We start from the raw sequence: 57,479 nt of genomic DNA, 5'->3' as shown, positions 1-57,479 counted from the left end.
CTGTGTATGGATAAGGCAAAACATGGCGAGGCATCCTACCCGCAATTGATAAGCGACGCAAAATATAACCGTGCCGAAAGTGATGCTCGTCGAAGGAAATCGTGTGGTCAGAGCAGACTGCGATCACAACGCGCTGAATCGTGACGTTTTTTTAGGCAAAAAGGTCGGCGAATGCTGATTTAATCATCAGGTTTACTTAATAGTTACCTATAGGTAGAACTTATGGATGCCGCAGAGCTGCGATAAGTAATGAAAACGCGGAAGTGTGCTGGCGGCGGCTCGGATAATAGAGATGATAACCGGCAAAAGCCGGACACCAAGCTTCAAGCACACGCACTAACCGGCCCTCAGCAAGGGCGTCCTGAACCGCATCTTCCGGGACGTACGCCAGCCCCAGACCGTTTTCGGCGGCATCAATGCGTTGCGGCAGGCTGTTGAGGATCAATTGGCCGTCAACCCGCACGCGCAGCTCACGTCCGTCCCGTTCAAATTCCCAGGCATATAATCCGCCGCGTGTGGGCAGGCGCATATTAATGCAGCGGTGCTGATCAAGCTGCTCCGGCGTTTCCGGTACCCCGAAACGATGCAAATAGTCTGCCGACCCGACGACCGCCATGCGCATGTCCGGGGCAATACGTATCGCAATCATATCTTTCGCCACCTGCTCACCCAGACGCACCCCCGCGTCAAAGCGGCCATCGACAATATCTGTCAGCCCATCGTCCACCGTGACTTCAACGTTGATGTCAGGATACTGCGCCATAAAGGGTTTAAGCACAGGCCACAGCACGGCAGACATGGCGTGCTCCCCGGCGGTTAGGCGAATATTCCCGGCAGGTCTGTCGCGGGTATCACGCAGCGCGGTAAGTTCCTGCTCGATCTCCAGCAGATGGGGACTTAAGCGCATGAAGAGTTGCTCGCCGGCCTCGGTAGGGGCCACGCTGCGGGTGGTGCGGGTTAACAGACGGACTTCCAGCCTCGCTTCCAGATTGCGCATCGCGTGACTGAGCGCCGACTGAGATACCCCAAGCTGCGCCGCGGCGCGGGTAAAGCTGCGCTCCCGGGCGACAACCATAAAGGAGAGCAGATCGTTGAAGTTGTCTTTTAACATGGCGGCTTATCCTATTTATGAATTGAACTCATAGTTCCTTTCTGATTATGCACTCTAATGCTCCCCATGGCTTTACGCTACTGTTAACGCAATAGCAAACGAGGAGTAGATCATGAAAATTATCCGTAGCGGTTCGCTACCTTCCGTTCAGGGGCCAGAGGCCTGGTTTACCGGCAGCGTGCGCATTGACGCACCTTTCCAGGCGACTGAACCGGCAAAAGTCGGCGGCGCGACCGTCACCTTTGAACCCGGCGCACGTACCGCCTGGCATACGCATCCTCTTGGACAAACGCTGATCGTGACGCAGGGGCGCGGCTGGTTACAGGAGTGGGGAAAAGAGGCGGAACCGCTAAATCAGGGTGATATCGCCTGGATCCCACCCGGCGTGAAGCACTGGCACGGTGCAAGCGCGCAGACGGCGATGACCCATATCGCCATCGCAGAAGCTGTCGACGGGAGCCCGGTGGCATGGCTGGAGAAGGTCACCGACGAGCAGTATCCGAACGAGTAGCGGTAAGCTATAGCTGATTTCCGGCAATCCAAATGTAAATTAATTGTTTCTCAGAGGTGAAATCCGCCTTTAATAATGACGACATGTTAAGTCAAACGAGAACGCAACATGTCATGGCGAATCAGCATTCTGGATAAAAGCCCCGTCGCAGAACACGAAACAGCCGCCGATGCGCTGGCGCGAACCTTAGCACTGGCGCAACAGGCAGAAACGCTGGGTTATCACCGCTTCTGGATTGCCGAACACCACAATACCCCGCAGCTTGCCAGCCCCTCGCCGGAGCTGCTGATTGCCTGGATCCTCGGGCAAACAAAACGTATTCGCGTGGGCTCAGGCGGCGTCATGCTGCAACATTACAGCCCCTATAAAGTCGCCGAAAATTTTAACGTACTGGCCGCCATTGCGCCGGGCCGGGTTGATCTGGGCGTTGGCAAAGCGCCCGGCGGTCTGCCGCTCTCTACCCGCGCCTTGCAGTACGGCCTAAATCCGCAGGAAAAAGGCAGCTTTACTGAACAACTGACGCAGCTTGATCGCTGGATCCGCCCTGAAAATCAGTCAGCGGAGGAGGACGTTCGCGCCACGCCGCTGCCGCCGGTGCCTGCCCGGGGATTTCTGCTGGGCGCCAGTACCGAAAGCGCGCTACTGGCGGCCTCCCTCGACTGGCATTTTGTCTTTGCCGCCCATCTGAACGGTGATCCTGAGCTGCTGCGCGAGGTCGTCACAGCGTGGCGTCAACACAGCGTCCGGGAGGTGATTGTGGCCGTGCAGGTCATTGTTGCCCCAACCCAGGCTGAGGCCGATGCGCTGGCGCAGAAGGTTGAAGTGTGGGGCGTGGAGCTGGTAAACGGACAGCGCGTTACCGTGGCCAGCGAAGAACAGGCCTACGCCTTTGCGCGGCAGGCGGGGAGTGAACCGGTGCGCATCGCGCGTCGGGCGCAGTCTCTGCTGGCCGGAACGGCGGCGTCGGTGCTTGAACAGCTCAACGCGCTGCATCAGCAGTGGGGGATTGACGAATTTATCATCGACACGCCGGTCGCTGATGGCGCAACGCGCGTGCAGTCACTGCGACTGCTGGCCGAGGCGCGATTTAACAGGGAGGTGACCGTATGAGCTTTAGCGAACAACTGATTGCCTGGCGCCGTGAGCTGCACCAAAACCCTGAACTCTCCGGTCAGGAGGTCGAAACAACGGCGCGCCTGCGCGAGTGGCTGACGGCGGCCGGTATTGCACCGCTGCCTTACGATCTCCAGACCGGGCTGGTTGCGGAGATCGGCACGGGCAACGCACTGGTTGCGCTGCGCGCCGATATCGACGCGTTACCCATCGACGAGCGCAGTGGGGTGCCGTTTAGCTCCCGGCGTGCGGGGGTGATGCATGCCTGTGGCCATGACATCCACACCAGCGTGATCCTCGGCGCTGCGTTAAAGCTAAAGGAGCGGGAAGCCTCGCTCAACGGTCGCGTGCGGATCCTGTTCCAGCCTGCGGAAGAGAATTTCGGCGGAGCAAAAAGTATGGTGCGGGCCGGGGCGTTACGTGACGTACGCGCGATTTTCGGAATGCATAACGAGCCTTCACTGCCGGTCGGCGAGTTTGCCACGCGCGGCGGCCCGTTCTATGCCAACGTCGATCGCTTCGTTATTCATGTTACCGGCAAAGGCGCGCATGCCGCACGTCCCCATGAAGGCAACGACGCCATCGTGCTGGCAAGCCAGCTGGTGACCGCGCTGCAAAGCGTTGCCAGCCGTAACGTCAATACGCTGGATTCGGTTGTTCTGAGCGTGACACGCATCGCCGGGGGGAATACCTGGAACGTGCTGCCGGAAAGCGTTGAGCTGGAGGGCACGCTGCGCACGCACCGTACGGAAGTGCAGCAGAACGTGAAAGCGCGCGTCGGTGAAATCGCCGCCGGATTTGCCAGCGCCTTTAGCGCGCAGATCAACATCACCTGGTACGCCGGGCCCACCGCGCTGGTGAACGATGAACACTGGGCCGGGTTTGCCACCTCGGTCGCGCGCGAAGCGGGATATGAAACCCGGCATGCGGAACTGCACATGGGCGGGGAGGATTTCGCGGTCTATCTGCAAAACATACCCGGCGCGTTTGTCAGCATTGGCAGCAACAGTCCGTTTGGGTTACATCACCCGGCATTTAACCCGGACGAAGCATTAATCGAACCCGCTGCCCGCTATTTTGCTCAGCTCGCGGAAAAAGCCCTGCAACACGTTTAATTAATTTGAGGTGAATATGTCTGCACATCGTCAATTGCGGCTGGGGACCATTTTGCATGGTGCATCCGGAAATATGTCTGCCTGGCGCCATCCCGCGGCGGTCGCGGATGCCAGCATTAATTTTGAATTCGTCAAAGAAACGGCTTTAAAAGCAGAAGAGGGCAAGCTCGACTTTATATTTGTGGCCGACGGTCTTTATATTAACGAGAAATCCATTCCGCATTTTTTAAACCGCTTTGAGCCGCTGACGGTGTTGTCCGCGCTGGCGAGTATCACCTCGCGCCTGGGGCTGGTCGGCACGTTATCCACCTCGTACAGCGAGCCTTTCACCGCTGCACGCCAGTTCGCCAGCCTCGATCACCTGAGCAACGGACGCGCAGGCTGGAACGTGGTGACGTCGCCGCTGGAAGGGTCAGCGAAGAACTTCTCCCGCGAAAAACACCCGGAGCATGCGCTGCGCTACCGCATTGCCGATGAGTATCTCGACGTGGTGAAAGGGCTGTGGGACTCCTGGGAAGGGGATGCCTTTATCCGCAATAAAGAGAGCGGACAGTTCTTTGATGCGTCGAAACTGCATACTCTGGATCACCACGGTGATTTCTTCCGGGTTTCTGGCCCGCTGAATATTGGCCGCACCCCGCAGGGACGTCCGATTGTCTTTCAGGCTGGTGCGTCCGACGACGGTAAAAAGCTGGCGGCAAAACATGCTGACGCGATTTTTACCCACCATGACACGCTGGAAGAAGCCCAGGCTTTTTACCGCGATGTTAAACAGCAGCTGGAAAGTCACGGCCGCCGCGCAGGGGATTTACATATATTCCAGGGCGTCAGCGTGATTGTTGGAAACGACGCCGATGACGTAGAAAACCAGTATCAAACCACGGCGGCACTGGTCTCCATTAATGATGCGCTGAATTACCTTGGACGTTATTTCGAGCATCACGACTTCAGCCAGTATTCTCTCGACGCGCCGTTCCCGGATATTGGCGATTTGGGCAAAAACAGCTTCCGCAGCACCACCGATGAAATCAAGCGTAACGCCCGTGAGCGCAACTTAACTCTGCGTCAGGTCGCGCTGGAAGCCGCATCGCCGCGCCCGCGTTTTTCCGGCACACCGGAGCAGGTGGCCGATGGTTTACAGGCCTGGTTCGAGGAGAAGGCGGCGGATGGCTTCATCATTCAGGGCGGTACGCCGGACAGCTTCCCGCGCTTTGTCGACCAGGTGGTGCCCGTTTTACAGGCGCGCGGCCTGTTCCGCACCGACTATCCCGGCACCACGCTGCGCGAAAGTCTGGGCTTAGACGAGCCCAAAAATCAGTTCACACAACAATAAAAGAGAAAAACGCTATGCAGAAATCATCGCTTATTCTGGCGCTTGCGCTGGCTTTTACCCCTGCCGTCTGGGCAGAGAACGTCAATATTAACGGCACCGGCGTGAGCATTGAGGCCAATAAAACGCCGATCAATACCGCCAAAAACAGCGATGCGATCGCGCAACTGCCGAAAGACTATCGCTTTGCCGTGCCGGGGAAATTTACCGTGGCGGTGGCGGGACTGAATCAACCACCGCTGACGGTCTTTTCCGACGACAACAAGACCCTGCTGGGAAGTGAGGTCGACATTGCGCGTCTGGTGGCGGACAGCCTTGGGCTGGAGCTGAACGTGGTTCCCACCTCCTGGGAGGACTGGCCGCTGGGGGTGGCCTCCGGGAAATACGATGCGGCTATCAGCAACATCACCGTCACCAAAGCGCGCAAAGAGAAGTTCGACTTCGCTACCTATCGCAAGGATTCACTTGGCTTCTACGTGAAATCCACCAGTCCCATCAACTCGCTTGTGAAGGCAGAGGATATCGCCGGGCTGCGCATCATCGTGGGTTCCGGCACCAACCAGGAGGCCATTCTGCTGGCATGGAACGAAGAGAACCTCAAAAAAGGGCTTAAACCCTTTACGCCGATCTACACCAAAGACGACGCGGCCCAAACGCTGGCGCTTCAGTCCGGACGCGCGGACGCCTACTTTGGCCCGAACGTGATCGGCGCCTGGAAAGCGGCGCTCAACGGTAAAACCAAACTTGTCGGCAGCGTCGACGGCGGCTGGCCGAAGGCGGCGCATATCGCGGTGACGCTGAAAAAAGGCAGCGGCCTGGTCGAACCGGTACAAACCGCGCTGAACGGCGCGATCAAGAACGGAGATTACGACAAAGTGCTAAACCGCTGGGGGGAAGGCGTGGAGCGTATCTCCAGTTCCGAAGTTAACCCGGCGGGTCTGGGCGATTAAGGAGGCGCTATGCGCGAACAATTTCGTGACGTTTCGCCGGAAGATGCCGATCTTCAGCCCATTATCGCGGGGCTTTTCGGTGAGTACGCCGCTCGTTACGGCGACTACTTTTCAAAGGATGCGGAAGTCGAGCTGACAGAGTGGTACCTGGCGCCGCAGGGGCTGTTTATCGTCCTGGAGCGCGATGGCGAGATCATCGCCACCGGGGCGTACAAGCCCTTCGACGAACATACCGCAGAGATCAAACGTATCTGGACGAATAAAACGCTGCGCCAGCAGGGACTGGCCGCGCGCGTGGTACAGGAGCTGGAGCGCCGGGCGGTGCTGGCGGGTTACAGCCACATCTACCTGACTACGGGGTTTCGTCAGCCGGAGGCGGTGCGGCTCTATCTCAGTCAGGGGTATCAGCCGCAGTTCGATCTCAACCGCGACCCGGAAGAGTATAGCCAGCCGCCGTTCGACGGTCGGCTGCGTTTCACCAAGACGCTGATCCGCGAAGCGCTCAGCAAAACCGCATAAGGAGCGACGATGAGCAACGTTGAAACCATAAAAGTGGTCCCGGCACGTTATCCGCTGCGCGCTGCTGGCGCCGTGGTGGCGCTGTTTGTGCTGGCTGTCGTGATCCAGTCCGTGGCCTTTAATCCGCGCTGGGAGTGGGCGGTATTTGCCCGCTGGTTCTTTGACCCGGTGATCCTCGAAGGCGTCGGACAGACGCTGCTGCTGACGTTGATAAGTACCGTACTGAGCGTGGTGATTGGCGGCATGCTGGCGCTGGCTCGGCTCTCGTCATCATGGCTGTTGAACAGCCTGGCGTGGGGTTACATCTGGCTGTTCCGATCGCTGCCGCTGATCGTGGTACTGATTATCCTCTATAACTTCTCCTATCTCTACGACACGCTCTCTCTCGGCGTGCCTTTTACCGGCATTACCTGGGGCAGCTTTGAAACCATCAACGTTCTCGGGCAGTTTTCTACCGCCATCGTGGGGCTGACGCTGGTGCAGAGCGCCTATACGGCGGAGATCATTCGCGGGGGCTTCCTTGGGGTCGACCACGGTCAGTATGAGGCGGCCGCTGCGCTGGGTCTGCCGGCGTGGCGTCGCACCGTGCGCATAATTCTCCCCCAGGCGCTGCGCACCATCCTGCCGTCCGGGTTTAACGAAATCATCAGCCTCGCCAAAGGGACGGCGATGGTTTACGTGCTGGCGATGCCGGAACTGTTCTACACGATCCAGATGATCTACAACCGCACCCAGGAGGTGATCCCGCTGTTGATGGTGGGGGCCGTCTGGTATCTGGTGATCACCACCGTACTGTCTGCCATCCAGCATGTTATTGAGCGTGGACTCGCCCGCAGCGAGCGCCGCTCCGCCGTAAACCAGAGCCGGGCGACCAGCCGCGCGCGTTCCGTCACCACTTCGTCAGCACAGGAGCCCGTTCATGCAAGCCTCTCCTGAAGGACACATTTCCATAACCGGCGTCAGTAAGTTTTTTGGCCGACATAAAGCGCTCGATAACGTCACGCTTGAGATCCCACCGGGCTCCGTGACGGTGATCCTCGGACCCTCTGGATCGGGAAAATCGACGCTGCTGCGCACTATTAACCATCTGGAGCGCGTAGACGAAGGCTTTATCCAGATTGACGGGGATTACATCGGCTATCGCCGTCAGGGTGACAAACTCTACGAGCTCAAAGAGAAAGAGATCCTCAAACAGCGCGTCAACGTTGGGTACGTGTTTCAGAACTTCAATCTTTTTCCGCATCTCACGGTGCTGGAAAACCTGATTGAAGCACCCATCGCGCATAAAAAGTTCAGTAAAAAAGAGGCTATTGAAAACGCCTACAGCCTTCTGGATGTGGTAGGTCTGCGCGATAAAGCCGATGCCTGGTCGCGTCACCTCTCCGGCGGCCAACAGCAGCGCATCGCCATTGCCCGCGCGCTGGCGCTGCGCCCGCGCGTGATGCTGTTTGATGAACCAACCTCGGCGCTGGATCCGGAACTGGTTGGCGAAGTGCTGGACGTGATTAAAAAGCTCGCCCGCTCCGGCACTACGCTGGTGGTGGTCACCCATGAGATCGGCTTTGCCCGGGAAGTGGCGGACCAGGTGGTATTTATGGTCGACGGTAAAATTGTGGAGCAGGGCAGCAGCGACGACGTGTTAAACCGACCGTCGCATCCGCGAACGCGCCAGTTCCTCTCAAAAGTGCTGTAAGGAGCGCAGATGAAATATGGACTCCTGGCGGGGCTGGTCTTCACGACGGCGAGTCACGCCAGCATTGATTTAAAGGCCAACGAACAGCCGCTGCCGATGACGGTTGATCAACAGGCAGTGGCGAAAATCCCTGCGAACTATAAATTTGTTGAGCCGGGTACCCTCACGGTGGCGATTTCAGCCCTGAATTCTCCGCCGCTGGCGCTGCTGGCCAGTGATAACCGCACCCGTATTGGCAGCGACCCGGATATCGCCCGGTTACTGGCGGGCAGTCTGGGGCTGAAGCTGAAGCTGGTGCCAACGGCGTGGGAAGACTGGCCGCTGGGGATCACTTCCGGGCGCTATGACGTGGCGTTGGTGAATATCGCCGTCACCGAGCAACGTAAGGAGAAGTTCGATTTTGCAACCTATCGCGTCGATTCCCTGGCCTTCTCGGTGAAATCCACCAGCAACGTACAGTCGATCACCAGTGCGAAAGATCTGGCCGGTAAAAAGGTGATTGTCGGGTCAGGCACCAATCAGGAACGTATTCTGCTGGGCTGGAACGAAGAGAATAAAAAGGCCGGGCGCGAGCCTGCGTTGCCGGTTTATCTGACCGACGACGCCTCAGGCAATCTCTATATTCAGTCCGGCAGGGCGGATGTCTTCTTTGGACCGCAGTCCGTTTCGGCCTACAAAGCCGCGTTAACCGGCAAAACCCGCGTCGTGGGATTAGGCCCGAAGAAAGCCTATGTCGCCACCACAACCAAAAAAGGCAATGGGCTGGTGTATGCGTTGCAGGCTGCGCTGGACGGTGCGATTAAGCGCGGGGATTATCAAAAGGTGCTGGCGCGCTGGGGGGAAGCGGGCGAAGCGGTGACGTCTTCAGACGTTAATCCACCCGGGATAACCTACTAATGGTGCTCTATACCCTAAATAATTCGAGTTGCAGGAAGGCGGCAAGGGAACGAATCCCCGGGAGCGTACATAAGTACGTGACTGGGGTGAGTGAATGCAGCCAACGCACCTGCAACTTGAAGTATGACGGGTATACACTTAGGGTTTTCATCCCTGAGGAGGCAACATGATCAAACTCTATGGCGTACCCGGCTGGGGATCGGCAATCAGTGAGGTGATGCTGACTCTGGCAGACATCCCGTATCAGTTCGTCAACGTGGATGGGTTTGACCAGCCCGGCCCGCAGCGCGAATTGCTGTTGAAACTGAACCCGCTGTGCCAGGTGCCGACGCTGGAGCTGGAAAATGGGGCGATCGTGACGGAAACCGCGGCGATCGCCCTGATGGTGCTCGACAGACGACCCGACCTCGCGCCGCCCGTTGGGCAGGCCGAGCGCCAGCAGTTTCAGCGCCTGCTCATCTGGTTTGTGGCGAACGTCTATCCCACCTTTACGTATGCAGATTACCCGGAACGCTGGGTGCCTGATGCCCCGGAACAGCTGAAGAAAAACTGTATTGAGTACCGGAAATCCCTCTATCTGTGGTTTGACAGCCAGCTCAGCGCCTCGCCTTATGCCTTTGGCCAACAGCTTACGCTGCTTGACGTCTATATTGCCGTCGTGCGTACCTGGGGGCCAGGTCATGAGTGGTTTACCACCAACGCACCTAATATCACCGCCATCGCGGATGCCGTCTGCGCGTTGCCAGAACTGCACAAGGTGCTAAAAGCTAACGACATAATCTGATAACGTGGAACGCTAACCTATAAAAGGAGCCCTGCCCATGCCTCACGTTGATATCAAATGTTTTCCACGCGATCTGACTGACGAACAAAAAACGGCCCTGGCGGCGGATATCGCCGAAACAATAGTCCGTCATCTGAACAGCAAAGATCGCTCAATCTCCGTGGCGCTTCACGAAGTACAGGAAGCTGACTGGAAGGCGCAGGTCTGGGATACCGAGATTGGACCTAAACTGGATGAACTGATTAAGAAGCCCGGCTATTCGATGTAACTCGCCTGCCGGGTGGTGCAGTATCACCCGGCGATCCCCGCCTTTCATTCCTTTCGCAAAAATCGATAATAAACAGCACAACGTTTCCGCTACAATTCACTCCTCCAAACAATATTCGTTAAATCAGCAGGTAAGCACTACAACTGCACCAGATTAAGTACAGATAGTAAAAGGATAATTTTTTCATGACAAAATTACCTCGGTTTTCACTCGCCTTTATGCATCCTCGTTACTGGCTCAGTTGGGCAGGCATTGCTGCGCTCTGGGGTACGGTTCAGCTCCCATATCCGCTTCTGTTAAAAGCAGGGCACGGACTCGGGCGTCTGGCCATGCGTCTGCTTCCACGCCGCGTGGAAATCGCCAGACGTAACCTTGAGCTTTGCTTTCCGGAGATGAAAGAGGGTGAGCGCGAGCGTTTGCTTGAGCGTAATTTTGAATCGGTTGGAATGGGCGTCATCGAAACGGGCATCGCGTGGTTCTGGCCTGACTGGCGCGTGCGCAAACACTTCAGCGTGACCGGCTACGAACATATGGAACAGGCAAGGGCGCAAGGAAGGGGCGTGGTGCTCATTGGCATGCATTTTCTCACGCTGGAATTAGGCGCACGCATCTTTGGCATGCTCAACGCGGGTATTGGCGTCTATCGTCCCAACAACAATGCGTTGCTCGACTGGCTACAGACGCGCGGTCGTCTGCGTTCCAATAAAACCATGCTCGACCGTTACGATTTGAAGGGCATGATCCGCGCGCTTAAGCAAAACGAGATCCTGTGGTATGCCCCGGATCACGACTATGGAAAAACGAATAGCGTGTTTGTGCCGTTTTTTGCCGTCCCGGACGCCGCGACAACTGCCGGGAGCTATATGCTGGTGAAAAGTGCCAGACCGGCCGTGATCCCGTTTGTACCACGCAGAAAAGCAGACGGCACAGGGTATGAGCTGATTATCCTGGACGATATTAGCGATACCTTGCAGGGAGGCGATAAAGTGGCCGTGGCTACGCAGATGAACAGGGCGATTGAGCGTGCGGTGATGATGGCACCCGAGCAATATATGTGGCTGCATCGTCGCTTCAAAACGCGTCCTGAAGGGCAACCGGACCGGTATGCGCGAAAAAAACAGGCCCAGTCCTCAGTCAGAACTTTCGCTGCCAGCGATATGTCGGATCGGTCGAGTATCCAGCAGTAACACAGGGGGCGGATGCCGTTGCGCTCCGCCCTTTATAAAATCTGCGCCGCTGGATAGAATTACCGCATCCACCTTGTCGGGATGCAAAATATGACCGGAAGAGTCGACTATCACCTTGAAAAATATCTCCTCACCGAAGTCGCCGAGCCAGAACGTCTGACCCGCCAGTGGGCAGAAGTGATGCGCGAGTGTCGCGAGCAAAAATCCGGTGCGGAAGAGCGTTTGCGTCTCGCGCTGCTGAATGTGGATTATGTGACCAGCTTTGAGCTTCCCTTCCGGTTACTCCTCACCCGCGCCCCGCAGTTGATTGATGGGATCAGAAATGAGTTCCAGCTCAGTCAAAAAAATGTCCTGTTCAACGGCAAGCGGTTTGGCTGCGTTTACAGCCTTAAACAGGACCTGGAAGGCGTTCCTGACGAATTTACCTATCACCTGAAAACGCGGATCCAGCGAAGCGACAGCACTGGCGGAAGTGAAGTACCTTACCGGCAAATTGCACAGCAGGTGAAAGCGCCCAGGGAACGACTCAAACTGGCACTCGAAAATGGACTATCTGTAACGGCGCTCGACGGGCTTTTCTGGTTTGGCATTCAGCGCATCGCGGCCGATGTGCAGAGGCTAAGAAAAACGGGCACGAGGATTGTGACGTCAGAGACTGAGGTATTTGATACGCTAACGATGACAACCCGGCGGATCCCCGTCTACAGCCTGACGCAGCCGGAATGAGCCTCGGTCGCTGAATCGTCGAGCGTCTCAGAGAAAACAAAAAAAGACGGTAAGCTCTTTCTCAGATATACCGTGCTTCAGCAACGCTTTCATTGACATTATGCCCCCTTAGAAAGAGGGGCATTTCACGCGATGGCATTGCTACTCAGCAAATGCCCGCAATGCCTCGCCATCAAGACGATAGCGTACCCATTCGGACTGCGGTACCGCGCCGATGCTCAGATAAAAATCAATTGCAGACTGGTTCCAGTCAAGCACGCTCCATTCCAGCCGGCCGCAGTGACGTTCCACTGCGCATTGCGCGATATTTTTAAGTAGTGCTTTTCCCGCACCCTTGCTGCGGTATTCCGGGGAGACATACAAATCTTCCATATAGATGCCGTTGCGGCCAAGCCAGGTGGAATAGCTGGTGAAAAAAACGGCATACCCCACAGCATGGCCTGCATATTGGGCAACCAGCGCTTCGGTTTTACTGTCTGCACCAAACAGCGTTTTACGGATTTCGTCCGGCGTGGTGACCACTTCTTCTGGCGCTTTTTCATAGACTGCGAGTTCGTAAATCATATCGTATATTGCCGCTGCATCTTCAGGTCGCGCCTGACGAATCGTAATGCTCATTCCTTTCCCTTTATCTTTGTTTGTAGTTGATGGGGATAAGCATAAAGGCTAATGTCAGAAGAATTAAGTGCAATGAAATCAATAAATGATGAATATTATGCATCCAGCCTTAAGGCGCCTTGATTTAAACCTTCTGCCGGTTTTTGACGCGATTTATCGCCACAGTTCCGTTCGACTTGCGGCAGATGAGCTGGCGATGAGCACCTCGGCGCTCAGCCATGCCCTGTCACGGCTGCGTGTTTCGCTCAACGACCCGCTGTTCTACCGGGAAGGACATCGAATGTGTCCCAGCGTCTATGCCACCCAGCTTGCGCCAGTTATTGCATCGGCCCTGAAATATCTCGACCAGGAGCTGTCGCCGCAGCCGGAATTTGATCCTGCTATTAGTACAGCGTGTTTGCAGATCGCGATAACGGACTTTACCGCGTTCTGCATATTCCCTGCGCTCATGAATACGCTTCAACATGCGGCGCCTGGCTTGCGTCTGGAATTACGATATTTGCCGCACAGCCCGGCATTGACGGAATTACTGGCAGGAGAGGTGGATCTGGCCCTGGGATTCAGCACCATTGAGGATCGCCGGTACCCGGAGCTGGAAGAGATCAGCTGGTTCGAAGATGAATATGTGGTGATTAGCAATGCGAGCCGGAGCGCGCTCACGCTGGAGGATTATCTCGCCGCCCGGCATCTTGTGGTTACGCCGTGGAATGAGAAGCAGGGGGTGCTGGATTTGCAGCTGGAACGCATGGGTTATACCCGACACATTGCGATCAAAACCCCGTCTATGCTCAGCGCCCCGTTTGTTATTGCAGAAAGCGATCTGCTGATGGCGTTACCTCGATTCGCCGCTGAAAAGCTGCTGCCAGCTACCCGTATTAAAATTTTTGATTTACCGTTCCACATCAGTCCGTTTGAAGTAAAAATTTATTCGCACAAGCGCAGCGGGAAACGAGGCGTCACGAACTGGCTCAAAGCTACGCTGCGCGCGCTGGCCGAAGGGCAACAGTCAGAGCGCTTATGATTTCGACTGTAACAGGATTGCCATCAGCCCCGGAAAGCGGGCGTCCAGATCTTCTCTTCTCAGTGAAATCATATTCTCGCGCCCCTGCGGGCGCTGCCAGATCACGCCGCTGTCGCGCAGTACACGCCAGTGGTGAGTCATGGTTGATTTCACCACCTCGTCCGGGCGCAGCGCGTTGCAGCTCAGCTCACTGCCGTCGGCCAGCCGTCGAATAATCGCCAGCCGCAGCGGATTGCCGAGGGCGAACAGCACATTTTCCAGCAGTATTTGTTCAGGTTCCGGGTGGTTTGGGATCATCGTTTTCCTGCGTCTCGCGTGAGATTAAGCTATATCAACAATAGGTCAACCGTTAAAAAATAGTTCGATAATACTCGTACAATAGGACTATTATAACAAACGAACAAACACGCGACTATCCTGGTCGTCACAAACCCGTCATGAAGACGTAAGGAAATATCATGCCCCGACCCATTCCACTCGAACGTTATCGCAACATCGGTATCTCCGCGCATATCGATGCGGGCAAAACAACCACCACTGAGCGCATCCTGTTTTACACCGGGATGAGCCACAAGCTGGGTGAAGTACACGATGGCGCGGCAACCACCGACTGGATGGCGCAGGAGCAGGAGCGCGGGATCACCATTACGTCGGCGGCGGTGAGCTGTTTTTGGCCCGGCATGGACAGAGGCTTTGAACCGCACCGCATCAATATTATCGACACCCCCGGGCATGTGGATTTCACCATTGAGGTGGAACGTTCCATGCGTGTGCTCGACGGCGCGGTGATGGTTTATGACTCTGTCGGCGGCGTGCAGCCGCAGTCGGAAACCGTCTGGCGTCAGGCGAATAAATATCACGTCCCGCGTCTGGCATTCGTCAACAAAATGGACCGCCCGGGTGCGGATTTCTTCCGCGTGGTGCGGATGATGCAGGAGCGGCTGAAAGCTAATCCGGTCCCGATTGTGATCCCCGTGGGCGCAGAGGAACACTTCACCGGCGTGGTTGATCTCATCAAGATGCGCACCATTCTTTGGGATGATGCGACCCAGGGCATGGCGTTCACCTACGCGCCGGTGCCCGACGATCTGCTGAGCACCGCGCAGACGTGGCGAGAAAAAATGGTCTCGTCTGCGGCAGAAGCCAGCGATGAGCTTATGGATAAGTACCTTGAGACGGGCGAACTGGATGAGGCGGAAATCATCAAAGGGTTACGGATCCGGACGATCTCCGGTGAAATACAGCCCATGCTGTGCGGCAGCGCTTTCAAGAACAAGGGTGTGCAGCGCATGCTCGACGCGGTGATTGAATTGATGCCGTCTCCACTGGACGTGCCCGCTATTGATGGGGTAGACGAAGATGGACAGCACGCCGAGCGCCACCCAAGCGATGATGAACCATTCTCTGCGCTGGCCTTCAAGCTGATGAGCGATCCGTACGTCGGACAGTTGACCTTTATTCGCGTCTATTCAGGCATACTGCGCAAAGGCGACGCGGTTTATAACCCGGTGAAGGGCAAAAAAGAGCGAATCGGGCGCATCGTGCTGATGCATGCCAACGACCGCCATGAGGTGGACGAGTTGCGCACAGGGGATATCGCAGCCTGTGTCGGGCTGAAAGACGTCACCACTGGTGACACGCTGACCGACCCGAATACGGTGATCACCCTTGAACGGATGGAGTTCCCGGACCCGGTTATTTCGCTGGCGATTGAGCCGAAAACCAAGGCCGATCAGGAGAAAATGGGGATCGCCCTACAGCGCCTGGCGGCGGAGGATCCGTCTTTCCGCCTGCACACGGACGAAGAGTCCGGTCAGACCATTATCTCCGGGATGGGCGAACTGCATCTCGAAATCATCGTTGACCGCATGAAGCGTGAGTTTGGCGTTGAGGCAAACATTGGTCGTCCGCAGGTCACCTACCGTGAAACCCTGCGTAAAGCGGTGAAGGATATTGAAGGTAAATTTGTCCGACAGTCCGGCGGGAAAGGGCAGTACGGTCATGTGGTCCTGAGTCTGGAGCCGTTAGCAGCCGGAAGTGGTTTTGTGTTTGAAGATGCCACCAAAGGCGGGGTAGTGCCCCGGGAGTACATCCCGTCGGTGGAAAAAGGCTTGCGAGAAGCCATGAATACGGGGGTGCTGGCGGGCTATCCGGTTGTCGATGTGAAAGCGACCCTGACGTTTGGTTCCTACCATGACGTTGACTCCTCGGAGATGGCCTTCCGCATGGCGGCGATCCTCGGCTTCAAAGAGGGCGCGCGGCGGGCGGATCCGGTTATTCTTGAGCCGGTGATGCACGTTGAGGTGGAAACGCCGGAAGAGTATGCCGGGAACATTATGGGCGATCTCTCCTCCCGCCGCGGCATGGTGCAGGGGATGGCAGAGCAGTACGGCAGCCAGATTATTCGCGCTGACGTCCCGCTGGCTGAAATGTTTGGCTACGCCACCACGCTGCGCTCGATGTCCCAGGGGCGCGCGACGTATACGATGGAGTTCCATCATTTTGCGGAAGCTCCGCGGAATGTGGCGGATGAGATTATTGCGAAGCGTGTTAAGTAATAAAAAGCCCTCTTCCTCAGGAAGAGGGCTTTTCTTTTTTGAGATGCGTTAATCCAGCGCCTTCACCATCTTCCCACTCGTCACAAACGTCCCGGCCCCCAGATGATGCAGCGTATTCAGCTTATCCCCGTCAAACTGCCAGCGTCCGGAGACAAATGCGCGTTCATCTGCCGCGGCGGAAACCACTTCGCCAAACAGGGTGTCATATTTCTCGGCCGCAGAAGTGACAGGTAATAACCGACACTCCATCCACGCCAGACATTTCTCTTCTATAACCGGCAGACCAAGCTCAGGGCCATGAATAACCGGGATCCCGTAGCAGTTAAATTTATCCTCGTCGCGCCCGCTGACGCTGCCGACCGCCCAGGTCCAGTTGGCTGCCGCCACGCCGGGGATCACAATGCCGAATTTCCCGCTGCGTTCGATCAACTCCCGTGACCACGCGCTTTTGTCTACCACGATCGCGATACGCGGGGGTTCAAATTCCACCGGCATAGACCATGCGGCGGCCATGACGTTGCGACGATCGATGGTCTCATCCCGGCTGGTGATGAGCACGGTTGGACCGTGATTCAGAAGACGGCTGGCATGACGTAATTCAACAGGACGAAAGTGGCTCATAGGATCTCCTCATGTACACGATGAGTATGCCGAAAAAGCACTTTTGCGCATATGCATAAGGGAAAATAGTTTATAAACAGGGGATATCACATCATGGAGCAAATCATGTCCCCATTTCTGAGTGCTTATTTTGCCCGCACGGGCTGGCAGCAGCCCGTACAGGTTAATATCGATACCCTGCGGGGGCTCCATTTACACCATAACTGCGCGATCCCTTTTGAAAATATTGACGTCGTTTTGCCGCGGGAAATCCATTTGGACGACGGGTGTCTGGTGGATAAACTGGTCACCGCGCGTCGGGGGGGATATTGCTTCGAGCAAAATGGCCTGTTTGAACGGGTGTTGCGCGAAGTTGGGTTTACGGTACGCAGCGTGCTGGGGCGGGTTGTGCTGGCGAATCCGTCGCAGATGCCGCCGCGCACGCACCGGTTGCTGCTGGTTGAGCTGAACGGCGAGCGCTGGATCGCCGATGTGGGATTTGGCGGACAAACGCTGACGGCGCCGATTCGTTTGATCGCCAACGAGGAGCAGGAAACCCCGCACGGGTGCTATCGTTTGCTGAGTGAGGGTAACGACTGGGTACTGCAATTCCGCCATCACGAGCACTGGCAGTCGATGTACCAATTTGACCTGGGGACGCAGTACTTCAACGATTACGTGATGGGTAACTTCTGGTCGGCGCACTGGCCTCAGTCCCATTTTCGTCATCACCTGCTGATGTGTCGCCACCTGCCGGACGGGGGCAAGCTGACGCTGACCAACTTTAATTTTACCCACTGGCAGAACGGTCATGTGGAGGAGCAGATCCATTTGCCGGATGCGGAGGCGCTATATAAGCTCATGCAGGAGCGCTTTGGCCTGGGCGTTGATGACCCGAAGCACGGCTTTACGCTGGCAGAGCTGACGGCCGTGATGGCGGGGTTTGATACGCATCCGCAGGCGGGGAAATAGCCCGGTGGCGGCTACGCCTTACCGGGCCTACGGGAGTATACGTAGGTCGGGTAAGGCGTAGCCGCCACCCGACAAATCAACGGCGCGATCTTACCACCTGATACCGACGCGTGAAGTACTCAAACGGCGCGCTCCACACGTGCACCAGGCGGGTGAACGGGAAGATGAGGAAGATCGTCATCCCCAGCACCAGATGCACGCGGAAGATCGGCGCGACGCCGCTCAGCATTTCCGACGAGCCGCCCTTAAACGTGACGATCCCCTGCGCCCAGCCGACCAGCTTCATCATCTCGCTTCCGTCAGGGTACTGAGCGGAGAAAGGAATGGTCGACAGCCCAAGGATGCACTGAAGCAGCAGGATACTCATGATGATAATATCCGGCGTGGTGGACGTGGCGCGCACCCGCTGGTTGAACAGGCGACGGATCAAAAGCATCGACCCACCGATCAGCGTCAGCACCCCGCAAATACCTCCCGCAATCATGGCTAACTGCTGTTTAACCGCGACGGGTAAAAACCAGGCGTACATCCAGTGCGGGGTTAACATGCCGAACAGGTGCCCGAAGAAGATCCCCAGAATCCCAATATGAAACAGGTTCGAAGCCCAGTTCATCCCGCGCTTGCTGAGCATCTGGCTTGATGACGCCCGCCAGGTGTACTGCCCATAGTCGTAGCGCAACCAACTGCCGAGGAAGAAGACGGTGGCGCAGATGTACGGATAAATGTCATAGAAAAACACGTTCAGGTAATGAGTCATTTTGGGCCTCCGGCGCTGACGTCCACGTACTGCGGCGCGACGTCCTGGCTAAAGCGTCGTTGATATTGCTGCATCGGCGAACTGTCGCACGATGTGGCGTTGTCTTCGATAAACTTGACCTGTTCCTCTTCCCACACGGCGTCCAGCGCCTGACGGGTATCATCACGTTTTTCACCGGATACCTGTTTCGCCACGCTGTCGCTGGAAAGCCGTGTTTCCGCCAGCGACAGCAGGGCGTCAAACAGCTGGTAATGCGCTACCTCGCGCTGTTTCAGGCGGCCTCCAATCAGCGCCAGTATAGGCGCGACGTTTTGCAGCCCTTCACGCGCCTCGTCGTCGCTGACGATACTGAGATATTCCAGATAGAGCGGCAGATAGTCCGGCAGCTCGCGGCAATCCAGCTCCAGCCCGGCTTTCTCATACTGGCTCATCAGGTCGACCATCGCCTGACCGCGATCGCGGGACTCGGCGTGAACGTGCTCGAACAGCAGTAGTGAAGTCGCGCGCCCCCGCTCGAAAACTTCACACCATTCGGCCTGCTTATCCAGCAGCGGGGCGCTCAGGTGCTGCTGCGCAAACGGCAGTAGCATGGGCGCATCCTGTTCCACCAGGGAAAGCGCTTCTTCACGGTTATCCCAAAGCAGCTCATCGGGATACTCAATCAGTAGCGCGATGATTTTAAGGATCTGCATTATTCTCCCTCCCCGTGATCGCGCACCTCGGTAATGTTGATCGCGTCGATGCGGCTGCTGTTGAAGAGGTTGAACCTGGTGTCGGAGCCGTGACAGCCGTCACCGAAGGTGAAGCCGCAGCCGTTTTTCTCCGGGAAGGCGTCGCGCGCCATTTCGCGGTGGCTGGTCGGTATCACGAAGCGGTCTTCGTAGTTAGCGATGGCCAGATAGCGGTACATCTCCTCAACCTGCGCTTCGGTCAGGCCCACTTCCTCAATGGCGCGGGTATCGGTCACGCCTTCCACGGTCTGGGAGCGTTTGTAGTGGCGCATCGCCATCATGCGCTTCAGAGCGCGCAGCACCGGGCCGGTATCGCCCGCGCTGAGCATATTTGCCAGGTATTGCACCGGGATGCGCAGGCTTTCGACCGCAGGCAGTACGCCGTCGCTCTGCGGCAGGCCACCCGCGTCCGCGTAGGACTGAATCGGTGACAGCGGCGGCACATACCAGACCATCGGCAGGGTGCGGTATTCCGGATGCAGCGGCAGGGCGAGCTTCCAGTCCATCGCCATTTTGTAAACCGGGGAACGCTGCGCTGCGTCGATGACGTTCTGCGGGATGCCCTGCTTCAGGGCTTCTTCAATCACCGCCGGATCGTTCGGGTTAAGGAACACGTCGCACTGGCGCTCATACAGATCGGTTTCATGCTCGGTGCTGGCCGCCTCTTCAATACGGTCCGCGTCATACAACAGCACGCCAAGGTAGCGGATGCGTCCAACGCAGGTTTCTGAGCAGACTGTCGGCTGGCCGGACTCGATGCGCGGATAGCAGAAGATGCACTTCTCTGACTTGCCGCTTTTCCAGTTGAAGTAGATTTTCTTGTACGGACAGCCGCTGATACACAGACGCCAGCCGCGGCATTTGTCTTGGTCGATCAGCACAATGCCGTCCTCTTCGCGTTTGTAAATCGCACCGCTCGGGCAGGTGGCGACGCAGCTCGGGTTGAGGCAATGCTCGCACAGGCGCGGCAGGTACATCATGAAGGTGTTTTCGAACTGGCCGTACATCTCTTTCTGGATCTTCTGAAAGTTTCGGTCGCGGGCGCGTTTTTCGAACTCGCCGCCCAGCAGCTCCTCCCAGTTTGGTCCCCAGACGATCTTATCCATCCGCTTACCGTCAATCAGCGAGCGGGGGCGGGCGGTAGGGAGGTGATCCCCCTCCGGGGCGCGGTGCAGATCCTGGTAATCGAAGGTGAAAGGTTCATAGTAATCGTCAATCTGCGGCAACACGGGGTTGGCGAAAATTTTCGACAGGACGCCCATTTTTCCGCCGAGGCGCGGGGTCAGCTTGCCGTGAATACTGCGGATCCATCCGCCTTGCCACTCATCCTGATCTTCCCAGTTTTTCGGATAGCCGATACCCGGTTTGGTTTCGACGTTATTAAACCACGCATACTCCATCCCTTCGCGCCCGGTCCAGACGTTCTTACAGGTGACCGAGCAGGTGTGGCAGCCAATGCATTTATCGAGATTCAGTACCATGCCAACCTGTGAGCGTATTTTCATTTTTTCGCCTCCTGAACCTGATCCCGACCTTCGCCGTCCAGCCAGTTAATGTTTTTCATTTTGCGGATCATAATGAACTCGTCGCGATTCGAGCCGACGGTGCCGTAATAGTTAAAGCTGTACGCCAGCTGCGCGTAGCCGCCAATCATGTGGGTCGGTTTCGGACAGACGCGGGTGACCGAGTTGTGGATCCCGCCGCGCCGTCCGGTCACTTCTGACCCCGGAATGTTCAGAATGCGCTCCTGAGCGTGGTACATCATGGTCATGCCCGGCGGCACGCGCTGGCTGACCACCGCGCGGGCGGTGAGGGCGCCGTTGGCGTTGAAGGCTTCGATCCAGTCGTTGTCCTCAATCCCCAGCTCGCGCGCGTCGGTTTCGCTGATCCAGACGATTGGCCCCCCGCGTGACAGGGTCTGCATCAGCAGGTTTTCGCTGTAGGTGGAGTGAATGCCCCATTTCTGGTGCGGCGTCAGGAAGTTAAGCGCTTTTTCCGGGAAGCCATTCGGCGGGATCTCGCGCATATGGGTGACGCTGCGGGTATCAATCGGTGGACGATAGGCCACCAGACTTTCACCGAAGGCGCGCATCCAGGCGTGATCCTGATACAGCTGCTGGCGGCCGGAAATCGTGCGCCACGGGATCAGCTCGTGAACGTTGGTATAGCCTGCGTTATACGAGACATGCTCGCTCTCAAGGCCGGACCACGTTGGGCTGGAGATAATTTTGCGCGGCTGCGCCTGAATATCGCGGAAGCGAATTTTCTCGTCTTCTTTGTTCAGCGCCAGATGGGTGTGATCGCGCCCGGTCAGTTCGCCGAGGGCCTCCCAGGCTTTGACCGCGACCTGACCGTTGGTTTCCGGCGCAAGAGCGAGGATCACCTCTGAAGCATCAATGGCGGTTTCAATGCGTGGTCGGCCTTTGGCCGGGCCGTCGAGCTTGACGTAATTGAGCTTGCCGAGGAAATCGACTTCGTTTTGCGTGTTCCACGATATGCCTTTTCCGCCGTTGCCGAGTTTGTCCAGCAGCGGACCGAGAGAAGTGAAGCGCTCGTAGGTTTCCGGATAGTTGCGCTCGACGACCGCAATGTTTGGCGCGGTTTTACCGGGGATGAGATCGCACTCGCCTTTGCGCCAGTCCAGAATATCAAAAGGCTGCGACAGCTCCCCCGGGGAGTCATGCTGAAGCGGCTGTAGCACCACGTCAGTTTCGGTGCCGAGATGTCCGACGCACACTTCAGAGAAGACTTTGGCGATGCCCTTGTAAATCTCCCAGTCGCTGCGGGACTCCCACGCCGGGTCAACGGCGGCAGAGAGCGGGTGAATAAACGGATGCATGTCCGAGGTATTCATATCGTCTTTTTCATACCAGGTGGCGGTCGGCAGGACGATATCGGAGAACAGGCAGGTGCTGGACATACGGAAATCGAGCGTCACCAGCAGATCCAGCTTGCCCTCAATGGCGGCGGTTTGCCATTCCACCTCTTCAGGTTTGACATCATCCGTTGAGCCTAAATCCTCGCCCTGAATCCCGCTCTCGGTGCCAAGCAGGTATTTGAGCATGTACTCATGGCCTTTTCCGGACGAGCCAAGCAGGTTAGAACGCCAGACAAACAGGTTGCGCGGGTGGTTCTTGCCGTTGTCCGGCTGTTCGCAGGCAAAGCGAATATCGCCCGATTTTAACGCCTGCACGGTGTAATCCTGCGGCGACATCCCGGCGGCGTCGGCGCGGGCCTTAACTTGCAGCGGGTTGAGGTTGAGCTGCGGCGCGGAAGGGAGCCAGCCCATGCGCTCGGCGCGGACGTTGAAATCAATCAGGTGACCGGTGAATTTCGACGCGTCTGCAAGAGGAGAAAGCAGCTCCTGTGCGGTGAGCTTCTCATAGCGCCACTGGCTGGCGTGGTTGTAGAAGTAAGAGGTGCTGTTCATCTGGCGCGGCGGACGGTTCCAGTCCAGCGCGAAGGCCAGCGGCAGCCAGCCGGTTTGCGGACGCAGTTTCTCCTGGCCGACATAGTGCGACCAGCCGCCGCCGCTTTGCCCGACGCAGCCGCAGAAGACCAGCATGTTGATCATCCCGCGGTAGTTCATGTCCATGTGGTACCAGTGGTTCACACCGGCCCCGAGGATGATCATCGAACGACCATGGGTTTTGTGCGCCGTGTCGGCAAATTCACGGGCGATTTTTTCTATCAGGTAAGCGGGTACGCCGGTAATTTGTTCGCCCCAGGCCGGGGTGTAGGCTTTGATCTCGGCGTAGTTTGCCGCCGCGTTACTGTCTTCCAGACCGCGATCGAGGCCGTAGTTTGCGAGCACCAGATCGTACACGCTGACCACGCGTCTCTGGCTGCCGTCGGCCAGCGTCAGGGTTTTACTCGGTACGCGGCGCGTCAGCACCGGCTCCTGCTTCACGCTGCGGAAATGCGGGTTCTCGTTGCCCCCGAAGTAAGGGAAGGCCACGTCTGCCACACTGTCGTGGGTGATGAGCAGGGAAAGCGTCAGCTCGGTCTCCTGTCCCGCGGCCAGCGACTCCAGGTTCCATTTGCCTTTTTCGCCCCAGCGGAAACCGATAGAGCCGTTCGGCGCCACCAGATTTCCGGCGACGTCAAAGGCGATGGTTTTCCACTCCGGATTATTGGTTTCACCCAGCCCGTCGGCCAGATCCGACGCGCGCAGCATGCGGCCCGGCACCACGCGACCGTCAGCCTGTTCATCCAGCAGGACCAGCATCGGCATGTCGGTGTAGCGGCGGCAATAGTTGAGGAAGTAATCGCTCGGGTTATCAAGGTGGAACTCTTTGAGGATCACATGCCCCATCGCCATGGCGAGGGCGCTGTCGGTACCCTGTTTGGGGGCCAGCCACTGGTCGCTGAGCTTCGCCACCTCCGAGAAGTCCGGCGTAATGGCGACGGTCTTGGTGCCTTTGTAACGCACTTCGGTAAAGAAGTGGGCGTCCGGGGTACGCGTTTGCGGCACGTTCGAGCCCCAGGCAATGATATAGCTGGAGTTGTACCAGTCCGCCGATTCCGGCACGTCGGTCTGCTCGCCCCAGGTCATCGGCGATGCTGGAGGCAGATCGCAGTACCAGTCATAGAAGCTCAGGCAGGTGCCGCCGAGCAGGGAGAGATAGCGCGTACCGGCGGCATAAGAGACCATCGACATGGCCGGGATGGGGGAAAAACCGGCTACCCGATCCGGGCCGTAATTTTTGATGGTCCAGACGTTGGCGGCAGCAATCAGCTGGTTAAGCTCTTTCCAGTTTGAGCGGATAAACCCGCCTTTACCGCGCGCCTTTCTGTAGCTTTGCGCTTTCTGTGGATCGTGCTGAATGGCATCCCAGGCCAGCACTGGATCGGTATGCTGCGCCAGCGCCTCGCGCCAGAGTTCGATCAGCCTGCGGCGTACCAGCGGGTACTTGAGACGGTTGGCGCTGTAGAGATACCAGGAGTAGCTTGCGCCACGCGGGCAGCCGCGCGGTTCGTGGTTAGGCAGGTCGGGGCGGGTACGCGGGTAGTCGGTCTGCTGGGTTTCCCATGTCACCAGACCATTTTTGACATAAATCTTCCAGCTACAGGAGCCGGTGCAGTTAACGCCGTGGGTGGATCGCACAATCTTGTCGAACTGCCAGCGCTGACGGTAGCTGTCCTCCCAGTCGCGGTTGGTGTGGTACACCTGGCCGTGCCCATCGGCGAAACTGTCGCCTTTTGTTTTGAAGTAACGGAAGCGGTCCAACAGTTTGCTCATGACATTTCTCCTGCTTCGATAACATGGCCGGAGGGTGAGGCATCACGCTCCGGCGAAGAGGTAGTTATTATTTTTGTGAGGATTTGCGGCCGTACACCAGCCAGGTGACGAGCACGCAGACGATGTAAAACACGAGGAAGACTTTCATGGCGCCCACCGGGGAACCGGTCATCGCCAGGGAGGTGCCAAAGGCTTTGGGAATAAAGAACCCGCCCACCGCACCGATGGCAGAGATAAAGCCCAGCGCCGCAGCCGTTTCGGTCACCGCTTCATGCTGTGCCTGTTCATCGCTGCCGCCCTGTTTTTTCACGCGGTCGAGGGTGATTTGGCGAAAGATTATCGCGATCATCTGGAAGGTCGAGCCGCTACCCAGGCCTGCGGTCAGAAACAGGCCCATAAAGACCAGATAGAAGGCGATAAAGCTGCCTGAACCAGACCCGGGGAGCGTCAGGAAAATCAGGGCGCTAAAGATGGCCATAAAGACGAAGTTGATCAGCGTCACCCTTACGCCGCCCAGCCTGTCTGAAATCATCCCGCCAGCCGAACGCGCCAGGGCGCCGATCAGTGGGCCAAAGAAGGCGAGGTGGAGGATATTAACGTCCGGAAACTGGGTTTTCGACAGCATGGCAAAGCCTGCCGAGAAACCGATAAACGAGCCGAAGGTTGCCAGATAAAGCAGGCTCAGCAGCCAGAGATGAAAGCGCTTAAGCACCGGAAGCTGGCTGGCAATGGACGCTTTCGAGCTGGCGATGTCATTCATGCCAAAAAACGCCGCAATGGTGGCCAGAATCAGCAGCGGCGCCCAGATCCACGCCGCGTTCGCCAGCCACATCGTCGAGCCATCCTCCTGCGGTACGCCGTGCACGCCGAGGAAGGTAAACATCGGCAGGAAAATCACCAGCGGCGCAACCAGCTGCATCACACTCACGCCCAGGTTACCCAGCCCGCCGTTAATGCCCAGTGCGCTACCCTGTCTGGCTTTCGGGAAGAAGAAGCTGATGTTTCCCATGCTGGAAGCGAAGTTGGCACCGGCAAAACCGCACAGCAGCGCGATGATGATGAAGATCCAATAGGGCGTGGCGGTATTCTGGATGGCGATCCCAAGCCAGACACAGGGTACGACCAGGATAACGGTGCTTAACACGGTCCAGTAACGCCCGCCAAATATCGGCACCATAAAAGAGTAGGGGACTCGCAATATCGCGCCGGAGAGAGAAGGTAATGCCGTTAGCATAAAAAGCTGATCGGTGCTGAAATTAAATCCGACCTTATTAAGATTTACCGCAATAGCGCTAAACAACATCCAGACGCAAAACGCCAGAAGCAAACATGCCACGGAAATCCACAGGTTTCTTCGTGCGATATGTTTCCCTTTATTCTCCCAAAATTGCGCGTTTTCCGGTTTCCAGTTACTCAACAGATGCTGATTACTCTTCTCGCTTTGATGTGACATATCACCCTCTTGCTTACCGAAGTGGAGAGAAAAAAGAAGGAAAAACAGAAAGATACCTGTCAGTGGCGTATGAAATTTATAGGATGTTATGGGATACATCTGAAAGGATAGATAAAAAAGCGAATCCCTGAGTTTGGAATGGGAATCAGGGTTCGCTTTATGTGTTACTAATTGTAACTCTTTGCGGAAATTAATACTCCGATGGGAGTATTAAAACAATTCGAGGGAGATAAGTTTATCCAGATGCTTATTAAATGCCGCGTCGTCCATTTCAGGCATATTTAAGACGTATATGCCATCCAGGCCACATACCAGACCAATTAAACGCCAGGCGATATTTTCCGGCTGATCAGCAAGCGTAAAGGCGTTGGCCTCCGCCCCGGCGCGGATAATTGCGACCGTTTCCTGGTGCCACATCTCCATGGTCAAAACGTAGGCGCCTTTGATATCGCTATCCCGGCTGGCGAGAATTTGCGCCTCCCGCCACAGTCGAATGTAGGGCTCAAACCCGCCGTCATCGCTGCCGAGCATGGCATGCAGGCGCTCGCGCCAGCCTGCGTTTTCGCCAACGATTTCAGCATCCAGCAAATTGCGGATCAGCCTGACAAACGCCAGCGATTTAAGCTCGCCCGCCGACGCAAAGTGGTGATGCACCTGCCCGGTGGCGACGCCCGCTTCGGTAGCGATTCGGCGTACGGTCATCGCAGCGAATCCTTCGGTCAGCGCCACGCGCATTGCGGCCTGTAGGATCTCTTCCCGCCGCTCGTCCTTGCTCAGATAACGCATAATTTCTCACTCTCAATGGCAACGAAACGAGTGTAACAAAGAGCTGGACAAGCGTTCAACTTTACGTAGGATCGCAATCTGGACATGTGTCCAGTTTTTAAATGAAAAGGAAATTTATGTTTCGTCAGTGGTTAGCGTTAGTGATTATCGTGCTGGTGTATATCCCGGTGGCGATTGACGCGACGGTGCTGCACGTGGCGGCGCCAACATTGAGCATGACGCTGGGTGCCAGCGGCAACGAATTGCTGTGGATTATTGATATTTACTCGCTGGTGATGGCGGGGATGGTGCTGCCGATGGGGGCGCTGGGCGATCGCATAGGTTTTAAGCGCCTGCTGATGATCGGCAGCGTGCTGTTTGGCCTGTCATCGTTAGCGGCGGCTTTTGCGCCGTCCGCGGGCTGGCTGATTGCCGCCCGCGCGTCGCTGGCGATTGGCGCGGCGATGATCATTCCGGCTACGCTTGCAGGGATCCGCACGCTGTTTATTGACGTGCGGCACCGTAACATCGCCCTTGGCGTCTGGGCTGCCGTTGGGTCGGGCGGCGCGGCGTTTGGCCCGCTGATTGGCGGCATGCTGCTGGAGCACTTTTACTGGGGTTCGGTCTTCCTGATTAACGTGCCGATCGTGCTGATCGTGGTTTCGCTTGCTGCGCACTTTGTGCCTGCTCAGCAGGGGCGGCCCGAGCAGCCGCTCAATATCAGCCATGCCATTATGCTGATTGTCGCCATTTTACTGCTGGTCTACAGCGCCAAAACCGCCCTGAAAGGGGTGCTGTCGCCGTGGATGGTGGCCTCTACGCTGCTTACCGGGGCGGTGATGCTGTTTATTTTCGTCCGTATCCAGCTGCGCGCGCGCGTGCCAATGATCGACATGCGTCTGTTTTGCCATCGCATTATTTTAAGCGGCGTGGTCATGGCGATGACCGCCATGATTGCGCTGGTGGGCTTTGAACTGCTGATGGCGCAGGAGTTGCAGTTCGTGCATGGTTTTACGCCGTTTGAAGCAGGGATATTTATGCTGCCGGTGATGGTGGCGAGCGGATTTAGCGGGCCGATCGCGGGTGTGCTGGTCGGGCGTCTGGGGCTGCGCATTGTCGCGGCCGGAGGCATGGGGCTAAGCGCGATCAGTTTTATCGGCCTGTCGACGCTCGATTTCAGCACCCAACAGTGGCAGGCGTGGAGCCTGATGGTGCTGCTGGGCTTCAGTGCCGCCAGCGCACTGCTGGCATCGACGTCAGCGATCATGGCTGCCGCGCCGAAAGAGAAAGCGGCCGCGGCAGGCGCGATCGAAACCATGTCCTACGAGCTGGGCGCTGGTCTCGGGATCGCCATTTTCGGTCTGTTGTTAACCCGCAGCTTTTCGGCGTCAATTGTACTGCCGCAGGGGCTGAGCGCGTCGCTGACCGATAAAGCCTCGTCGTCCATCGGTGAAGCGATGAAGGTCGCGCAGGAGCTGACGCCGTCACTGGCCGAGCCGGTGATGACGGCGGCGAAAACCGCGTTCATCACCTCGCACAGCGTGGCCCTGGGCAGTGCGGGAGCCATGCTGATGATTCTGGCGATCGGGATCTGGTTTAGTCTGGCGAAGGTCGGAGGGCAGCAGTAAAAAAAAGGCCAGCCGCGAGGGCTGGCCTTTTGAACTAACACATCTTAGAACTGGTAGGTCAGACCTACAGCCACGATGTTGTCGGTAGCCACTTTGGCATCTTTGGTGAACTGGCTGTCATCCACGAGGTTGATTTTGTAATCAACGTAGGTGGACATGTTTTTGTTGAAGTAGTAGCTCGCGCCAACGTCAACGTATTCAACCAGGTCCTGGTCGCCATAAGAACCGATGTCTTTACCTTTGGATTTCAGGTAAGCGATGGATGGACGCAGACCGAAGTCAAACTGGTACTGAGCCACAACTTCGAAGTTCTGTGCTTTGTTGGCAACGTGACCGCTACCGAACGCCGTCATGTTGCGGGTTTCAGAGTAGGTGGTTGCCAGGTAGATGTTGTTCGCATCGTACTTCAGGCCAGCAGCCCAGACTTCTGCGTTTTCGCCACCGGCGTTCAGGTTGCTTGCAGCACGAACCTGACGGTCAGTACGGTCAGATTTAGCGTAGGTCGCACCCACACCGAAGCCGTCGAATTCATAGGTAGAAGACAGACCCCAGCCGTCACCGTTGGATTCGGTGATCTCTGAACGGTCGTTTTTACCCTGGTACTGGGCAGCCACGTTCAGGCCGTCAACCAGACCAAAGAAGTCGGTGTTACGGTAGGTGGCAACGCCAGTGGTACGACCGGTCATGAAGCCGTCAGTCTGCGTCCAGGTATCGCCACCGAACTCTGGCAGAACGTCAGTCCATGCGCCGATGTCATAAGCAACACCGTAGTTACGACCGTAGTCGAAGGAACCGAATTCATCGAATTTCAGACCAGCGAAGGCCAGACGGGTTTTGTTGCCGTCGGAACCCTGAGCTTCAGAGCGGTTGCCCTTGAACTCATATTCCCACTGGCCGTATCCGGTCAGCTGATCGTTGATCTGAGTTTCACCTTTGAAGCCCAGACGAACGTATGTTTTGTCGCCGTCGCTACCAGCATCATCAGAAAAATAGTGCAGACCAGTAACTTTGCCGTACAGATCCAGTTTGTTACCGTCTTTGTTAAAAACTTCAGCCGCGTTAACAACGCCAGCCGCCAACATGGAAGTCACTGCCACTGCAACTAATTTAAGTTTCATCTTAACTAACCCTTATAATTTTATTTAGGTATTTCCTAAGCCACCTGAGCGATTTTTAAACGAGGCTTATCGTCAATGGCAGACTATTTTTAAAATTCCGTAGACTGCTTTCAATAATAAGTTTCAAAATATTAAAGATAATTTCAATTAGTGTGATCCTGATCCGATAAATTTCCCTTAAATCGCTCAATAAGGTTAATTTATATACATAAATTGATTATTAACAAAACACGATAATAAGGCTGGAAATAGTTGCCATGCGTTTTTGTTTTTAGAGAGAGATAAAAGGGCTTGGCAGATAATGTCAAGGAATGGGGCGCGTTATTGACTTTTAAAACAGTGGTTTGTGGATTTATCCGGAAGCCAGCAACTGCTTTTTAAAAGAAACATCCAGAAATAAACTATTGCACTATGTGCTATATAGCGCGGGAATATTGGGGTTGAATTAATTACCTTCGTTGTCAGTTTGTGTCAATTTCCACAACGGATCTGACTTTCTGTGAGTACTCTATACAGAAATAGAAATACATACGAATGTTATAAATAATATTCTTTATTGTGATCACATATTAAAATAATGTTAATTTTTACCGGGCATGATTCGTGCCCGGTAAAATTAAAATGCTATTTGCGGGTGGCATACCAGCAAAGTAATGATCCGGCGCAAACCATTAATGCCCCTTGCCAGAATGAGAATGAAAGCGGAGAGCTCAGCATAATAGCCGCCAGCGCGGCAGAGAGTACCGGGGTGAAGTAGGAGACGGCCGCAAGCACCGTGACGTTACCGTGGAGGATCCCAATGTTCCAGGCGGCGTAGCCAAAGCCAAGGGCAACACCACACATCAACAGCTTCACGACTACCGGCACGCTGAATACCATTTCGGGCTGATCGCTGACGGCATATTTGACCCACAGGCTCAGGGCGGTCAGCAGGACGAAAAGAGTAATGCCATTTTGCCCTCTGGCATACCTGCTGGTGACGGTGCAGTAGGCGGCCCAGATAAAGGCACCGGCAAATGCCAGCCCGTAGCTCAGCGGGCTGGAAACGATGTTTTGCATGATGCCGTGAACGTGCAGCCCGTTTTCGCCGCCTAAGACCCAGCCCACGCCCAACAGGGAGATCGCTAAGCCGGGGATCACCCACAGGGTGGATTTTTGTCCGTTGAACAAAATGGCGAACACAATCGTCAGGCTTGGCCAGAGATAATTGACCATGCCCACCTCAATTGCCTGCGAGCGCGTCGCGGCAAAGCCAAGCGACAGGGCAAGGCACATTTCATAGCTGACAAACAGGACGCTGCCCGCAATGAGATAGCCTTTCGAAAACCGTTTAATATCAGGGAAACCTACCGTCGCCAGACACAATAATCCGCTGACGGTGTAGATCATTGCTGCGCCCCCCACCGGGCCAAGTCCCTCACTGACGCTGCGGATGAGACCCACCATGGTACTCCACAGCAGTATGGCCACCAGGCCAATCAGCGTTGCTCTTTTTCTGTCCATTACCCTGCCAGTCTCATAAAAATCAAAGGGTAAACTTATAGCATCTAACCCATTCACCAGGCGAATTTTCTGTTTCGCGGTTAACCCGAAAGGAGTAATAAATCATACCGGCGGTGACTATTAAGGGGGCGAAGTTCGGCGACCTTGATTTGACGCAAAAAAAACAGGGGCTTTGCTGTTAGTTTGCGGCGCGAAGTCTTATCAGATAACGAGGACAGCAATGGACGTCAGCCGCAGACAATTTTTTAAAATCTGCGCGGGCGGTATGGCCGGAACAACAGCCGCAATGCTGGGATTCGCTCCCAAAATGGCGCTGGCTCAGGCACGCAACTATAAACTGCTGCGCGCGAAAGAGATCCGTAACACCTGCACATACTGCTCCGTGGGTTGTGGGCTATTAATGTATAGCCTGGGTGATGGCGCGAAGAACGCCAAAGAAGCGATTTATCATATTGAAGGGGACCCGGACCATCCGGTGAGCCGCGGGGCGCTTTGCCCGAAAGGGGCGGGGCTGCTGGACTACGTCCACAGTGAAAACCGTCTGCGCTATCCGGAATATCGTGCGCCGGGCTCTGATAAATGGCAGCGCATCTCCTGGGACGAGGCCTTCTCACGTATTGCAAAACTGATGAAAGCGGATCGCGACGCCAACTTTATTGAAAAGAACGAGCAGGGCGTTATGGTAAACCGCTGGACCTCCACCGGGATGCTGTGTGCATCTGCGGCAAGTAATGAGACCGGCATGCTGACGCAAAAATTTGTGCGCTCCCTCGGCATGCTGGCGGTTGATAACCAGGCGCGCGTCTGACACGGACCAACGGTAGCAAGTCTTGCTCCAACATTTGGTCGCGGTGCGATGACCAACCACTGGGTTGATATCAAAAACGCAAACGTCGTGGTGGTGATGGGCGGTAACGCCGCTGAAGCCCATCCGGTGGGATTCCGCTGGGCGATGGAAGCGAAAAACAACAACGATGCGACGCTGATTGTCGTCGATCCACGCTTTACGCGTACGGCATCGGTGGCTGATATTTATGCGCCGATCCGCTCCGGTACGGATATTACGTTCCTTTCCGGCGTGCTGTTGTACCTGATCGAAAACAATAAGATTAACGCGGAATACGTTAAGCATTACACCAATGCCGGCCTGCTGGTGCGTGAAGATTTCGCCTTCGAAGATGGCCTGTTCAGCGGCTATGACGCAGAGAAACGTCAGTACGATAAATCGTCCTGGAACTATCAGTTCGACGAAAACGGCTACGCGAAACGCGATGAGACCCTGACCGATCCGCGCTGCGTGTGGAACTTGCTGAAACAGCATGTTTCCCGTTATACGCCAGACGTGGTGGAAAACATCTGCGGTACGCCGAAAGCAGACTTCCTGAAAGTATGTGAAGTGCTGGCCTCCACCAGTGCCGCCGACAGAACAACCACCTTCCTGTACGCGCTGGGCTGGACGCAGCATACCGTGGGCGCGCAGAACATCCGTACCATGGCGATGATCCAGCTGCTGCTCGGCAACATGGGGATGGCCGGTGGTGGTGTGAACGCCCTGCGCGGACACTCCAACATTCAGGGCTTAACCGATCTCGGCCTGCTGTCGACTAGCCTGCCGGGTTACCTGACCCTGCCGTCGGAGAAGCAGACCGACTGGCAAAGCTGGCTTGACGCCAACACGCCAAAAGCGACGCGTCCGGACCAGGTGAACTACTGGAGTAACTATCCGAAGTTTGCCGTCAGTCTGATGAAATCGTTCTACGGCGATGCGGCGCAGAAAGAGAATGACTGGGGCTTTGAGTGGTTGCCGAAATGGGATCAGGCTTACGATGTCATCAAGTATTTCAACATGATGGATAAGGGCGACGTCACGGGGTATATCTGCCAGGGCTTTAACCCGGTGGCGTCATTCCCGGATAAAAACAAAGTCGTTCGCAGCCTGAGCAAGCTGAAGTACATGGTGGTTATCGATCCGCTGGTCACCGAAACGTCTACGTTCTGGCAGAACCACGGCGAGTCTAACGATGTCGATCCGGCATCCATTCAGACCGAGGTGTTCCGACTGCCATCGACCTGCTTTGCGGAAGAGGACGGTTCTATTGCCAACTCTGGCCGCTGGCTACAGTGGCACTGGAAAGGTCAGGATGCGCCGGGTGAAGCGCGTAATGACGGCGAAATTCTGGCCGGTATTTACCATCGTCTGCGCGAGATGTACCGCACCGAAGGCGGCAAAGGCGCAGAGCCGCTGCTGAAGATGAGCTGGAACTACAAGCAGCCGGATCATCCTGAGTCCGAAGAGGTGGCAAAAGAGAACAACGGCGTGGCGCTGGCCGACCTGTACGATGCCAACGGCAATCTGGTGGCGAAGAAAGGCCAGTTGCTCAATAGCTTCGCGCTGTTGCGTGACGACGGCACCACGGCCTCGTCCTGCTGGATCTACACCGGTAGCTGGACGGAGCAGGGTAACCAGATGGCCAACCGTGATAACGCCGATCCGTCAGGCCTGGGCAACACGCTGGGCTGGGCATGGGCGTGGCCGTTGAACCGCCGCGTACTGTACAACCGTGCCTCCGCAGACGTGAACGGTAAGCCGTGGGATCCGAAGCGCATGCTGATCGAGTGGAACGGCACGAAGTGGACGGGAAACGATATCCCGGACTTCAGCACCGCCGCGCCGGGCAGCAACACCGGGCCGTTTATCATGCAGCCGGAAGGGCTGGGACGTCTGTTTGCCATCGACAAGCTGGCGGAAGGGCCGTTCCCGGAACATTACGAGCCGATGGAAACGCCGCTCGGCACTAACCCGCTGCACCCGAACGTGGTCTCCAGCCCGGTAGTGCGTATCTATGAAGATGACGTGATGCGTTTAGGTAAAAAGGACAAGTTCCCGTATGTCGGAACTACCTACCGCCTGACTGAGCATTTCCATACCTGGACCAAACATGCGCGGCTTAACGCCATCGCGCAGCCGGAACAGTTTGTGGAGATAAGCGAAACGCTGGCGAAGGCGAAAGGCATTGCCAATGGCGATCGCGTGACGGTGAGCAGCAAACGCGGCTTTATACGCGCGGTAGCGGTGGTCACCCGTCGTCTGCAAAGTCTGAACGTACACGGCCAGCAGGTAGAAACCGTCGGCATCCCGCTGCACTGGGGCTTTGAAGGGGTGGCGCAGAAAGGTTACATCGCCAATACCCTGACGCCAAACGTCGGCGATTCCAACTCGCAAACGCCGGAGTATAAAGCGTTTCTGGTCAACATCGAGAAAGCGTAAGGAGCGATTAAATGGCGATGGAAACACAAGACATTATTAAACGCTCCGCGACCAACCCGATAACGCCCGCGCCTCGCGCGCGGGACTACAAGGCAGAAGTCGCCAAGCTGATCGATGTCTCCTCCTGCGTGGGCTGTAAGGCCTGCCAGGTGGCCTGCTCGGAGTGGAACGATATCCGCGACGAGGTGGGGCACTGCGTTGGCGTTTACGATAACCCGGCTGATCTGAGCGCCAAGTCCTGGACGGTGATGCGCTTTAGCGAAACCGACCAGAACGGCAAGCTGGAGTGGCTAATCCGTAAAGACGGCTGTATGCACTGTGAAGATCCGGGCTGCCTGAAGGCATGCCCGTCTGCGGGTGCAATTATTCAGTACGCCAACGGGATCGTCGACTTCCAGCAGGATAACTGTATCGGCTGCGGCTACTGCATCGCAGGCTGTCCGTTTAATATCCCGCGCCTCAATAAAGAAGATAACCGGGTCTATAAATGCACGCTGTGTGTCGATCGCGTCAGCGTCGGACAGGAGCCTGCCTGCGTGAAGACCTGTCCTACCGGGGCTATCCACTTCGGCACCAAAAAAGAGATGCTGGAAGTGGCGCAGCAGCGGGTGGATAAGCTCAAAGCGCGCGGCTATGACAAGGCCGGGATTTATAACCCGCAGGGCGTGGGCGGTACGCACGTCATGTATGTTCTGCACCACAATGACCAGCCGGAGCTGTATCACAATCTGCCGAAGGATCCGGCGATCGATACCTCAATCAACCTCTGGAAAGGGGCGCTTAAGCCGCTCTCAGCGGCGGGCTTTATCGCCACCTTTGCCGGGCTGATTTATCACTACATCGGTATCGGGCCGAATAAAGAGGTGGATGACGACGAGGAGGAGCATCATGAGTAAGTCGAAAATGATAGTGCGCACAAAATTTGTCGATCGCGCCTGTCACTGGACGGTGGTCATCTGCTTCTTCCTGGTGGCGGTATCCGGCATTTCGTTCTTCTTCCCGACGCTACAGTGGCTAACGGAAACCTTCGGGACACCGCAGATGGGGCGCATTCTGCATCCGTTCTTCGGCGTACTGATTTTCGTGGTGCTGATGTTTATGTTTGTACGTTTCGTTCATCACAACATCCCTGACAAGCAGGATATTCCGTGGCTAAAAGGGATTGTTGAGGTTCTGAAAGGCAACGAGCATAAAGTCGCGAAGGTGGGCAAATATAACGCCGGGCAGAAGATGATGTTCTGGACCATCATGAGCATGATTTTTGTGCTGCTGGTGACCGGGGTGATCATCTGGCGTCCGTATTTTGCGCACTATTTCCCGATTCAGGTGGTGCGTTATGCGCTGCTGATCCACGCGACCTCGGCCATTATTCTGATCCACGCCATTCTGATCCATATGTATATGGCATTCTGGGTGAAAGGATCGATTAAAGGCATGATTGAAGGGAAGGTGAGCCGCCGCTGGGCGCAGAAGCACCATCCGCGCTGGTACCGCGACATTGAGCGTCTTGAAGCGCAAAAAGAGAGTTCGGAAGGGTTGAAGTAAACCTTGCGCCGTCGGCATTGTCCGGCGGCGCTGCGCTTGCGCTGGTCTGCTTCCCTGTATCAAAACCGCTCTGCAATATACCGGAAGGGATATTTTGTTGGCTTCACTTTGCCGATCTTGCGTTTCGGTAAATCCACCTTGTCAACGTGAATTTCTTTATAGGGGATCTGTGAAAGCAGATGCGAAATAATATTCAACCGAACCCGTTTTTTATCTTCTGAGCGCGCCACAAACCACGGCGCCCAGGCGGTGTCGGTTGCTTTAAACATCGCATCACGTGCGAGGGTATATTCATCCCACAGATTGAAAGATTTTATGTCCATTGGAGACAGCTTCCAGATCTTGCGACCATCATTAATGCGATCGCGCAGGCGGCGCTCCTGCTCTTTTGGCGTTACTTCAAGCCAGTATTTCAACAATATGATCCCGGCATCGACCATCGCTTTTTCCATCACCGGCGTTCCATCAAGAAATTTGTCGGCCTGCTCTTCGGTACAGAAACCCATTACTCTTTCCACGCCTGCGCGGTTGTACCAGCTCCGGTCAAAAATGACGATTTCACCGGCAGAGGGCAGATGGGGAACGTAACGCTGAAAATAGAGCTGACTTTTCTCTTTATCGGTGGGGGCCGGTAACGCAACAACGCGAAACACCCGGGGGCTGACGCGTTCGGTGATGGCTTTGATGGCGCCGCCTTTACCCGCGCCGTCTCGCCCTTCAAAAACAATACAGACCTTTAACCCTTTGGCGACCACCCATTGCTGGAGCTTAACCAGTTCAACATGGAGGCGGCGAAGCTCTTGCTCGTACGCTTTGGTTTTGAGCGGCGCGTTTTTAACGACATCATCAACAACACGGGTTTTCTTCTTACTGACCATGGCGGGTCTCCCTATGGGTCCGGTCGCGGGATCGAGGCCGTACTAAGCGTGTAATCGGCCTGAATGAATGGATTAATGTGTCAGAAAGCTGATTTGAACTGGTTCACCATACAAGTTTAATCAATAATGCACGCTGCGTATTTTTTAACAGTGGTCGCGGTATGAAAAAAACAATTTTTTCGTTAGCACTGGCTACCTTTGGCCTGGGGATGGCTGAATTTGGCATCATGGGCGTGCTGACAGAACTGGCTCATGATACGGGCATTTCGATTCCCTCCGCCGGAAATATGATTTCGTTTTACGCTTTTGGCGTAGTGATCGGCGCGCCGATTGTGGCGCTGTTCTCCAGTAAATTTTCGCTGAAAACAACGCTGCTGTTTCTGGTGGCGATGTGCGTCGTCGGTAACGCGCTCTTTACCTTCTCTGACACCTACATAGGGCTTGCGGCGGGGCGCTTAATCTCTGGTTTCCCGCATGGCGCGATTTTCGGTGTGGGGGCGATAATCCTGTCAAAAATTGCGCCACCGGGTAAGGTGACGGTTGCTGTAGCAGGGATGATTGCCGGGATGACCGTTGCCAATTTGCTTGGCGTCCCGCTCGGGACCTGGCTGGGACATGAATTTAACTGGCGTTACACCTTCTTTTTGATTGCCGTCTTTGATGCGCTGGTGATCCTCTCTGTTCTGCTGTGGGTGCCAGACATTCACGACACGACAACCACCCGGCTGACAGAACAATTCCACTTCCTGAAAAAACCGGAACCGTGGCTAATTTTTGCCGCAACGATGTTTGGCAATGCCGGGGTGTTTGCCTGGTTTAGCTTCGTGAAGCCGTTTATGGTCAACGTGTCAGGCTTTTCCGAGGGCGTCATGACCGCGATCATGATGCTGATGGGGTTGGGCATGGTGCTGGGTAATGTCTTCAGCGGCAAGCTGTCGTCGCGCTTTAGCCCGCTGCGCATTGCTGCCACCACCGACATGGTGATTGTGGCTTCGCTGCTGTTACTGTTCGCGTTTGGCGAGCTTAAAACAGCTTCACTGGTAATGGGGTTCGTCTGCTGCGCCGGGCTGTTTGCGCTCTCTGCGCCGCTGCAAATACTGCTGCTGCAAAATGCGAAAGGCGGCGAGATGCTGGGGGCCGCAGGCGGGCAAATGGCGTTTAACCTCGGCAGCGCAATAGGCGCGTATTTCGGTGGAATGATGATTACGCTCGGCTTTAGCTGGAGCTATGTCACGCTTCCGGCAGCGATCTTATCCTTCTCAGCAATGACCTCTCTGTTGATGTACGGTTTTTTATGTGCCAAAAAGCGTCAGGCCAACGCAGGAGCGCTGGCCTGATTTCACGCTTTGCCCGCTGGTCGCGGGCACAGGAGGGGACTACACGAATTTCGCCAGCGGGTCTGCGGCGGCAAATGCGACAGCTTTGTCTGCTGCTGGCGGGTAAATCAGTTCGTTGGTGATGGCGACTTTGATCTTTTTGCCTTCCTCGCGCACGGATTTAACACGCTGTTCCCAGCCCTCGGTGTACACCGCGCCCCAGCCACCCAGATCCAGACAGGTGACGTAATTCACCTGACGGTAAGGGTACGGCTCCAGATTTAACAGGCTGGCAGCTGCGTTATGTCCGGCGAATTTCCCCAGCTGGATCGCGTGCTGGCAGGTCATCAGTGCCGTGTTGCCCGCATCGTCCGTTTTGGCGTGCGCCATATCACCCGTCGCGTAAACCTCCGGATGCGCAGGGACCTGCAACGTGTCGGTGACGATAAGGCGTCCCTGAGTGTCGCGTTCCCCGTCAATTTGCAGGCTGAGGGGGTTAGCTTCTACCCCTGCCGTCCACACTACAGTCGCGCTGGCAATGCGCTCTCCGTTTTTCAGCGTCACGCCGCTGGCATCAATAGCTTCAATTTCACTGTTTAAACGCCATTCAACGTCCAGCGCGTTGCTTGCTTCTTCAATGGTGTTACGCAGCGCTTCGCTGTAACGCCCGCCAATGGTTGGACCTCTTTCAACTACGATCACTTTAGTCTTTGTATCGGTGCCGAAGCGGGTGCGAAGACGAGCAGGGAGTTCCGTTGCCAGCTCAATGCCGGTAAAACCGCCGCCACACACGACCACGGTATTGCGTTCTGGGGTGGAGGGGCGCGAAACCAGCGAATCAAGATGTTGCTCGAACAGCCTGGCGGAGTCGAGTTGGTCGATATCAAATGCGTATTCAGTCAGACCGGCAATCGGCGGACGTTTAGTCTGGCTACCGGTTGCGAGGATCAGACGTTCCCAGTTGACTTCGGCAATGGCGCCGTTTGAATCGCGATACAAAACGGTTTTAGATGAGGTATCAATACGTTGTGCTTCGCCCGAAATAAAGGCAATACCCAGCTCAGCAAACAGTTCGGTCAGTGGCGCGACCATCGTCGACACGTTCTCTTCATAAAAACGTGGACGAACGCGCAGTTCCGGCACCGGGGCCAGCACGGCAATGCTGAGGCTATTATTACCTTCCAGAGCAGAAAGACGCGCGGCGCTGACCGCAGCCCACATACCGGAAAACCCACTACCCACAATTAAAATCTGCTTTTTCATACTCGATCCTTTTGTTCGTCAGGCTGTGTGTCTGACATAACTGCCACTATACTTGTCGGAGTTAACTACGACAACTTCTTTCTGAGTTAAAATTCGTTATAATGCAGCGAACAATAACCCGGAGTGAGCCATGGCGTTTTACAGTTCTGGTGTGGAATATGGCATTCATAGCCTGATGTGTATGGTGGATGCAAAAGGCAATGAGCGTGAGATGAGCGTCCGGGAGATGGCGGCCTTGCAGGGCGTACCGTACGACTATCTTGGGAAGATTTTCACTCGTTTGTCACGCGCGGGGCTGGTTATCAGCACCGAAGGCAAGGGGGGAGGATTCCGGCTGGCGCGTCCGGCAGAGCTGATCAGCGTGCTGGACGTGACGCACGCCATCGACGGCGATAAGAATATGTTCGAATGTCGGGAAGTGCGTCAGCGCCTGGCGGTATTTGATGAAACGCCACCGGCCTGGGTCTGTGACGGACCGTGCGGGGTGCGATCGGTTATGGACAGCGCGCAGCAGCGGATGGAAGAGGAGTTAGGACGCCATACCATCCTGGATCTGGCGCGGAAGATGTATCGAAAAGCGCCGGACACGTTCCAGATCGAGGTTCAGGAGTGGATTTCCGATCGCCGTTCGTCTACGTGACAGGCCGGGCAGGGCAAACCCGCTACCCGGCCACCGCGGTTAAGAACGTAAATCAATCACCATACGGCCACGGATCTGGCCCTGTTCCATCTCTTTAAAGATGGCGTTGATATCTTCCAGTGGGCGCAGCGTGACTTTCGGAACCACCTTACCTTCAGCCGCAAACTGGAAGGCTTCGAGCAGATCCTGACGAGTACCCACCAGAGAGCCCACCACCTGAATCCCATCCAGGACCAGACGTGGAATATCCAGGCTCATCGCTTCCGGCGGCAGGCCAACAGCCACCACGCGGCCTCCGGCGCGAACCGCGTCAACGGCAGAGTTGAAGGCCGCTTTCGCTACCGCCGTCACCACTGCCGCATGTGCGCCGCCGGTTTTCTCCTGAATCACTTTTGCCGCATCTTCACTGCGGGAGTTCACGGTTAAGTCTGCGCCCATGCTGGCAGCGAGCTTCAACTGCTCGTCATTCACGTCAATGGCGATAACTTTCGCATTAAAGACATTTTTGGCGTATTGCAGTGCGAGGTTGCCCAGACCGCCAAGGCCATAGATCGCAATCCACTGGCCGGGTTTGATCTCAGAGACTTTTACCGCTTTGTAGGTGGTGACCCCAGCGCAGGTGATGCTGCTGGCCGCCGCAGAGTCCAGCCCCTCCGGGACTTTAACCGCGTAATCCGCGGTCACGATGCACTCTTCCGCCATGCCGCCGTCGACGGAGTAACCCGCGTTTTTTACGTCACGGCACAGAGTTTCGTTGCCGGTATTACAATATTCACAGTGGCCACAGCCTTCGAAGAACCACGCCACGCTTGCACGATCGCCAACTTTCAGTGACGTGACGCCCGGACCAATCTCTTTGACAATACCAATCCCTTCATGGCCGAGGATCACCCCGGTCTTGTCGCCAAAATCGCCATTTTTAACATGGAGATCGGTATGGCAAACGCCACAGCACTCCATCTTCAGCAGCGCTTCACCATGTTTGAGCGCGCGTAAGGTTTTCTCTGTAACGTTAACCTGATGATCCTGAGTGACAACAGCAGCCTTCATGTGTTTCTCCTTTTACTAATGAGTATCTGCATAGCAGGTGTAATACCCATTAAGGATTAATACTTTGGCGCTGTAATGCAAGGCAACCGTAACATAATGTCATCAATTTATTCAGTTTCAGATTAAGAATACGGTGATCCTCTAATAATCAGTACGGGAAAACGCTAACGTAAAAAACCCGGCGTAACGACCGCCGGGTACAGATTTATAGTTGGGCTTCTATCTCCTCAATCTCTCTTCGCCATTGCGCCTGCAACTGCGGTTTTTGGTGTTTTGGCTTGCGCGCCAAATCCTCTTCCAGCAGCATTTCCAGGGCAACCAGGCGTTCGAGCAGATCGTCAGACGCTGAAGGTGGTGCCTTCGATGCAGTCTTCGACGCCTCAGGCACCACCGGACCGGTGCCCGCACGCAGGCGCTCAAACACCGCCTCCGCATCGTGCCATTCGCTAAGCCTGCCGTCCTCAATAAGCCAGTAGCGGTTACAACTCTGGCTAATTAACTGACGATCGTGGCTCACCAGCAGCACTCCGCCTTCAAACTGTTGCAGTGTTTCCGCCAGCGCCTCTTTGCCTTCCATGTCCAGGTGGTTGGTTGGCTCATCCAGCATCAGAAGGCTATAGCGAGCAAGCGTCAGGCCGATGAACAGCAGGCGCGAACGTTCCCCACCGCTCAGCGTACTGACTTTTTGTCCGTGACGCGCCCACGGGAACCCGGCACTGATGAGGGCCATTTTACGGGTCTGCGGATCTGGCGCGAAAGGCTCCAGCGCGTCAAAGATTGTTGCCTCCTCCGAAAGCTGATTCAGCGTCTGATCGTAATAGCCTGGCGACACGCGAGGATGAAGTTTCAGGCCAGCCTCTGAAGGTTCACCTGAGAAATGCCGCCAGATAAGCTTCATCAGTGATGATTTGCCGCAGCCATTACGCCCGACGATAGCCACGCGATCGCCACTTCTAAGCCGCGCAATGTCGACGTGAAACAGCTCAGACAGGCCAGGCTCAGGCGCTACGCTTAGGTTTTCCATCTCCAGTAGCCGGTCTGCCCGCAGTGCGTCACCGCGCAGGGTTAATGTCCACGGACTGCCTGCGGTGAGCTCTGTCTGACTCTCCTTAAGCCGTTCGACCTGCTTTTCCATCTGTTTGGCTTTGCGGGCCAGATCTTCGTTATCGTAGACCTTGCCCCAGGTGGCCAGCCGTCTGGCACTGGCGGTTACGCGGTCAATCTCCTTTTGCTCCGCCTTATGCCGCAGCGCATCACTTTCGTCTTTGGCTACCAGCGCCTGACGCGCGGCGGTGCAGGGAAGGGCGAAGTAGTGCAACATCTTATCGCGCAGGATCCAGCTGCCGTTGGTGACGGCATCCAATAGTTGCCTGTCGTGTGAGACCAGCACAAAGCTGCCGGACCAGTTCTGTAAAAACTGTTCCAGCCAGAGCAGGGTCGGCAAATCGAGGTGGTTACTCGGTTCGTCCAGCAGTAACAGATCTGGATCGCCGATCAGCGCCCGCGCCAGCAGGAGACGCGTGTGCTGCCCGCCGCTCAGCGTTGCCGACGTTAAGGCCATGTCCTGTGGTGTAAAACCCATACCCGCCAGCAGCGTTTCAGCTTTCCAGTGCAGACTCTCGCGTTCAGTCGCGGGCAGTTGCGCCAGCACGGCATCCAGCATGGTCAGGGGATAAATGGCTTCTGGCAGGTGCTGCTCAACGCGCGCCATCAGACAGTATCCGGCCAATGCGACGGTTCCGGCAGCAGGGGAGTCTGTGCCGTCCAACACCTTCAGCAACGTACTTTTGCCGCAGCCGTTGTCGCCCAGCAGGCCAATGCGGTCGCCTTTTTTCAGCGTAAAGGAGAGGGAGTCGAACAGCGTGCCAAACGCCGTATCAACACGTAAAGATTGTGCAGTGAGTAAAGTGCTCATTGTTGCTTACCCAAGAGTTACAGGCATGTTTATGCCTCGTCAAACATCGCTGACGATAACTCAGTAAGCCCGAGAGAAGGGATTTCAGGGGTTGGTGTCTTCGCTCAAGCGGAAGTTATCGCAGCACGATACCGATAACGCTTGAGCTGGTGCGATCACCAAATGTATGTGAAACATTGAAAATTTCACAGTACAGCATAATTGGCCTCCTTATATATTCAGTAGGTTAATGGATGAAGGGAGTGTAGCGGGGGAAAATGGGTTTGGCTAGTGGAAGAAGGGCATGATGTCTCACCCTCTTCCAAAGGACTGAGGGATCCCCACAAATAAATATGGGTAGAGAACATCCCCTCGCCCCTCAGGGGAGAGGGCCAGGGTGAGGGGAACATACGGCTGTGGTGGTCATTCCGTTCACTTTACGTTCCTTGCTACTCTGTTATGACATGACCGGTGAACGTGCCAGGGTGGCTCAGTCGCCACCACCCTGGCAACCCGGGCTTCCGGTGGAAAATCGCCGCTTCGCGGTCCCTTCGGCTTATTCCTTCCGGCTTATCGGGGACGGGAGGAAACGCCTCAGCGATTTACAGCCGGACCAGGGCCTCGCTGAAAGCCTTCGGTTATTCCGAAGGCAAGGTTATCGCTTCTGCTTTCAAATTACTGAGATCCCTCAGCCCCGGAGGGGCGAGGGAACGGTCAGCACCCGGATTTAAATCGAAGTACGACGATAGCTACGGTATTCCGGCATCCAGAAGTTATCATCAATCGCCTGCTGCAACGCATCGGCAGAGGTTTTCACCGCGACGCCTTGCTGCTGCGCCATTTTGCCTACCGCGAAGGCAATTGCGCGGGACACTTTGTGAATGTCTTTCAGCTCCGGCAGTACCAGGCCTTCACCGTTATTCACCAGCGGAGAGTGACCTGCCAGCGTTTCGCTCGCGGACATCAGCATTTCGTCGGTGATGCGGGACGCGCCGGAGGCGATAACTCCCAGACCAATACCCGGGAAGATATAGGAGTTATTGCACTGCGCGATGGGGTAGAGTTTGTCCTTCCACACAACCGGATCAAACGGACTGCCGGTTGCGACCAGTGCCTTACCTTCGGTCCATGCGATGATGTCCTGCGGCGTTGCCTCCACGCGTGAAGTCGGGTTAGACAGCGGCATCACGATAGGGCGTTCACAGTGCTTGTGCATCTCGCGAATAATCTCCTCCGTGAAGAGGCCGGTCTGCCCGGACACGCCGATCAGAATGTCCGGCTTCACGTTGCGCACCACGTCAAGAAGCGAGAGCACTTCGTTATCCGTATCCCAGTTTTTCAGGTTTTCGCGCTTCTGCACCAGTTTGGTCTGGAACGGGAGCAGGTTTGGCATGCCGTCGGTCAGCAGGCCAAAACGGTCCACCATAAAGACGCGGGAGCGGGCCAGCTCTTCGCTTAAGCCTTCGCGCTGGGTCTGGGCAATAATTTGCTCGGCGATGCCGCAGCCCGCGGAGCCTGCACCCAGGAAGACAATTTTCTGATAGCTGAGCTGGCTGCCTGCCGCACGGCTCGCAGCAATCAGCGTACCGACGGTCACTGCCGCAGTGCCCTGAATGTCATCGTTGAACGAGCAGATCTCATCGCGGTAGCGGTTCAGCAGCGGCATGGCGTTTTTCTGTGCGAAGTCTTCGAACTGCAACAGCACGTCAGGCCAGCGGTGCTTCACGGCCTGGATGAAATCATCCACAAACTGATAGTACTCGTCGTCGGTAATGCGCGGGTGACGCCAGCCCATGTACAGCGGATCGTTCAACAGTTGCTGGTTATTGGTCCCCACGTCAAGTACCACCGGCAGGGTGTAGGCCGGGCTGATCCCGCCGCAGGCGGTATACAGCGAGAGCTTACCGATGGGGATCCCCATCCCGCCAATGCCCTGGTCACCGAGGCCCAGAATACGTTCGCCATCGGTCACCACGATCACCTTGATGTTGTGGTTAGGCACGTTTTGCAGAATGTCATCCATGTTGTGACGGTTCTGATAAGAGATGAACACACCGCGGGAACGACGGTAGATCTCTGAGAAGCGTTCACACGCCGCGCCGACGGTGGGGGTGTAAATGACGGGCATCATCTCTTCAAGATGGTTCTGCACGAGGCGGTAGAAGAGGGTTTCGTTGGTGTCCTGAATATTACGCAGGTAGATGTGTTTATCGATTTCGGTTTTAAAGCCCTGATACTGGATCCAGGCACGTTCTGCCTGTTCTTCAATGGTTTCAACCACTTCAGGCAGCAGGCCCAGCAGGTTAAAGCTGCTGCGCTCTTCCATGCTAAAGGCGCTGCCTTTGTTCAGAAGGGGGAACTCCAGTAAAACCGGACCGGCGTAAGGAATATAAAGGGAACGATGTTTTTTCAGTTTGTTGTCCATGTCACTCACTCTTTTTAAGAAGATCCGTCCCTGACACTGCTGTTTGTCATCTTTCTGGCCTGTGCTACGGGGTGCGGTCGGTTGGTATTATAAAGGAGCTGAATATTAATTACCGCAACACATAAACAAAAACACCATCGGGATTACCGATGGTGTTGTGAATTTCGTGCCGGAACTTACTTGCCGGAAGGGCGTTTCCTGCCGGTGGCGTGGGTAACTTGCGTTTCGCTACCCTCCTCAATAACCACTTTACGCTGGTTAGAAAGCTTGTAGTTCAGTCCCAGAATATGGCGTGCCTGACGGTTCGATTTCATGTTAACTCCTCAATCCTGTTGATAGTTTTAAGGACAAGCTTGCTTACGCAAACGAAATGTAACCCCTTAGGTTGCAGATCCAGCTTAGCAGGTTTTTACAGAGGTGCGTTTCGCCCACTAACCACATAGTTGATGGTTTGCTGGTAGATGTCACTGAGGATGTCATTGTCCGTGGCTTCCACCCACTTGGTCAGTTCCATCAAAATGTCATCTTCAGTAACAACACCGTGCTCGGCGTGAAGACCTTGTGCGATCGCGTTAACAAGTTCCGGTTGTGCTGCTGTGGTATGTGCCGGGTAATAAGTAAACATGCTGCCTCCGTGTCGTTGTCTGTTTAATGTTACGGCGTGCAAAATCGTAATTCACATTCAGATTGGCAAATATTTTTGCCGTTGTGGTTCAGATTCGTCCTGGAATTAAAAATAACATCTCCCGTAGCACAGAAATAAAACTCAGGGTTTCCAGCGGCGTAAATCCGTGGTTTTTTCATAAGGCATGGGCGTCGGCCAGGAGATCAATTCCACAATGCTGCCCCAGGGGGTTTGACCATAGCAGAAAGCATTGCCTTCACCTTGCTCATCCGGAAAGCTAAGCGGCTTCGGCGCGGTGAACATCTCGCCGCCGGCGGCGGTGAAAGCCGCGATGGCACTATCAAAATCATCAACATAAACAGCAAAATGCTGAAGTCCAAAGTCGCTGGCGCGAGCGGGCATTCCCTGTTCAGGGCCATGCATTTCGAAAAGTTCTATGCCGGGTCCGTGCGGCATAACAAGCATGCGAATGGCATGAATTTTAGTGCCGGGAAATAATTTTAAGGTTTGCTGCTGGGCGGGCTGATCGATATTATCGGTTTCTGCATCGACAGAATGATATAAAACCTGTGCGCCGAAAGCGCGTTCAAAAAATAGGGTGGCTTTTTCAATGTCGGGCACCGTAATACCGATATGGTCAATACCCCTTACTGATGATGTCATAGTAAACTCCTGCTATAAAAAATTTAAATATAGCAGGAGATAATCAGCTTATTACCACTTCATTTCGCCGGTATTCACTTTGGCACTCAGTTCCAGCGAACTGGCTTCCGCCAGGTTCGGCCACTGTTTTTTCATCGCGATGATGACGTCGGTAGACGCTTTATGTGTCGTGAGGGCCTGTTCAAACTGCTGTAGATAGCGACGGGTAAAGTCGATAGCGCCGGTACCCGCTGGCGGTGTCCCAAGGTAGTGGCCCGGAATAACGCGTTCGGGCTTAAGGGCAGCCATGCTATCCAGCGTCTGCTGCCACTGTTTACGGCTTTCCGGCGTTTGGGTATCCGCCGTCCAGACGTGAATGCCCCATGAGACGCCCGTGCCGCCGAGGATGGTTTTGGCGGATGGGATCCAGACGTACGCCGCATAGCTTTCAGGCTCTTCAATGCTTACTCTCTCACCGTCAATCATAAAGGTGGTTGAGGCAAGCACTTGCGGCACGTAGAGCTGCGTCGGCGCGCCATCTTTCATCTGTGGCCCCCAGAAGGCGAGCTTCGCGTCTTTTGTGGCCCTGATATGGTCCACCACCTGTTGCGTGGCGACAACTTTGGCATTAGGAAAGGCTTTCATCAGCGGTTGCAGGCCGAAATAGAAATCCGGATCGCCGGAAGTAATCACGATTTTGTTCAGCGTTTTACCGCTGTGGCGAATTTTTTCGACCAGCGCTTCGCCATCTTTTACGCTGAACTGGGCGTCAAACAGTACCGCCTCTTTCGGACCAGATACCAGCGTGGAAGAAACGGCAAAAATGCCTTTTTCCTGCGGGTTATACGTATCAACGGTCAACGGCGCGGCAAAGACGGCCGGAGTGAAAAGGGTTGTCAACAAAGCAAGGCGGGCGATAGTCATGGTCATATCTCTGTTCTTCAGGAAAGTCTCTATTGTACGGATCTCTGCATTTGCCAGAATTCCTGAAACAGGAGATGCTTAGTTTCATAGATCGAGCAAATGGAGGTCAAAATGGATCGCGTTATTGCCGCCCAGGTGTACAACCGCATCTGTGAGCTGGGGAGTTTAAGCGCGGCGGCTCGGGCGCTGGGGATCTCCCGTCCGATGGTGAGCCGTTATCTGGAGCAGATGGAGAAGTGGGCTGGGGCGCGGCTGGTTAACCGCTCCACCCGCAAGCTGACGCTGACGGCAGCGGGGGAGAAGGTCCTGCAAAAGACGCGCACGCTATCGCAAATTTCTCAGGAAATTGAAGATCAGTCAGTGAAGGATTTACCCTCAGGCACGCTTCGCGTCGCCTGCGCGCATTTTACCGCGATGCAGATTATCGCTCCGGTGCTGCCCGAACTGTTGCAGCGTTACCCTCAACTGCGCATTGAGCTGGATGTTAACAACCATCCGGTGAGCCTGGTGGGCGAGCGAATTGACGTGGCGATCCGCATCACCGATAACCCCGAACCGGGTATGATCGCTCGCCGATTGGGAGAGTGTCGGTCCGTGCTTTGCGCCTCGCCGCACTACCTTGCAAGCCGGAGCGTTCCAGAGGAGCTGGAAGACTTAGCCCGGCACAACTGCCTGCATTACAGCTTTTTTGCCGGTCAGTCGTGGCGTTTTTTAACGCCGGCAGGGGAGCCGGTCACGACGGCGGTCAGCGGCAATCTCAGCGCCAGCATCTCATCTCTGCTGATGGAGGCGGCGATAAATCACTGTGGTATTGCCATGCTGCCCGAGCGCGAGGCCGACGCGGCGCTACGGCAGGGAAGCCTGTTGCCGGTGCTCAGCGCCTATACGCCAAAACCGATCGGCATTTTTGGTATTTATCAGTCGCGAGACTATCAGCCTGCGGCGCAGCGTGTGTTCCTCGACGCGCTGGCAAACCACCTTGCCACGCGATCGGACTAGTCTGTCTTCCCTGCAAAATAGATTATGCGTCCTATACTTATCCCTTTGTAAGCCAAAAGGAGAGCAAGAATGACGATTCATAAGCACGGTTCAGCACACTGGTCTGGCGACATCAAGCGCGGCAAAGGGACGGTATCGACCGAAAGTGGCGTCCTTAACCAGCAACCTTACGGCTTTAACACCCGCTTCGAGGGCGAGAAAGGGACTAACCCGGAAGAGCTGATTGGCGCAGCGCACGCGGCCTGTTTCTCTATGGCCCTGTCGCTAATGCTGGGCGAAGCGGGTTATACCGCCGATTCCATCGATACCACGGCGGATGTCTCGCTGGATAAAACCGACAGCGGTTTTGCCATCAGCAAAGTCGCGCTGCAAAGCAAGGTGACGGTACCGGGTATCGATCCGCAGCAGTTCGACGGCATTATCCAGAAAGCCAAGGCCGGTTGCCCGGTCTCGCAGCTGTTGAAAGCGGAAATCACGCTGGATTACAAACTGAACTGATATCGGGCCGGGCGCATGCCCGGCTCATTTTTAACGGTTACGCCAGCAGCGCACGCTTCGGCTTGCGGAAGAGGGCTGGAGTTGTTGCGGCTGTTCACATCCCTGCGTCGCCAGCGAACAGCGGTCGCGGAAATAGCACCCAACGGGCAGGTGGCGATTACCGGGAAGATCGGTTTTTCGCAACGCAAGATCCTCATCCAGCGGTTCTCCGGTCCGGGGAACGGAGTCAAGCAGCAGCTGCGTATACGGATGGCGCGGCTGACCCAGCACCTGGTCCGTCGGCCCCAGTTCCACGATTTGCCCCAGATACATTACCGCCACCCGGTCGCTCATGTGCCGGACCACCGAGACGTTGTGCGAGATCAGCACGTAGGTCAGATTTCGCTGCTGTTGCAGGGCAACCAGCAAATTGAGGATCTGTGCCTGGACGGAAATATCCAGCGCGCTGGTGGGTTCATCCAGCACGATGATGTCCGGATCCGAAGAGAGCGCCCGGGCAATAGCGATGCGCTGGCGCTGTCCGCCCGAAAACGCATGCGGCAGGCGTTCAAGATATTCCGCTCGAATCCCAACCTGCTGCGCCAGCGTTTCAGCCAACTGACGACGCTCCCGTTCGCTGCGACGTTGCTGTATCCACACCGGCTCGGTGATGGTGCGCCAGACGGGTAAACGCGGATCGAGGGACGAGAGCGGGTCCTGAAATACCATCTGCATACCACCCGCTGCATTCGCGCGCTGACAGGCCCCGGTACTCGGTTTGAGCATGCCCATCAGCAGCTGCGCCAGCGTGCTCTTTCCACAGCCGGATTCCCCCACAACGCCCAGCGTTTCGCCGCGATGGATCCGGAGATCCATGCCGTTAAGGGCGTGTACCTGTTCCGTCACGCGCCCCAGCCAGTTTTTGCGCGCAGGAAAATTCACATGCACGCTATCCAGTTCCAGCAGTACCTCAGACATGGCGTCTCTCCTGTTGTGGGTACCAGCAGGCAGCCTGCTGGCCTTCTGCGCCCGTGGAAATTAAGCGCGGCGTTTCGCTGCATTTCGCCCCGGCAGCAAAACAGCGTTCGCGAAAAGCACATCCGCGCGGGAGGTGGCTGAGGTTAGGTACCGTGCCGGGAATGGCCGGGAGGATCTCGCGCGGTTCACCATTTTCCGGGGCACACCGCAGCAGGCCAATCGAATAGGGGTGCACAGGATGGTGGATCAAGGTCTGCGTGCTGCCGCTTTCGATCACGCTGCCCGCGTACATAACGTACATCCGGTCACAAAGCTGCGACACCACCGCCATATCGTGACTGATAAACAGCACCGACGTTCCGCTGGCGCGCGCTTTATGTTTCAGCAGACGCAGCACCTGAAGCTGGACGGTCACATCCAGCGCGGTAGTGGGTTCATCAGCGATGATCAGCTCCGGCTCGCAGGAGAAGGCAAGGGCGATCATGACCCGCTGGCGCATACCGCCGGAAAGCTCAAACGGATAGCGATCCATTACCTGCGCCGCATCCGGGATTTGCATCTCGCCCAGCAGGGAGATCGCCTTCTGCTGCGCGTCGCGGCGGGAAAGCGACTGATGCTGGCGGATCACCTCCACCATCTGCCTGCCAATCCGGCGCGTGGGGTTAAGCGCCGTCATCGGCTCCTGAAAAATCATCGCCACCCTGGCGCCGCGCCACTGACGAAGCTGTTTTTCCGACGCGTTCAGCACATCTTCCCCGAGCAGCGTGACCCGGCCATGGTGAACATGGTAACTGCCTTCCGGCAGCAGGCGCATCGCCAGCATCGCGGTGACCGATTTTCCCGAGCCGGATTCGCCCACCACGCCGACAATTTCACCCCGGCCAATCTCCAGCGAGACGTGGTTGAGCGCGTGGACGTCACCGCGAAAAATGGGGAAACTCAGGTGCAAATCTTCAATCGATAATACGGAATCACTCATGACTGCTTCCCTCCTGATTTGGGATCCAGCAGGTCGCGAAGACCATCGCCAAACAGATTAAAGCCAACCGCCGTGATCAGAATTGCCGCCCCCGGAAACGCGCAGTACCACCACTGGTCAAGCACGTAGTTACGCCCCACGGCCACCATTGCCCCCCATTCGGCGGTCGGCTGCTGCGCGCCTAATCCAATAAAGCCCAGCGTGGCGGCCATCAGAATGGCGCTGCCGATATCCAGCGACGCTTGTACGATCAGCGGCGGCAGGGCGTTACGCAGGATATGCCAGCTGATCAGGTGCCAGCGCGATGCGCCAAAGGTGCGGGCGGCCAGCACGTAGGTGAACTGGCGCACCACCAGCGTTTGCCCGCGTGCCAGCCGCACGTAAAACGGAATGCGTACAATCGCAATCGCCAGCATCGCGTTAAACAGGCTTGGGCCGAGCGCGGCGGCCAGGGCCATCGTCAGCACCAGCGAGGGGATGGAGAGCATAATGTCCATGATGCGCATAATGATGGCGTCGCCGCGCCCGCCAAGTACGCCGGACAAACAGCCGAGCAGCGAACCGATGCCGCCCGCAATCACCACCACCGCCAGCCCCGCTGTGATGGACTGCTGGCTGCCCACCAGCACGCGGCTGAACAGATCCCGGCCCACCTCATCGGTGCCGAACCAGTGCTGGGCTGACGGTGCCTGCAAGCGCGCGGTCAGATCCAGCGCGTTCGGATCGTGCGGGACTATCCACGGCGAGACCACCATCATCAGCAGCATCACGATCATAATGACCCCGCCGATCAGCGTGAGCGGGCTTTTGCGTAACATCCAGAACAGCTTTGCCCAGTTGATGCGCTGTTTAGCGGTGCTGACAGGGACGGGCGTTTCCTGAGTTAACATCATTCGGCACCTCCGCGCCCGATTCGCGGGTCGATCCACAGATACAGCAGATCCACCACCAGATTAACGAAGACATAGGCCAGCGATACCACGACCGCGAAGCCCATGACGGCAGGGAAATCCAGCGCCTGAATGGAGGTCACCACCCAGGCTCCCATTCCCGGCCAGGCAAACACGGTTTCGGTAAGGACGGCCCCGTACAGCAGATCGCCCAGCGCCAGCCCGAGCACGGTAATGGAGGGGATCATGGCGTTGGGTAAGGCGTAGCGCAGGACGATGTACCAGCCCGGCAACCCGCTCGCGCGGGCGGTACGAATATAATCCTCGCTCAGTTGCTCCAGCATCGCGGAACGTACCTGACGCGCCACAATACCCAGATGCACAAAGGCCAGGGTCAGGGAGGGTAAAATCAGGTGCTGCAGGGCATTGAAAAACACCTCGCCGTTGCCTTCCAGCAGAGCGTCCAGCAGATAAAAACCGGTAACGTGGGCGGGCGGATCGAGCCAGTCGTCCAGCCTGCCGCCGCCGGGCAGAATTTGCAGTTGCCCGTAGAACAGAACGATAACTCCCAGTCCCAGCCAGAAGGCAGGCGTCGAGATGCCCGTCATCGCCATCAGTCGCACCAGGTGATCCAGCCAGCGGTTACGGTACACCGCCGATAAAATGCCCAGCGGCACGCCAATCACCAGCGCCAGCAGCAGGGAGCAAAAGGCAAGCTCCAGCGTGGCGGGGAAAAAAGCTTTCAAATCTTCCGCAACGGGGCGACCGGTGCGAATAGAGGTGCCCAGATCGCCATGTGCCAGCGCCTCAACGTAGCGGCCAAACTGAATATAGAGTGGTTGATCCAGCCCCAGCTGCTGGCGGATGCCCTGCACGATTTCATCGCTGGCGCGATCACCGGCCAGCAGGCGGGCCGGATCGCCGGGGATCAGGTGTGAAATAATAAAAGTAATAATACAGACACCGGCCACCACCAGGATTAACCCCCAGCAGCGCTGGCGCACAATGCTCCAGAACGTCATACACTTCCCCCCGGCGTGGGCCGTTACTTACTCATGGTGGCGATGTTAAAGACCTGCTCAAGCATCGGATTAAAGGTGAAGCCTTTGACCTCTTTGTTCATCGCCAGCTGGTAGTTCTTCTGGAACAGATAAACGTAAGCCGCCTCGTCAATCACCACTTTCTGCGCCTGCTGGTAATCTTTGGTGCGTTCCGCCTGAACGGTGGTTTTCAGTGCCGCCTGCAATAATGCATCGACCTCTTTGTTCTCATAGAATGAGCGGTTCCCCGGCAGCCCTTTTTTGTCCGATTCGAACCAGTAGTTCATGAACATGTACGGGTCAGCGAAGTCCGGGCTCCAGTTACCAATCGCAATGTCATAATCACCTTTGCCGACGCGGTCGCGCATGGTGGCGTTCGCCAGTTTCTCGAGCTTGACGTTAATCCCCAGCTTGCCCAGGCTCGCCTGCGTGGAGAGGGCGATAGGCTCCCAGTTCGGGTCGTTATCGGAGTAGAGGAACGTCAGGCTGGCAGGTTTATCTTTGACTTTCTCCAGCGCCGCTTTGGCTTTGGCCTCGTCAAAGCTGTACTGCATGGCGTTCGCATCGAAGCCCCACATGCCCTCCGGGATCGGGCCGCGCATCTGCTTGCCGTTCCCGCTGAGAATGCCTTTTACCATCCCCTGGTAATCGGTCGCCCAGGAGACCGCGCGGCGCAAATCCACCTGATTCATCGGAGGCTTACTGTTGTTCAGATAGAGGTAGGTCACCCGCAGGGACGGGTATTCCGCCACGGCCACTTTGCCTTCCTGCTTCAGAGCAGCAAGCTGATCCACCGGCAGGGCGTCGGCGATATCCAGATCGCCACGGGAAAGTTGCAGGCGACGCGAGGCGCTTTCACCGATAATCTTCACCGAGACGCGCTTAAAGTGCGGCTTTTCACCTGGCCAGTGTGGGTTGGGCACCATCACCAGCTGTTGACCTTTCCGCCAGCTTTTCAGCATAAACGGTCCGGAACCCGCGGTGTTTTGCGCCAGGAAACCGCGTGCGTCGTCGGCGGCATTGGCCTTCAGCACCGCCGGGTTGACAATCGACGCGCCGTCATTGGCCAGCGTGTAGAGGAACGGGGCAAACGGCTGGCTGAGGGTGAATTTCACCGTATGCTCATCCACCACGTCCACTTTCAAATCTTTCGGGAACGCTTCGGAAGGTCCCTGGTTGATTTTAAGCAGACGTTCAAACGACAGCTTGACCGCTTCGGCGGTCACCGGCGTGCCGTCGGAGAATTTTGCATTATCCGCCAGGGTGAACGTCCACACTTTCTGGTCGTCTGACGCCTTCCAGCCCGTCGACAGATCGCCTTCCACCTCCGTGGTGCCAGGCTTGTATTTCACCAGACGCTGGTACGAGGGGTAGGTCACCGTCCAGTCGTTGTTATCGATAGTGACCGCCGGATCCAGCGTTTGCGGATCGGCAGCTTTCCCTATCACCAGCATATCTTTTGGCACCGCCGCCAGAGCGGGAAGGGCGCTCAGGGCGAGCGTAGCGGCAATCAGGGATGTAAGCAGCGTAGTTTTCATGGCCGGGCTCCAGAATTAGAGTGAGTGTGTGGTCGGATAACAGGGGAACTGGTCATCTAACAGCGGGTAGCTGGCGGCGTTCGGCAGCTCGAAATGCCACCATTCGCTGCTGATGCCCACAAAACCGCCGCCGTACATAACGGCGTTCAGGAGCAGACGATTTCGCTGCGCCTCGGGCGGAACGGAAGGGTGCCAGGCATGAGAACGGTCGTGCATTTCGTCAAACCCGGCGCCCATATCCAGCACGTTGTCGTGTTCATCCATCAGCGTGACGTCAATGGCGGTGCCCCGGCTGTGGTTAGAGCCAATTGCGACATCCACCACGTATTCCGGATTGGGGCAGGCATCCCAGAGTTGCGACTGCGCCTGCTGGGGGCGGTAGGCGTCGTAAACCACCAGCTTCAGACCGGCCAGCGCGGCGATGCTGATCGCTTTCGCCAGCGCTGTGGCGGCATCCGTATGCAACAGGCACGCGGCGTGCTGATAGATCGGGCGGCCGGTAATGTTATCGGCGGTCGCGTATTTCAGATCGATATGCAGCGTGGGAAAAGTTTTCGCCACATCAATCAGTTGACTCTCTTCAGGCATAGCTCCGCTCCTTTAGCGTTCAAATTGACCAAATTCTTGTTGTAGTTGTCGGTTGATTGCCAGACGTTCCGGCAGCGCTTCCCCCAGCGCCGCCACGACGCCCGACAGCAGCAGGTTGAACAGACAGCTCACCGGCGCCAGCGAGTCCCAGAAATGGCCGGTATCGGTCTTCACCTGGAGTAAATCAATCGGGTAATCCCGCGCCCACGGGCACCAGATATCGGTGATCAGCGCCATCGCCAGTCCTTTTTCGCTCGCCACGCGGCAGTACTGGCGGGCAATGGCGGAGTAGGCGCGGGTATCGGTCAGCACGATATACGGGTTAGCAAAGCCGGAGTTAAGCGACTCCACCCAGCTACCGGAGAGCCCTTCGGAATAGCTTACCCGCGGGCGCAGATACTCCAGATGGCTGAAGAACGCATTGGCGATCCCGCGCGTGGACTGGATCCCCAGCACGAAGACGGCGTCGGCATGGGAAAGTTGCTGGACCACCTGCCTGAACGTTTCGCTTTGCGCCAGCTGGTAGACATGGGCAATGGCGTCCACCTCCAGCGACAGGGAGTGCTGAAGGCGATCCGACAGCGGCTGTTGCTGTTTCCAGGAGTCCAGACGCTCGTTTATGCCCCAGGGCTGATGGGGATCGCGCAGGCTTTTTTTGGCGTCATCAAGGTTGCGATAGCCCAGCTTGCGCAGAAAGCGTCCGACGGTGATCCCGCTGGTGGCCGTGGCCAGCGCCACGCTCTCAGCCGTTTCAAAGGGGATCTGCCCGACATGCGCCAGCATCCAGCTTGCCACCCGCTTTTCGCTTGGGGTGAGCTGGCTAAAGGTCGCTTCGATACGGCTCAACACCTCTGGTTTGGTCGTCATACCGCCTCGCTGTTAACTGGCTGTCAAAGGCCGGGTTTCTGTTATCAGATTAACAATGCAGGACGCGTGCCATGTTCACATTGCGGCGAAAACGCGCTGTGCAGCAAAGTTAATGCAATATTTGTTTAACAGATGCTCAACATTTGTGCAGCGTAGTTCACTTTTGGTGCAGTGTCCGGCCTGAGCGGTATCTATTTGGTGAATACGACAGCCTCTTCACATTTTTTGGTAAGATGAAAGCTCTGTGGATAAGAGAGGGAGCCTTACATGGCGAATTTGCCCTGGCGGGTCAGCGTGCGCCTGATGGCTCTCGCAAAAAAAATAGCGATGGTCATCGGGATCATTGTGCTCGTTCTGCTGGCGGTGCGGGTTTATCTTTCGCAGCAGGGGCCGGCCCTGCATCACTGGCATACATGGCGGGCTGACGAAATGTCCGTGCAGGAGATGGATAACGCGACCTTCGCAGCCTATGTCGCGCGGGAAAACGCCATCTTCACCGCTCTTGATGCTGAGGTGACGGCGAAAGTCACCCCCGCAGAGCGCACGCCGCTGAACCGCTATTACCGTCAGAGCCTGGTGTGGCCAGGACACTTTACTCCGGATGCAAACCGGTCGTTTGTGCTGATGCCTGCCGGAAAGCCGCGCGGGGCGGTAGTGTTGTTGCACGGTCTGACGGATTCGCCCTACAGCGTCAGGCGTCTGGCTGTGAATTATCAAAAGCACGGCTTTGTGGCCGTAGTGCCTCGTTTGCCCGGACATGGCACGGCGCCGGGCGCGTTGACAGACGTTGACTGGGAGGCGTGGCTGGCAGCTACGCGCCTTGCGATTCGTGAAGCAACACGCCTGACGGGGAACGATCTTCCCCTGCACCTGGTGGGCTATTCCAACGGCGGGGCGCTGGCGATGAAATACGCCCTCGACGCCCTTGATGCGCCTGAACTGCGTAAACCTCAGCAGATCGTTTTGCTCTCACCGATGATTGGCGTCACGGCGTTTGCGCGCTTTGCCGGATTCGCCGGGCTACCGGCTATGTTACCGGCGTTTGCCAAAGCCGCGTGGCTCAACATTTCGCCGGAATATAATCCTTATAAATACAATTCGTTCCCGGTGAATGCGGCACGTCAGTCCTGGCTGCTTACCCGGGCGCTGCATGAGCAGATAAACCGCGATGTTCATGATCACAAACTAACGCAGCTCCCGCCGGTACTGGCGTTTCAGTCGGTCATGGATTCAACGGTCAGTACCCGCGCCGTAGTCAGCGGGCTGTTTGACCAGCTTCCGGCAAATGGCAGCGAACTGGTGGTATTTGACATCAATCAGGCCGGGAGTTTCCGTCCACTGTTCAGGCCATCATCCTGGACGGCGGTGGCTGACCTGCTGCCCGAGGCGAAAAGACGTTACAGTGTCACAATCGTGACCAATGCCAGCCCTGACAGGTTTGATATGGTGGCAAAGACAACGCCTGCGGGCAGCACCCGGGAAA

51 protein-coding genes and 1 pseudogene (1 of these 52 running past the window's edge) are annotated in these 57,479 nt (G+C 56.3%); 24 read left to right on the top strand and 28 right to left on the bottom strand.

Annotated elements, in window-relative coordinates:
- Positions 1-220: 220 nt before the first annotated feature.
- Entirely contained in the window at positions 221-1,111 is an 891-nt protein-coding gene (locus ACQG03_RS11550; protein WP_022648234.1) for a LysR family transcriptional regulator, read from the bottom strand.
- A gap of 112 nt (positions 1,112-1,223) precedes the next feature.
- Between ACQG03_RS11550 and ACQG03_RS11545 the strand changes: the two genes are divergently transcribed.
- The 12 genes and pseudogenes from ACQG03_RS11545 (at position 1,224) to ACQG03_RS11490 (ending at position 12,204) form a co-directional block, all read left to right on the top strand.
- On the top strand, positions 1,224-1,622 hold the full coding sequence (locus tag ACQG03_RS11545) for a (R)-mandelonitrile lyase (protein ID WP_023314200.1): 399 nt from the start codon (positions 1,224-1,226) through the stop codon (positions 1,620-1,622).
- A 108-nt stretch (positions 1,623-1,730) separates the two neighbouring features.
- On the top strand, positions 1,731-2,732 hold the full coding sequence (locus tag ACQG03_RS11540) for an MsnO8 family LLM class oxidoreductase (protein WP_063163010.1): 1,002 nt from the start codon (positions 1,731-1,733) through the stop codon (positions 2,730-2,732).
- Positions 2,729-3,850 carry an amidohydrolase gene (locus tag ACQG03_RS11535; protein ID WP_017382285.1) on the top strand — a complete coding sequence of 374 codons (1,122 nt, stop codon included), beginning with the start codon at positions 2,729-2,731 and terminating at the stop codon, positions 3,848-3,850. Before ACQG03_RS11540 ends, ACQG03_RS11535 begins: the two co-directional genes overlap by 4 nt.
- A 16-nt stretch (positions 3,851-3,866) precedes the next feature.
- Positions 3,867-6,130, top strand: a pseudogene (locus ACQG03_RS11530) (NtaA/DmoA family FMN-dependent monooxygenase).
- A 9-nt stretch (positions 6,131-6,139) separates the two neighbouring features.
- The gene (locus ACQG03_RS11525) at positions 6,140-6,649 is read left to right on the top strand and encodes a GNAT family N-acetyltransferase (RefSeq protein WP_022648228.1); all 510 of its coding nucleotides are present in this window, start codon (positions 6,140-6,142) and stop codon (positions 6,647-6,649) included.
- 9 nt (positions 6,650-6,658) lie between these two features.
- The gene (locus ACQG03_RS11520; RefSeq protein ID WP_023300190.1) at positions 6,659-7,585 is read left to right on the top strand and encodes an amino acid ABC transporter permease; all 927 of its coding nucleotides are present in this window, start codon (positions 6,659-6,661) and stop codon (positions 7,583-7,585) included.
- Entirely contained in the window at positions 7,569-8,342 is a 774-nt protein-coding gene (locus ACQG03_RS11515) for an amino acid ABC transporter ATP-binding protein (protein ID WP_063163012.1), read from the top strand. Before ACQG03_RS11520 ends, ACQG03_RS11515 begins: the two co-directional genes overlap by 17 nt.
- 9 nt (positions 8,343-8,351) lie before the next feature.
- Complete coding sequence (locus ACQG03_RS11510; protein ID WP_063163013.1) at positions 8,352-9,239, top strand: transporter substrate-binding domain-containing protein; 888 nt, start codon at positions 8,352-8,354, stop codon at positions 9,237-9,239.
- A 166-nt stretch (positions 9,240-9,405) separates the two neighbouring features.
- Positions 9,406-10,023: a glutathione S-transferase family protein gene (locus ACQG03_RS11505; protein ID WP_022648224.1), complete on the top strand. Its 618-nt coding sequence runs from the start codon at positions 9,406-9,408 to the stop codon at positions 10,021-10,023.
- Positions 10,024-10,060: 37 nt separating this feature from the next.
- Positions 10,061-10,291, top strand: a complete 231-nt coding sequence (gene pptA / locus ACQG03_RS11500; protein ID WP_022648223.1) for a tautomerase PptA — start codon at positions 10,061-10,063, stop codon at positions 10,289-10,291.
- 185 nt (positions 10,292-10,476) lie between these two features.
- Positions 10,477-11,478 carry a Kdo(2)-lipid IV(A) acyltransferase gene (locus tag ACQG03_RS11495; protein WP_063163014.1) on the top strand — a complete coding sequence of 334 codons (1,002 nt, stop codon included), beginning with the start codon at positions 10,477-10,479 and terminating at the stop codon, positions 11,476-11,478.
- 90 nt (positions 11,479-11,568) lie between these two features.
- Positions 11,569-12,204 carry a helix-turn-helix domain-containing protein gene (locus ACQG03_RS11490; RefSeq protein WP_022648221.1) on the top strand — a complete coding sequence of 212 codons (636 nt, stop codon included), beginning with the start codon at positions 11,569-11,571 and terminating at the stop codon, positions 12,202-12,204.
- Positions 12,205-12,345: 141 nt separating this feature from the next.
- Here ACQG03_RS11490 and ACQG03_RS11485 read toward each other — a convergent pair whose 3' ends face one another.
- The gene (locus tag ACQG03_RS11485; RefSeq protein ID WP_063163015.1) at positions 12,346-12,822 is read right to left on the bottom strand and encodes a GNAT family N-acetyltransferase; all 477 of its coding nucleotides are present in this window, start codon (positions 12,820-12,822) and stop codon (positions 12,346-12,348) included.
- 85 nt (positions 12,823-12,907) lie between these two features.
- Between ACQG03_RS11485 and ACQG03_RS11480 the strand changes: the two genes are divergently transcribed.
- Entirely contained in the window at positions 12,908-13,843 is a 936-nt protein-coding gene (locus ACQG03_RS11480) for a LysR family transcriptional regulator (protein ID WP_022648219.1), read from the top strand.
- On the opposite strand, the gene ACQG03_RS11475 is transcribed toward ACQG03_RS11480, so the two are convergent.
- Entirely contained in the window at positions 13,838-14,140 is a 303-nt protein-coding gene (locus ACQG03_RS11475) for an ArsR/SmtB family transcription factor (RefSeq protein WP_022648218.1), read from the bottom strand. The genes ACQG03_RS11480 and ACQG03_RS11475 overlap by 6 nt on opposite strands.
- A gap of 161 nt (positions 14,141-14,301) precedes the next feature.
- Here ACQG03_RS11475 and fusA point away from each other — a divergent pair, with 161 nt between their 5' ends.
- Positions 14,302-16,401 carry an elongation factor G gene (gene fusA / locus ACQG03_RS11470; RefSeq protein WP_063163016.1) on the top strand — a complete coding sequence of 700 codons (2,100 nt, stop codon included), beginning with the start codon at positions 14,302-14,304 and terminating at the stop codon, positions 16,399-16,401.
- A gap of 48 nt (positions 16,402-16,449) precedes the next feature.
- Here fusA and ACQG03_RS11465 read toward each other — a convergent pair whose 3' ends face one another.
- Entirely contained in the window at positions 16,450-17,022 is a 573-nt protein-coding gene (locus ACQG03_RS11465) for a flavin reductase family protein (RefSeq protein ID WP_045622528.1), read from the bottom strand.
- 105 nt (positions 17,023-17,127) lie between these two features.
- Here ACQG03_RS11465 and nhoA point away from each other — a divergent pair, with 105 nt between their 5' ends.
- Positions 17,128-17,973, top strand: a complete 846-nt coding sequence (gene nhoA / locus ACQG03_RS11460; RefSeq protein WP_046621439.1) for an N-hydroxyarylamine O-acetyltransferase — start codon at positions 17,128-17,130, stop codon at positions 17,971-17,973.
- Between the two features lie 76 nt (positions 17,974-18,049).
- On the opposite strand, the gene narI is transcribed toward nhoA, so the two are convergent.
- The 6 genes from narI to ACQG03_RS11430 all read right to left on the bottom strand — a co-directional run bounded on the left by narI (position 18,050) and on the right by ACQG03_RS11430 (position 26,942).
- Entirely contained in the window at positions 18,050-18,730 is a 681-nt protein-coding gene (gene narI, locus ACQG03_RS11455; protein ID WP_022648214.1) for a respiratory nitrate reductase subunit gamma, read from the bottom strand.
- On the bottom strand, positions 18,727-19,422 hold the full coding sequence (gene narW, locus ACQG03_RS11450; RefSeq protein ID WP_022648213.1) for a nitrate reductase molybdenum cofactor assembly chaperone: 696 nt from the start codon (positions 19,420-19,422) through the stop codon (positions 18,727-18,729). Before narW ends, narI begins: the two co-directional genes overlap by 4 nt.
- Entirely contained in the window at positions 19,422-20,966 is a 1,545-nt protein-coding gene (narH, locus tag ACQG03_RS11445) for a nitrate reductase subunit beta (protein WP_023306263.1), read from the bottom strand. Before narH ends, narW begins: the two co-directional genes overlap by 1 nt.
- The gene (locus ACQG03_RS11440; protein ID WP_063163017.1) at positions 20,963-24,703 is read right to left on the bottom strand and encodes a nitrate reductase subunit alpha; all 3,741 of its coding nucleotides are present in this window, start codon (positions 24,701-24,703) and stop codon (positions 20,963-20,965) included. Before ACQG03_RS11440 ends, narH begins: the two co-directional genes overlap by 4 nt.
- 67 nt (positions 24,704-24,770) lie before the next feature.
- A complete protein-coding gene (locus ACQG03_RS11435; protein ID WP_058646716.1) occupies positions 24,771-26,156 on the bottom strand; it encodes a NarK family nitrate/nitrite MFS transporter in 1,386 nt (461 codons plus the stop codon).
- 210 nt (positions 26,157-26,366) lie between these two features.
- On the bottom strand, positions 26,367-26,942 hold the full coding sequence (locus tag ACQG03_RS11430) for a TetR family transcriptional regulator (protein ID WP_038416103.1): 576 nt from the start codon (positions 26,940-26,942) through the stop codon (positions 26,367-26,369).
- 116 nt (positions 26,943-27,058) lie between these two features.
- Between ACQG03_RS11430 and ACQG03_RS11425 the strand changes: the two genes are divergently transcribed.
- Positions 27,059-28,549, top strand: a complete 1,491-nt coding sequence (locus tag ACQG03_RS11425; RefSeq protein ID WP_038416102.1) for an MFS transporter — start codon at positions 27,059-27,061, stop codon at positions 28,547-28,549.
- A 44-nt stretch (positions 28,550-28,593) separates the two neighbouring features.
- Here ACQG03_RS11425 and ompC read toward each other — a convergent pair whose 3' ends face one another.
- Both ompC and yddG read right to left on the bottom strand, forming a co-directional pair.
- A complete protein-coding gene (gene ompC, locus ACQG03_RS11420; RefSeq protein ID WP_022648207.1) occupies positions 28,594-29,667 on the bottom strand; it encodes a porin OmpC in 1,074 nt (357 codons plus the stop codon).
- A 624-nt stretch (positions 29,668-30,291) separates the two neighbouring features.
- The gene (gene yddG, locus ACQG03_RS11415; protein ID WP_063163018.1) at positions 30,292-31,170 is read right to left on the bottom strand and encodes an aromatic amino acid DMT transporter YddG; all 879 of its coding nucleotides are present in this window, start codon (positions 31,168-31,170) and stop codon (positions 30,292-30,294) included.
- A 220-nt stretch (positions 31,171-31,390) separates the two neighbouring features.
- Here yddG and fdnG point away from each other — a divergent pair, with 220 nt between their 5' ends.
- From fdnG to fdnI, 3 genes are read left to right on the top strand one after another with little or no spacing between them, the layout of a single operon-like run.
- On the top strand, positions 31,391-34,438 hold the full coding sequence (fdnG, locus tag ACQG03_RS11410; RefSeq protein WP_139153940.1) for a formate dehydrogenase-N subunit alpha: 3,048 nt from the start codon (positions 31,391-31,393) through the stop codon (positions 34,436-34,438).
- A gap of 11 nt (positions 34,439-34,449) precedes the next feature.
- Positions 34,450-35,334, top strand: a complete 885-nt coding sequence (gene fdxH, locus ACQG03_RS11405; protein WP_003857048.1) for a formate dehydrogenase subunit beta — start codon at positions 34,450-34,452, stop codon at positions 35,332-35,334.
- Positions 35,327-35,983, top strand: coding sequence for a formate dehydrogenase-N subunit gamma (fdnI, locus tag ACQG03_RS11400; protein ID WP_023300174.1), 657 nt, complete (start codon positions 35,327-35,329; stop codon positions 35,981-35,983). The genes fdxH and fdnI overlap by 8 nt, the downstream gene beginning before the upstream one ends.
- Positions 35,984-36,042: 59 nt before the next feature.
- Here fdnI and ppk2 read toward each other — a convergent pair whose 3' ends face one another.
- Positions 36,043-36,861: a polyphosphate kinase 2 gene (gene ppk2 / locus ACQG03_RS11395; RefSeq protein ID WP_022648203.1), complete on the bottom strand. Its 819-nt coding sequence runs from the start codon at positions 36,859-36,861 to the stop codon at positions 36,043-36,045.
- Positions 36,862-37,022: 161 nt separating this feature from the next.
- On the opposite strand from ppk2, the gene araJ reads away from it, so the two are divergent.
- Complete coding sequence (araJ, locus tag ACQG03_RS11390) at positions 37,023-38,198, top strand: MFS transporter AraJ (protein ID WP_023306256.1); 1,176 nt, start codon at positions 37,023-37,025, stop codon at positions 38,196-38,198.
- A 39-nt stretch (positions 38,199-38,237) separates the two neighbouring features.
- On the opposite strand, the gene ACQG03_RS11385 is transcribed toward araJ, so the two are convergent.
- The gene (locus ACQG03_RS11385) at positions 38,238-39,440 is read right to left on the bottom strand and encodes an NAD(P)/FAD-dependent oxidoreductase (RefSeq protein ID WP_063163020.1); all 1,203 of its coding nucleotides are present in this window, start codon (positions 39,438-39,440) and stop codon (positions 38,238-38,240) included.
- A 130-nt stretch (positions 39,441-39,570) separates the two neighbouring features.
- Between ACQG03_RS11385 and ACQG03_RS11380 the strand changes: the two genes are divergently transcribed.
- A complete protein-coding gene (locus tag ACQG03_RS11380) occupies positions 39,571-40,080 on the top strand; it encodes an RrF2 family transcriptional regulator (RefSeq protein WP_063163021.1) in 510 nt (169 codons plus the stop codon).
- Positions 40,081-40,119: 39 nt separating this feature from the next.
- Here ACQG03_RS11380 and adhP read toward each other — a convergent pair whose 3' ends face one another.
- The 7 genes from adhP to ACQG03_RS11345 all read right to left on the bottom strand — a co-directional run bounded on the left by adhP (position 40,120) and on the right by ACQG03_RS11345 (position 47,640).
- Positions 40,120-41,130, bottom strand: a complete 1,011-nt coding sequence (gene adhP / locus ACQG03_RS11375) for an alcohol dehydrogenase AdhP (protein WP_022648199.1) — start codon at positions 41,128-41,130, stop codon at positions 40,120-40,122.
- A 205-nt stretch (positions 41,131-41,335) separates the two neighbouring features.
- Positions 41,336-43,045: an ABC-F family ATP-binding cassette domain-containing protein gene (locus ACQG03_RS11370; RefSeq protein ID WP_063163022.1), complete on the bottom strand. Its 1,710-nt coding sequence runs from the start codon at positions 43,043-43,045 to the stop codon at positions 41,336-41,338.
- A gap of 706 nt (positions 43,046-43,751) precedes the next feature.
- Complete coding sequence (locus tag ACQG03_RS11365; protein ID WP_022648194.1) at positions 43,752-45,449, bottom strand: NAD-dependent malic enzyme; 1,698 nt, start codon at positions 45,447-45,449, stop codon at positions 43,752-43,754.
- Between the two features lie 176 nt (positions 45,450-45,625).
- Positions 45,626-45,763, bottom strand: coding sequence for a stationary-phase-induced ribosome-associated protein (gene sra / locus ACQG03_RS11360; RefSeq protein WP_023300167.1), 138 nt, complete (start codon positions 45,761-45,763; stop codon positions 45,626-45,628).
- A 95-nt stretch (positions 45,764-45,858) separates the two neighbouring features.
- Entirely contained in the window at positions 45,859-46,074 is a 216-nt protein-coding gene (bdm, locus tag ACQG03_RS11355) for a biofilm-dependent modulation protein (RefSeq protein ID WP_022648192.1), read from the bottom strand.
- A gap of 141 nt (positions 46,075-46,215) precedes the next feature.
- Positions 46,216-46,737 (bottom strand): VOC family protein, encoded by a 522-nt coding sequence (locus ACQG03_RS11350; protein WP_426726126.1) that lies wholly within the window; start codon positions 46,735-46,737, stop codon positions 46,216-46,218.
- A gap of 51 nt (positions 46,738-46,788) precedes the next feature.
- Positions 46,789-47,640, bottom strand: a complete 852-nt coding sequence (locus tag ACQG03_RS11345) for a Vmh family MBL fold metallo-hydrolase (protein ID WP_063163113.1) — start codon at positions 47,638-47,640, stop codon at positions 46,789-46,791.
- Positions 47,641-47,751: 111 nt separating this feature from the next.
- Here ACQG03_RS11345 and ACQG03_RS11340 point away from each other — a divergent pair, with 111 nt between their 5' ends.
- Entirely contained in the window at positions 47,752-48,639 is an 888-nt protein-coding gene (locus ACQG03_RS11340; protein ID WP_074148348.1) for a LysR family transcriptional regulator, read from the top strand.
- 69 nt (positions 48,640-48,708) lie between these two features.
- Positions 48,709-49,137, top strand: a complete 429-nt coding sequence (locus ACQG03_RS11335; protein WP_003857069.1) for an OsmC family protein — start codon at positions 48,709-48,711, stop codon at positions 49,135-49,137.
- Between the two features lie 30 nt (positions 49,138-49,167).
- Here the strand turns inward: ACQG03_RS11335 and ACQG03_RS11330 are convergent, their stop codons facing one another.
- Genes ACQG03_RS11330 through ACQG03_RS11300 form a run of 7 tightly spaced genes read right to left on the bottom strand, consistent with a single transcriptional unit; the run spans position 49,168 to position 55,996 of the window.
- Positions 49,168-50,094 carry an oligopeptide/dipeptide ABC transporter ATP-binding protein gene (locus tag ACQG03_RS11330; protein WP_063163025.1) on the bottom strand — a complete coding sequence of 309 codons (927 nt, stop codon included), beginning with the start codon at positions 50,092-50,094 and terminating at the stop codon, positions 49,168-49,170.
- Positions 50,087-51,073: an ABC transporter ATP-binding protein gene (locus tag ACQG03_RS11325; protein WP_063137770.1), complete on the bottom strand. Its 987-nt coding sequence runs from the start codon at positions 51,071-51,073 to the stop codon at positions 50,087-50,089. Before ACQG03_RS11325 ends, ACQG03_RS11330 begins: the two co-directional genes overlap by 8 nt.
- Positions 51,070-51,966 carry a D,D-dipeptide ABC transporter permease gene (ddpC, locus tag ACQG03_RS11320; RefSeq protein ID WP_022648185.1) on the bottom strand — a complete coding sequence of 299 codons (897 nt, stop codon included), beginning with the start codon at positions 51,964-51,966 and terminating at the stop codon, positions 51,070-51,072. The genes ACQG03_RS11325 and ddpC overlap by 4 nt, the downstream gene beginning before the upstream one ends.
- Complete coding sequence (locus ACQG03_RS11315; protein ID WP_003857077.1) at positions 51,963-52,985, bottom strand: ABC transporter permease; 1,023 nt, start codon at positions 52,983-52,985, stop codon at positions 51,963-51,965. Before ACQG03_RS11315 ends, ddpC begins: the two co-directional genes overlap by 4 nt.
- A gap of 23 nt (positions 52,986-53,008) precedes the next feature.
- The gene (locus tag ACQG03_RS11310; RefSeq protein ID WP_063163026.1) at positions 53,009-54,541 is read right to left on the bottom strand and encodes an ABC transporter substrate-binding protein; all 1,533 of its coding nucleotides are present in this window, start codon (positions 54,539-54,541) and stop codon (positions 53,009-53,011) included.
- A 15-nt stretch (positions 54,542-54,556) separates the two neighbouring features.
- A complete protein-coding gene (gene ddpX / locus ACQG03_RS11305) occupies positions 54,557-55,129 on the bottom strand; it encodes a D-alanyl-D-alanine dipeptidase (RefSeq protein WP_063163027.1) in 573 nt (190 codons plus the stop codon).
- Positions 55,130-55,141: 12 nt separating this feature from the next.
- On the bottom strand, positions 55,142-55,996 hold the full coding sequence (locus ACQG03_RS11300) for a MurR/RpiR family transcriptional regulator (RefSeq protein ID WP_063149928.1): 855 nt from the start codon (positions 55,994-55,996) through the stop codon (positions 55,142-55,144).
- A 267-nt stretch (positions 55,997-56,263) separates the two neighbouring features.
- Between ACQG03_RS11300 and ACQG03_RS11295 the strand changes: the two genes are divergently transcribed.
- Positions 56,264-57,479, top strand: partial view of an alpha/beta hydrolase gene (locus ACQG03_RS11295; protein ID WP_063163028.1) — the 5' portion only. 281 nt of this gene lie beyond the right edge of the window; the window shows 1,216 of its 1,497 coding nt (coding positions 1-1,216); the start codon lies at positions 56,264-56,266; its stop codon lies beyond the right edge, outside the window.

Origin of the sequence: Enterobacter cloacae complex sp. 342H5, assembly GCF_050030905.1 — a bacterium.
Classification (GTDB): domain Bacteria; phylum Pseudomonadota; class Gammaproteobacteria; order Enterobacterales; family Enterobacteriaceae; genus Enterobacter; species Enterobacter intestinihominis.
This window is presented reverse-complemented; position numbering and strand designations above follow the sequence as displayed.

Coding starts and splice junctions, on each gene's coding strand:
- ACQG03_RS11550 (WP_022648234.1), bottom strand. CDS start 1,111: ATGTTAAAAGACAACTTCAACGATCTGCTCTCCTTTATGGTTGTCGCC.
- ACQG03_RS11545 (WP_023314200.1), top strand. CDS start 1,224: ATGAAAATTATCCGTAGCGGTTCGCTACCTTCCGTTCAGGGGCCAGAG.
- ACQG03_RS11540 (WP_063163010.1), top strand. CDS start 1,731: ATGTCATGGCGAATCAGCATTCTGGATAAAAGCCCCGTCGCAGAACAC.
- ACQG03_RS11535 (WP_017382285.1), top strand. CDS start 2,729: ATGAGCTTTAGCGAACAACTGATTGCCTGGCGCCGTGAGCTGCACCAA.
- ACQG03_RS11525 (WP_022648228.1), top strand. CDS start 6,140: ATGCGCGAACAATTTCGTGACGTTTCGCCGGAAGATGCCGATCTTCAG.
- ACQG03_RS11520 (WP_023300190.1), top strand. CDS start 6,659: ATGAGCAACGTTGAAACCATAAAAGTGGTCCCGGCACGTTATCCGCTG.
- ACQG03_RS11515 (WP_063163012.1), top strand. CDS start 7,569: ATGCAAGCCTCTCCTGAAGGACACATTTCCATAACCGGCGTCAGTAAG.
- ACQG03_RS11510 (WP_063163013.1), top strand. CDS start 8,352: ATGAAATATGGACTCCTGGCGGGGCTGGTCTTCACGACGGCGAGTCAC.
- ACQG03_RS11505 (WP_022648224.1), top strand. CDS start 9,406: ATGATCAAACTCTATGGCGTACCCGGCTGGGGATCGGCAATCAGTGAG.
- pptA (WP_022648223.1), top strand. CDS start 10,061: ATGCCTCACGTTGATATCAAATGTTTTCCACGCGATCTGACTGACGAA.
- ACQG03_RS11495 (WP_063163014.1), top strand. CDS start 10,477: ATGACAAAATTACCTCGGTTTTCACTCGCCTTTATGCATCCTCGTTAC.
- ACQG03_RS11490 (WP_022648221.1), top strand. CDS start 11,569: ATGACCGGAAGAGTCGACTATCACCTTGAAAAATATCTCCTCACCGAA.
- ACQG03_RS11485 (WP_063163015.1), bottom strand. CDS start 12,822: ATGAGCATTACGATTCGTCAGGCGCGACCTGAAGATGCAGCGGCAATA.
- ACQG03_RS11480 (WP_022648219.1), top strand. CDS start 12,908: ATGATGAATATTATGCATCCAGCCTTAAGGCGCCTTGATTTAAACCTT.
- ACQG03_RS11475 (WP_022648218.1), bottom strand. CDS start 14,140: ATGATCCCAAACCACCCGGAACCTGAACAAATACTGCTGGAAAATGTG.
- fusA (WP_063163016.1), top strand. CDS start 14,302: ATGCCCCGACCCATTCCACTCGAACGTTATCGCAACATCGGTATCTCC.
- ACQG03_RS11465 (WP_045622528.1), bottom strand. CDS start 17,022: ATGAGCCACTTTCGTCCTGTTGAATTACGTCATGCCAGCCGTCTTCTG.
- nhoA (WP_046621439.1), top strand. CDS start 17,128: ATGTCCCCATTTCTGAGTGCTTATTTTGCCCGCACGGGCTGGCAGCAG.
- narI (WP_022648214.1), bottom strand. CDS start 18,730: ATGACTCATTACCTGAACGTGTTTTTCTATGACATTTATCCGTACATC.
- narW (WP_022648213.1), bottom strand. CDS start 19,422: ATGCAGATCCTTAAAATCATCGCGCTACTGATTGAGTATCCCGATGAG.
- narH (WP_023306263.1), bottom strand. CDS start 20,966: ATGAAAATACGCTCACAGGTTGGCATGGTACTGAATCTCGATAAATGC.
- ACQG03_RS11440 (WP_063163017.1), bottom strand. CDS start 24,703: ATGAGCAAACTGTTGGACCGCTTCCGTTACTTCAAAACAAAAGGCGAC.
- ACQG03_RS11435 (WP_058646716.1), bottom strand. CDS start 26,156: ATGTCACATCAAAGCGAGAAGAGTAATCAGCATCTGTTGAGTAACTGG.
- ACQG03_RS11430 (WP_038416103.1), bottom strand. CDS start 26,942: ATGCGTTATCTGAGCAAGGACGAGCGGCGGGAAGAGATCCTACAGGCC.
- ACQG03_RS11425 (WP_038416102.1), top strand. CDS start 27,059: ATGTTTCGTCAGTGGTTAGCGTTAGTGATTATCGTGCTGGTGTATATC.
- ompC (WP_022648207.1), bottom strand. CDS start 29,667: ATGAAACTTAAATTAGTTGCAGTGGCAGTGACTTCCATGTTGGCGGCT.
- yddG (WP_063163018.1), bottom strand. CDS start 31,170: ATGGACAGAAAAAGAGCAACGCTGATTGGCCTGGTGGCCATACTGCTG.
- fdxH (WP_003857048.1), top strand. CDS start 34,450: ATGGCGATGGAAACACAAGACATTATTAAACGCTCCGCGACCAACCCG.
- fdnI (WP_023300174.1), top strand. CDS start 35,327: ATGAGTAAGTCGAAAATGATAGTGCGCACAAAATTTGTCGATCGCGCC.
- ppk2 (WP_022648203.1), bottom strand. CDS start 36,861: ATGGTCAGTAAGAAGAAAACCCGTGTTGTTGATGATGTCGTTAAAAAC.
- araJ (WP_023306256.1), top strand. CDS start 37,023: ATGAAAAAAACAATTTTTTCGTTAGCACTGGCTACCTTTGGCCTGGGG.
- ACQG03_RS11385 (WP_063163020.1), bottom strand. CDS start 39,440: ATGAAAAAGCAGATTTTAATTGTGGGTAGTGGGTTTTCCGGTATGTGG.
- ACQG03_RS11380 (WP_063163021.1), top strand. CDS start 39,571: ATGGCGTTTTACAGTTCTGGTGTGGAATATGGCATTCATAGCCTGATG.
- adhP (WP_022648199.1), bottom strand. CDS start 41,130: ATGAAGGCTGCTGTTGTCACTCAGGATCATCAGGTTAACGTTACAGAG.
- ACQG03_RS11370 (WP_063163022.1), bottom strand. CDS start 43,045: ATGAGCACTTTACTCACTGCACAATCTTTACGTGTTGATACGGCGTTT.
- ACQG03_RS11365 (WP_022648194.1), bottom strand. CDS start 45,449: ATGGACAACAAACTGAAAAAACATCGTTCCCTTTATATTCCTTACGCC.
- sra (WP_023300167.1), bottom strand. CDS start 45,763: ATGAAATCGAACCGTCAGGCACGCCATATTCTGGGACTGAACTACAAG.
- bdm (WP_022648192.1), bottom strand. CDS start 46,074: ATGTTTACTTATTACCCGGCACATACCACAGCAGCACAACCGGAACTT.
- ACQG03_RS11350 (WP_426726126.1), bottom strand. CDS start 46,737: ATGACATCATCAGTAAGGGGTATTGACCATATCGGTATTACGGTGCCC.
- ACQG03_RS11345 (WP_063163113.1), bottom strand. CDS start 47,640: ATGACTATCGCCCGCCTTGCTTTGTTGACAACCCTTTTCACTCCGGCC.
- ACQG03_RS11340 (WP_074148348.1), top strand. CDS start 47,752: ATGGATCGCGTTATTGCCGCCCAGGTGTACAACCGCATCTGTGAGCTG.
- ACQG03_RS11335 (WP_003857069.1), top strand. CDS start 48,709: ATGACGATTCATAAGCACGGTTCAGCACACTGGTCTGGCGACATCAAG.
- ACQG03_RS11330 (WP_063163025.1), bottom strand. CDS start 50,094: ATGTCTGAGGTACTGCTGGAACTGGATAGCGTGCATGTGAATTTTCCT.
- ACQG03_RS11325 (WP_063137770.1), bottom strand. CDS start 51,073: ATGAGTGATTCCGTATTATCGATTGAAGATTTGCACCTGAGTTTCCCC.
- ddpC (WP_022648185.1), bottom strand. CDS start 51,966: ATGATGTTAACTCAGGAAACGCCCGTCCCTGTCAGCACCGCTAAACAG.
- ACQG03_RS11315 (WP_003857077.1), bottom strand. CDS start 52,985: ATGACGTTCTGGAGCATTGTGCGCCAGCGCTGCTGGGGGTTAATCCTG.
- ACQG03_RS11310 (WP_063163026.1), bottom strand. CDS start 54,541: ATGAAAACTACGCTGCTTACATCCCTGATTGCCGCTACGCTCGCCCTG.
- ddpX (WP_063163027.1), bottom strand. CDS start 55,129: ATGCCTGAAGAGAGTCAACTGATTGATGTGGCGAAAACTTTTCCCACG.
- ACQG03_RS11300 (WP_063149928.1), bottom strand. CDS start 55,996: ATGACGACCAAACCAGAGGTGTTGAGCCGTATCGAAGCGACCTTTAGC.